Below are 55,062 nucleotides of genomic sequence, written 5' to 3'. Positions count from 1 at the left end.
CGACCTCCACGTCCCCCACGGCACGGTCTTCGCCCTCCTCGGCCCCAACGGCGCCGGGAAGACAACCACCGTCCGCATCCTCGCCACCCTCACCGCGCCCGACGCCGGCCACGCGCGCGTGGCCGGGCACGACGTCGTCACCGAACGCTCCCTGGTACGCCGCGCGATCAGCCTCACCGGACAGTTCGCCGCCGTCGACGAGACCCAGACCGGCGCCGAGAACCTGTGGACGGCGGCCCGCCTCTCCGGCCTGTCCCGTGCCGCGGCCACCCGCCGCACCGCCGAACTCCTCGAACGCTTCGGCCTCGCCGCGGCCGGCACCCGACTGACCAGGACCTACTCGGGCGGCATGCGCCGGCGCCTCGACCTCGCCGCCGGTCTCGTCCGCGACCCCGGCGCGACCCGGGTGATGTTCCTCGACGAGCCGACCACCGGCCTCGACCCGCGCAGCCGCCAGGAGCTCTGGCAGGTGGTCCGCGAACTGTCCGACGGCGGTACGACGGTCTTCCTGACCACCCAGTACCTGGAGGAGGCCGACCGCCTCGCCGACCGGATCGCCGTCCTCGGCAAGGGCCGCACCCTCGCCGAGGGCACCGCCGCCGAACTCAAGGCCCGCTACGCCGCCCACCGGCTCGACCTCGTCGCCGCCGACGACGAGAGCTGTCTGCGCCTCGCCGCCCGCGCGGACCGCACGGCGACCCACGAACCGGGAAGCCGCACGCTCGGTCTCCCCACCGACGGCAGCGCCGCCCACGTCCGCGCGCTCCTCGACGCCCTCGACCCCGAGCGCCGCGACATCACCCGCTTCGCCCTGCACACGGCCACGCTCGACGACGTCTTCCTGACCCTCACCGCCGACCACGACCCGACCGCCGAAGACACCGGCCCGACCACCACGAACGCCGACCCGACCGCCAAAGCCACAGACACCGACCCGACCACCACCGACACCGGCAAGGAGCCGAGCCATGTCTGACACCCTCGCCGCGCGAACCTCCGGCCCCGCCGGCCCCCTCACCACCGCCCGGCCCCTCACCGCCGCCGGCACCCTCGCCGGGCGCGGCATCCGGCTCAGCCGCCGCAACCTCGACGCGGTCATCACCTCGTTGATGATGCCGATCATGCTGATGCTGGTCTTCGTCTACTTCTTCGGCGGAGCCATCGACACCGGCACCCGGTACGTCACCTACGTCGTCCCCGGCGTGCTCGTCCTCTGCGCCGGGTTCGGCGCGGCGGGCACCGCCGTCTCCGTCAGCGAGGACATGCGGCGCGGGGTCGTCGACCGCTTCCGCACCCTCGACATCGGCGGGACGCCGTTCCTCGCCGGGCACGTGGCCGCCGCCGTCACCCGCAACGCGCTCTCGACCACCCTCGTCCTGGGAGTCGCCTTCCTCATCGGCTTCCGCCCGACCGCGACGGCGGGTGGCTGGCTCGCGGCGATCGGACTGCTCCTGGCCTACATCACCGCCGTGTCCTGGCTCTCGGCGGCCGTCGGGCTCGTCACCAGGACGGCGGAGGCGGCCGGAGCGGTCACCTTCTTCATGATGTTCCTGCCGTACCCGAGCAGCGCGTTCGTCCCCATCGACACCATGCCGAGCTGGCTGCACGGCTTCGCCGAGCACCAGCCGGTGACCCCGCTGATCGAGTCGATGCGCGGCCTGCTGCTCGACAAGGCCGTCGGTAACTCGCCCTGGATCGCCCTCGGTTGGTGCGCCGCCCTGCTGGCGGCCGCCGTCGCGGCCTCCGGTTTCCTCTTCCGCCTCCGCACCCGCTGACGGCCGGCATCCGGCAAGGCCTCAGAAGATGTCGGGCGAGAACGGCCGCAGCGGCGTACGGAACAGCAGGTCGGCGCGGGCCGCGGCACCCGCCGTCAGCTCCTCGACCCGGCCGAGCCGGCAGAGCCGTACCGCCGACTCGTCACCGAAGGCGAGCGTGCCCAGCTCGGCGATGTCGAAGGCGAGGTCGGCGGACGAGGTCGTGGGCGAGCAGGAGACGCCCTCGGGGGAGGCGTCGAGCCGGTGGCGCCCGCCGGCGAACCCGTCCCCGTCCCGCACATCGAGCACCAGGGTGTCCGCCACCGGGTACGTCCTGCCCTCCAGGACCCGGACGGCGTCCAGGACCCGCACCCACAACATGTCCGCGTACGTCAGCGTCCTGGCGGCGCGCGGGTCGGGCAGCAGCATCGGCAGCGGGTCGTCGGGCGCCCGGTAGCCGGAGCGGACGGTGCCGACCCAGTCGATGGAGCACAGGTAGTGCCACAGGGCACGCTCGGCGGCCGGGGTGGCGGCGATCAGGTCCCGTACGGTCGCGGTGTTCAGCGGCTGCTTGGCGTCGCCCCACTTGTCGTCGGCCGTGTAGGACACGTACCCCTCGACCTCGCCGGACTCCGCGCGGTACACCGCGTAGAACGGCTCCCGCCACGGATCGCTCTGCGCGCCGAGGCCCGTGCCGTACTCCCAGTCGCGGGTGGTGCGGTGGGTGACCCCGGCGCGGACTCGGGCGAGACGCCGGTGCACCTCGGGGCCGACCTTGCGTATCTCCCCGGCGTCGGTGAGGTCGATCCGGCCGCCGTCCTCCGGGCGGCCCGAGCGGCGCGGGTCGAGCCCGGCCCTGCGCACGTCCACGCTCCACTCGGTGGCCCAGCTCGCCGGTCCGAAGCCGAACCGTCCGTAGATCGGGTACTCGGCGGCGATCAGCGTCGCGATCGCGTCGCCCCGCTCCTTCGCGGCGGCCAGGTCGGCGGCCATCATCCGGCCGAGCAGCCCGCGCCTGCGGTGGGTCGGGGAGACGGTGACCTGGCTGATCGCGTCGGCGGTGAGACTGCCTCCGCCGACCGTGCTGACCTCCTGCCGGAACGACCGGAAGGTGGCGACGACCCGGTCCCGGTCGAAGGCGCCGAGCGTCCGCGCGAGGTCGGCGTTGGCCAGCCGGTCGGCGACCTCCTCGTCGGACACGACGGGCGGACGGAGGAACCCGGTGCGCAGGGCCCGCTGCCAGTCGGGGAACTCGGACTCCGTCACCGTGCGTACGTCGACACTCATCCCCCGACCCTACGCACGGCTCCGACGCCCCCGCACGCGAGTTTCCACCGGGCCTTCCGAGCCCGGGGCGGCAGGTCGTCGACCTGCGCTCTCCTCCTCCCGGGTCAGGCCAGCAGGTCGTCGACCTGGGCCTCGCCCTCCCGGTAGCGGCGGGCGATCTCCGCGCTGCAGTCGTCGGCGGTCCGCTGCAGATGCTGCCGGCGCCGGGAGATCTGCTGCTCGTACCCCGCGAGCCGCCCCATCGCCGTGTGCAGCTCGTCGTCCGTCCGCGCCGTCAGGTCCGACAGCTCGACCTCCGACAGCATCTCGGCCGCGAGCCGCCGGTACTCCTCGCTCCGCGGCGTCGACAGCGTCACGTGCCGGGCCGAACTGCGATGCCGTGAGGGTACGTCGGCGAGGATCTCGGAGAGCCGGTCGAGGACCGGTGTCTCCGGGTCGGTCCGCCGGGCCAGCTCGGCCCGCAGGATGTCGATCCGGCCCTGCAGCATCCGCCGGACGTAGCTCAGGTCGGCCTCGTCGCTCTGCGCGTCGCGGCGCAGCCCGCGCAGCTCCGGCAGCCGCAGCGCGCCGAGGTCCGGCTGCGTCCGATCGGGCAGGGCGTGCTCGGCGGACCGTTGTACGGGCGGGCGCGTGCCCGGGCCTCCGCCCGGTCCACCGCCCCTGGTTCCTGCGCGGATCAGCGGTACGGGGCCGGACGGCGTCGGCCCGGTGCCAGGTGCACTCATGAGAATCGTCCCCTCGACCGGTGCGGAGCCGCACCGCCTGACACGCATGGTGCCACTCCTGCACGCGCGCGTGCAGGCGCTCTGCACCCGTTCGGCCCCTCATCCTCCGGCCCACGGGTGGCTGGGTAGGTTGGGGCGCATGCGTGCAGTGGTGCAGAGGGTCGACGGCGCGAGCGTCGTCGTCGCAGGGGAGACCGTCGGTGAGATCAGCGGCGAGGGGCTGTGCGTCCTGGTGGGGGTGACCCATGACGACACCCCCGAGAAGGCGGCCCAATTGGCCAGAAAGCTCTGGTCCGTCCGGGTACTGAGAGACGAGAAGTCGTGCTCCGACGTGAACGCGCCGCTGCTCGTGATCTCTCAGTTCACGCTCTACGGGGACGCCCGCAAGGGCCGCCGCCCCACCTGGAACGCGGCCGCGCCGGGCCCGGTGGCGGAACCCCTCGTGGACGAGGTGGTCACCCAGCTCCGGCGACTGGGCGCCCATGTGGAGACGGGCCGGTTCGGCGCGTCCATGCGCGTGTCCCTCACGAACGACGGCCCGTTCACGGTGCTCGTGGAGGTCTGACCGGGACCGGGTCCGACCGGGGCCGGGTCCACACCCGGCCCCGCCCATGACGCCCTACAGCTCGGCCGTGACGCCCTACGGCTCGACGACGGTCTCCTGCGCGGCCGCCGTCGTCCCGACGATCAGCGGCGCGTCCACGGGCACGTTCCGCTTCACCAGGGCGAGGGCGATCGGCCCCAGCTCGTGGTGGCGGACGGAGGTCGTCACGAAGCCGAGCTGCCGGCCCTCCTCCCCGTCGGCCGCGAGCCGCACCGGGGTGCCGTGCCCGGGCAGCAGCACCTCGCTGCCGTCCAGGTGCAGGAAGACCAGGCGGCGCGGCGGCTTCCCCAGGTTCTGCACCCGGGCGACGGTCTCCTGACCCCGGTAGCAGCCCTTCTGGAGGTGGACGGCGCTGCCGATGAGACCGACCTCGTGCGGGATGGTCCGGTGGTCGGTCTCGCAGCCGAGCCGCGGCCGGTGCGCCTCGACGCGCAGCGCCTCGTACGCGAGCATCCCGGCGGCCGGCCCGTGGGAGGCGGCGAAGGACTCCAGGTCCGCGCGGGGCAGGAAAAGCTCGCGGCCGTGCGGGGTCTCCCGTACGACGACGCCCTCGGGCACCTCGGCGATGGAACCGGCCGGGAGGTGGACGACCGCGATCTCGTCCGTACGGTCGGCGACCTCCACCCGGTAGAAGAACTTCATCGACTCCAGGTACGCGAGGAGCTCCCCCCGCGTCCCCGGCTCGACGTGCGCCCACACCGTCTCGCCGTCGTCGACGAGGTACAGGGCGTGCTCGATGTGCCCGTTCGCGGAGAGGACGAGCGCCTCGGTGGCCCGGCCGGGCGGCAGGTCGGTCATGTGCTGGGTGAGGAGCAGGTGCAGCCAGCTCAGCCGGTCGTCACCGGTGACGGTGACGACACCGCGGTGGGAGAGGTCGACGAAACCGTGGCCGTCGGCGAGAGAGCGCTGCTCGCGGAACAGGTCGCCGTAGTGCGCGGCGACACCTTCGTCGCGGCCTTCGGCCGCGACGGCACCGGGCAGGGACAGCAGGGGGCTGGTCGTGGAAGGTCGCTGCATACGGCAAGCCTACGACTCGGCGTCGGCGGCCTTCCCGGCACCGTCCGCGGCGGCCTTCGCGGCGCAGTCGCCGCACCGCCCGAAGATCGCGAAGTGCTTCATGTCCGTGTCGAACCCGAAGGTCTCACGGAGCTTCCCGGTGAACTCGGCGGCCACCTCGACGTCCGCCTCGATCACGCCGGAGCAGTCCCGGCAGACCAGGTGCAGGTGGTGGTGCCGGTCGGCGAGGTGATACGTCGGAGCCCCGTGCCCCAGATGGGCGTGGCTCACGAGCCCGAGCTCCTCCAGGAGCTCCAGGGTCCGGTAGACGGTGGAGATGTTCACCCCCGACGCGGTCCTGCGGACCTCGACGAGGATGTCGTCGGGCGTCGCGTGTTCCAGCGCGTCGACGGCCTCCAGGACAAGCTGACGCTGCGGCGTCAGCCGATAGCCGCGCTGCCGCAGGTCGCTTTTCCAGTCGGTGCTCACCACGCCCTCCAGTGTAGGAGGGCGCGGCGCGCCGCCCCCAGATGTCTAGCGGAAGAAGGCGATGCCGTCGTCCGGCAGGTCGCCGAGGTTGCGGGCCATCTCCGCGACCTCTTCCGGCGTCACGACCTTCTTCAGGTGCGCCGACATGTACGGCCGCAGGGGGACCTCGGGGGTCGCCTTCTCGCCCACCCACATCAGGTCGCTCTTCACGTAGCCGTACAGGCGCTTGCCGCCGGAGTACGGGCCCGAGGCCGCGGTGCGGGCGACGGCGTCCGTCGCCAGGTCGATCTGCGGCTTCTGGTCGGCGAGCTCGCCGTACCAGATCTCGACGATGCCCTGGTCACGGACCATGACGACCTCGACCTTGCGGTTCTTGTCGATGCGCCAGTAGCCGCTCTCGCTCTCCAGCGGACGGAGCTTGTTGCCCTCGTTGTCCAGGACCCACGAGTGGGACGTGTACTGGAGGAAGTCCCGGCCGTCGTGGCTGAAGGTCACGGACTGGCCGAAGTTGCACTTCTCGGCGCCGGGGAAGTCGGAGACACCCGCGCCCTCCCACGTACCGAGCAGGAACGCGAGGGGGACGAGGTCCGGGTTGAGGTCGGACGGGATCTCGATCATGAGCAGCTCTGGCGTTCTCTAGAAGTGGTTAGCGCTGACCCTGGTACAGCTTCTTCACAGCGAGTCCGGTGAAGGCGAGCACGCCGACGGCGACCAGGACCAGCAGGATTTCGAAGAAAATGATCACAGGGTGCTCCTCGACGAGCGGTGAAGGCGGAACGGGCCGGACCCCAGCTTAGTGGGCGGGGGCCCGGCCCACTCGGTGAGGTGGGTCTCGCGCGGCAGGCCTAGGGGGTGTCTTGTCGATCAGGCCGGATCAGGGAGCGGCGTCTGGTGCCGTGCCTCGCAAGGCGGAGGAGGGAGGCAACGCGGAGCGTTGTCGACCGACGACAACGCGGCGAGGTGCGGTGCCAGGCGTCGCGAGCCCGGCCTGATCGGCAAGACACCCCCTAGCCGAGCAGCTGGTTCTGCAGGGTCACCGTCTGCTGGAACGGCACGGTGAGCACCTCGCCCTCGCGGACCTGGGTGATCAGCGCCAGCGTGTCTCCGGCCTGGACGTACGCCCATCGGGTCTGCTCGGGTCCGTACGGCTTCTTCTCCCGGTAGGCGTACAGGCTCGTGTCCGGCACGTCGACGTCGCCCGCGAAGTTCTCCATGACGACGCCCTCGACCCCGTCCGGCAGCGCCTTCGGGCCGTCCGCGGCGTCCGCCTGCAGCGCCATGTCCTTGTACGACTCGGCGTAGGCGACCGAGCTGAACCGGAGCAGATGGACGCTGGTACGGGTGCCGTCCGGCGTCGTCCAGGCCCGGGCCGCGATGTGCCGCAGGGTGGAGTCCGCCAGGCTCCGCTTCAGCTCGCCACGGGTCTCCTTGCCGTAGAGCGAGAGGTACGCGTCCGTGGACACGAACCCGCCCTTCAGCTTCGGGTCGGGCGTGGCGCCGACCGGCGCGGGCAGCAGCAGTTCGCGCACGTCGGCGTAGTGGATCTCGCCCTCGTTGCCCTCGGTGAAGGGGCGGGGACGGTCCGCCGGGAGCGCCGGGAGGCGGAGCACCGGGTACTCCCAGCGACCGTCGCTCTCGGTCGCGAGCCCCGGCACCTCGTTCCGGTCGAGCACGGTGATCCCCATGGCGGTGCCCGTGCCGACGCCGCCGCACACGACGACGGCGGCCGTCCATCGGGCGACGGCCCACAGGACACGGCGGTTCCGCCGGGGGGCGGCGGGTACGGGGGCCTCCGTGGCCTGCTCCGGGGTCGGAGCGGGCGCCACCACGTCGGCGGTCGTCTGGGTCAGCTGCTCGGTCATACGTACTCCCCCGGGGACTCGATGTGGCGGAGCTGCTTCTCCACCAGGTTCGCCACGGCCTTCTGGTCGAGGGGCCCGGCACCGAACGCCGTGACGGTGACCATGACCTCGCCGTCGTACGCCGAGCACATGAGAGACCGCAGTCGGGCCTCCCGCTCCTCCTCGTCGCCGCCCTTGGGCTCGGGAGCCAGGTAGCAGGCCGCGTTCTTGGCGTGGTCCTTGATCTTCGGCCCCTTGCGCAGCTCGAGAAGCTCGGAGAAGTCCTTCCGCATCTCGAAGAACTCGCGGACCCGCTTCTTGTCCTTCATGCGCAGGACGAGCACCTCCACCTGGAGGTCGTTCTCGACCGTGGCGTACGAGCGCATCGCCATGCCCTGGATGCCGAGCCCGTCGACCCGCTTCTCGTACTCCCGGCGCTTCTTGCCGTAGGTGCCCTTGCCGGCCTGCTTGAGGAGTGCCGCCGCCTGCCGGCCCGCCAGTTCGTCGTCGTTGCCGTATCCCTCGACGTCGGCGCCGAGCACATAGCCCTCAGGCACGGGCAGGAGCAGCCTGCTCAGCGGGGTGGACGCCCGCCCCCGGAGGATGCCGGCAGCCGGGTCTTCGGCGGTCTCGGTCACGGCCGGCTCCGCCCATGCCGTGGTGGGGGCGGTCCGATCGGCCCGGTCGACCGTGACGGCGGTGTACGCGACACCGCCGCCGACGGTCCCGAGCACGAGCACGGCGGTCAGGACGTTCTTCAGGAGCCGGCGCGTGCGGCCCTCGGACTTCTCGATCACAGGCGCCCCAGCTGCCGCTCGGCCAGAGAACGGATGTCGTTCTCGGCGATCTTGCTTGCGTCGGAGATGAAGATCTCGATCGCGATGTCTCCGTGCTGGACGTACGCACGGGCCTGGTAGAGGTCCAGGTATCCGGCCTCGCGCTCCACCGGGTAGAGGAAGTAGCGGCCGTCCTCGGAGCCCGGGACCAGCTCGCCCAGGGAGCCGGACCGTTCCTCGCCCATCGCGATGGACTGCTGGTCCCGTACGTGCTCCCAGGCGCCGATCCCGGCACCGGCCCGGTACTGGACGAGCCTGACCTGGACGTGCCGGTGTTCGCCCGTCCGCCATGACCGGCTCGCCACCCGCCGGATCCCTTGCTCAAGCTGGAATTCCAGCGCATGAGCCGGATAGTTGTAGTCGGACACGTACTCGGACAGTGACTCCCACCCGTCCTCACCGTCGGCCCGTGCCCCCGCGGGCTTCGGCAGCAGCAGCTTCCGCAGGTCGCCCTGTGCCTTCGCCTGAAGGTCCTCCGAGGCGGGCAGCGGATCCGGCTCCTGGCCCCTCGGGAGCGGCTTCGCCGGGTACGCCAGGCCGGGCTGGTTCAGCGGCGGGAGCGGCACCGGCTCCCGTTCCGCCTGGATCCCGTAGCCCACCGCCGTGCCGCCGACCAGGCCGAGGACGGCCGCGACGGCTATCAGGCCGACCGTGCGGAGGGGGCGGCGGCGCGGCCGGGTGACCGGCGGTGCGGTCGGCGGTGTGTCCGGAGACACATCCGGTGCCGCGTCCCGCGAGTCGACCGGAGGTGCTGCTTCCGAGCCGGCCGTCGGCCCCGGCGGCGGTGCCGTATCCGGATTTTGAATACTTTCTTCGATGCTCAAGAGTCCCCCCACGAGACCTGAAGCACGGATTCCGTTATCCGCGCACCCAGCTGACACGTGAGGTGCGCATGAGGTTGCAGCACCGCGCATTACAGTTCGGCATATGGCGAAGAAGCTCGTGATCAAGGTGACCGCAGGGGCCGACGCCCCCGAACGCTGCTCGCAGGCCTTCACGGTGGCCGCCGTCGCCGTCGCCAGCGGCGTCGAGGTCTCGCTCTGGCTGACCGGCGAGTCCTCGTGGTTCGCCCTCCCGGGCCGGGCCGCCGAGTTCGAACTCCCCCACGCGGCGCCGCTGCCGGACCTGATCGACTCGATCCTGGCCGCCGGACGGATCACGCTCTGCACCCAGTGCGCGGCGCGGCGGGAGATCACGGAGAAGGACGTCCTGGACGGCGTCCGCATCGCCGGCGCCCAGGTCTTCGTCCAGGAGGCGCTGGTCGACGGGACGCAGGCCCTCGTGTACTGACCGGGATCCGTCCCCTCAGCGCTCCCGGCGCTTCTTGCCGTCGAGTTCGTCCCACCACTCGTCCGACGTCGGGTCGCCCGACGGGTCGTCCCACCAGCGGTCCTCGGGGCCCCGGCGGTTCGCGACCATCGCGGCGACCGGGGGGATGAGCATGGCGACCACGCACATGCCGATCGCGACCGGCATGGAGAACAGCCGCACGACGGCCCAGGCGCCCACGAACAGGACCAGGCAGGCGCCCATCATCCAGAAGTAGACGCGGCGACGTCGTGCGTACACACCTTCAGCGTACGACCGGGCCTGGCCCCCGTCATCGGCCGTCCGCGAGAAGAAAAGGACCGAAGGGCCGTGCCTCTAGTCCTGGAAATGGCGTCCAACCCCCCAGGAGGCACGGCCCTTCGGCCGGTTCAGCGTTGCGGGATCACACCGCGATGGCGACCTCCGCGAGGCCACCCTTCTGCGCCACGACCTGGCGGTCGGCGGTGCCGCCGGGGACCAGGGCGCGGACGGTCCAGGTGCCCTCGGCCGCGTAGAAACGGAACTGGCCGGTGGCGGAGGTCGGGACCTCGGCCGTGAACTCGCCGGTCGAGTCCAGGAGGCGGACGTAACCGGTGACGGGCTCGCCGTCCTTGGTCACGAAGCCCTGGATGGTGGTCTCACCGGGCTTGATCGTCGAGGCGTCGGGGCCGCCGGGCTGCGCTCCACACATGTCGTTCTGTCCTTACGGTCGAGGGGTCCGGAGGAGGGGAGGGTCCGGGGAATTACTTGTTGGCGCCGAGCTCGATCGGCACGCCGACGAGGGAGCCGTACTCGGTCCACGAGCCGTCGTAGTTCTTGACGTTCGTGACCTCGAGCAGCTCGTGCAGGACGAACCAGGTCAGCGCGGAGCGCTCACCGATGCGGCAGTAGGCGATGGTGTCCTTCGCCAGGTCGACCTGCTCGGCCTCGTAGAGGGCCTTGAGCTCGTCGTCCGACTTGAACGTGCCGTCGTCGTTGGCGTTCTTCGACCACGGGATGTTGCGGGCGCTCGGCACGTGGCCGGGGCGCTGCGACTGCTCCTGCGGGAGGTGCGCCGGGGCGAGCAGCTTGCCGGAGAACTCGTCGGGCGAGCGGACGTCGACCAGGTTCTGCGCGCCGATCGCGGCCACGACGTCGTCGCGGAAGGCACGGATCGAGGAGTCCTGGGCCTTGGCCTTGTACTCGGTGGCCGGGCGGGCGGGCACCTCGGAGCCGTCGACCAGGTCGCGGGAGTCGAGCTCCCACTTCTTGCGGCCGCCGTCGAGGAGCTTCACGTCCTGGTGGCCGTAGAGCTTGAAGTACCAGTAGGCGTACGAGGCGAACCAGTTGTTGTTGCCGCCGTAGAGGACGACCGTGGTGTCGTTCGCGATGCCCTTCGCCGAGAGGAGCTTCTCGAAGCCCTCCTGGTCGATGAAGTCACGGCGGACCGGGTCCTGAAGATCCTGGGTCCAGTCGATCCGGATGGCGTTGCGGATGTGGTTCTTCTCGTAGGCCGAAGTGTCCTCGTCGACCTCGACGATGGCGACCTGCGGGTTGTCGAGGTTGGCCTCGACCCAGTCCGCGTCGACCAGGACGTCGCTGCGAGCCATGCTGTTCTCCTCCGGGGCAGTGTGCGGCGGTGTGGTGCGGGTGTGGTGCGGTACGCGTCATCGCGTGCGTACGGACAGCGGACGTGCGTACGGCTCTACACAGGGCGGCCCTGACCTCGGGGGGAGGGCCTGAGGAATACGGGAGTGGTGAGTCCCGCTCAGACGGAGCGACAGAGCATGGCGGCGACGCGGCACAGGTCTACTGCCCGCCGCTTCGTGAGATCCGCCTGTCGCTTCATGCCCTCGATCGTAGGGACGGACAGGCGGCCGTGTCACCGGTGTGTCGTATTTTGAGACGCGATCGTCCGAGATACGAGACGTGATCACCGTACGGAGGGGCTCCGGAGGCCCGCGCAGGCCTCCGGCCAGCGCCGTATCTGCGGTTCGGACAGCGACGTCTCAGCATGTGACCTACGAGTACGCGCGGGGGTTCCCGGAGCCTTCGGAGGCTCCCCGGACCCTGCCGTGCGGGTGCCGTCAGCCCGCGAGGACTATGTCCCTGCCGGACACCAGGACGGCCAGACCCTCCGGCCTCGGCTCGACCTTCTCCACCTTCATGCCGGCGATCGCGCCGATCGGGCGCTCGAAGTCGGTCCGCGCGCGGACCAGTTCCTCGATGCCCGGGATGCCCTCGCCCGGCACCTCGTCGGCGCGGACCCGGATGGTGTCGCCGTTCACGACGGTCACGGTCGAGAGGACCGTGCGGGTCAGGGTGCGACCCATGATCGTCACCCCGCCGGTCACCTTCACCTTGCCGTTCTCGCCGTAGGCCACGGTGGCCTCCCGGTCGGACGCGGCCGTGAGGTCCGCGTACGAGATGAGGGCGGTCCCGCTCGCGGAGCCCGCCTTCGCCCCCGCCCAGTCGCCGGTCACGGTGACGTCCCGCAGCGCCATGGTCAGCTCACCGACCCGGATGCGCCGGCTGCCCGCCGTCGCCGAGACACCGGTCGCCTTCACGTCGACCTCGTCGAACCGCTTGTCGGCGACCTGGGTGAGGAACGGGAAGCCCTTGATGTCGACCTCGATCGAGTCGCTGTCGACGGCCGAGAGCTTCACCCGGCTCGACGCCTCCGACTCGGCGTAGGCCAGGGCCAGCCGGTCGATCCCGACGAGGACCCCGCCCAGCACGACGGCCACGATCAACAGAATCCGCAGTGCTCGCATGGGCTGAGTGTCCCCCCGATGGAAATGAATATGTCCGGCCCCCCGACACCAAGATCGACGTGCCGGGGGGCCGGTTGGTTCCCGCGCGGCCCCGGACCAGGGTCCGGTCAGGGGCGGCATCGGGGCGGCGTCAGGGGCGCCTCGGGGTCAGGCCAGCGCCCTGCCGAGGAGGTACACGGCGGGCGCCGCGGCCGTCAGCGGCAGCGCGACCCCGGCCGTCATGTGGACGAAGCGGGACGGGTAGTCGTAGCTGGCCACCCGCAGGCCGACGAGCGCGCAGACCCCGGCCCCGAGGCCGAGCAGCGCTCCGGACGTGCCCAGGTCGGTGAGGCCGCCCGCCGCGATCCCCGCCCCCGCGGAGGCGAGCAGCGCGGCGACCAGGGAGACCGGGCCGGGCAGCGGAAGGGCCCGGGCCAGGACGGTGGCGGCGACGGCGACCCCGCCGACGACCACCGCGTCGGACGCGGCACCGAGGTGCCCGGTGGCGACGACGGTCAGGGCCGCCGAGACCACGGTGGCCATCAGGCCGTACATCCGCTCGTCGGGGTCGGCGTGGCTGCGCAGCTGGAGGACGAGACAGAGCAGCACCCAGGCGCCGAGCGTGCCGAGCATCGCGGCGGCCGCGTGCTCGCGGCCGGTGGCGAGCAGGGCGGCGTCGGCGGCGAGTCCGCCGGCGAAGGCGAGGGCGATGCCCTGCCGGGCGGGCCACATGCCGTTGAGCCGGAACCAGCCGGCGGCGGTGAGGCCCTGGAGCAGGACGAGCGGGACCAGCAGGCCGTACGTGCCGAGGGCGGCGCCGCCGGCGAGCAGCAGTCCGAGGACGGCGGTGAGCGCGGCGGGCTGCATCCCGGGCTCGATCACCGGCGAGCGGCCTTCGGCGCGGGCCCGCTGGGCGTCGGTGATCCGGGTGTTCCCCGAGGTGCTGGGCGAGGACCAGGCGGGGCCCGTCTCCCCCACGGCCGGACCGGCCACCGGAGCGGCCGCCGGGGCGGGAGCGGGGGCCGGGGCCTGCTGCGGCTCGGCGTCGTAGGACGCGACGGGCGTGCCGTACGACGGGTACGGCTCGTACGACTGCTGCGGCTGCCCCTGCTGGTACGGCTGCCCGTACGCCTCCGCCTCCCGCACCTCGTACGCCCCGGAGGCCTGGGCGGCCTGCGCGGCCTGGACCTGCTCGTACGAGACGGCCGGCTGGTACTGGGTGTCCCAGGTCTGGCCCTCCCACGTCTGGGTGACGTCGGGACTCTCCGCACCCTGGCCGCCCTGGCCCTGGTTCCCGTTCGCGTACGGGTCGTACTGCTGCCCGCCGTAGTACTGGTCGTTGCTCATTGCTCTGGGGTTCACCCTCCTGCGAACGGGGGGAGCACCTCGACCGTGCCGCCCTCGGCAAGCCGTACCGTCTCATGGCTCCGGGTCCCGACGGGGTCACCGTCGACCAGGAACGAGCACCGCCGGAGGACCTGGACGAGCTCGCCCGGGTGCTTCGCGCGGACGGCGTCGAGCGCCTCCGCGAGGTGCTCGGCGGTGTACGGCTCCTCAGCGACACCGGCCGCGGCCTTGGCCGCGGCCCAGTAGCGGATGGTTCCCGCTGCCATAGCGGCGCTCCCTTCGTTCGTGTGCGCGCCGTTCCCCATCATGGGCTATGCGCGCGTGAGCCAGCCCCCGAGACGGGTGAGCAGCTCCTCGTCGGCGGCGTTCTCGGCGTGACCCATGCCCGGCTCCAGCCACAGCTCCGCGTCACCGGCCGCGGCGAGCATCCGGGGGTGGTCGAGCGGGAAGTACGCGTCCCGGTCGCCGTGCACGATCAGGAGCGGCGTCGGCGCGATCAGCGGCACGGCCTCCACGGGCGAGAGGGGCACGGGGTCCCAGGCGCGCCGGTCGATCCGGGTGCGGAGCCCGTAACGGCCGACGAGGCGGCCCTCCGGCCGGGTGACCACCCAGTGGAGGCGGCGCATCGGGGCCGTACCCCGGTAGTACCAGCGGGCGGGCGCGGAGACGGCGGCCACCGCGTCGGCCCGTCCCTCCGTCCCCCGGTCGAGGGCCGCGTGGCGCAGGACCACGGACCCGCCCATGGAGAAGCCGACCGTCACCACGCGCGCGTGGCCGAGGCGGCGGGCCCAGCGGACGGCGGCGGACAGGTCGAGGACCTCCCGGTCGCCGACGGTGGACAGGCCGCCGGAGCGGCCGTGCCCGCGGAAGGAGAAGGTGACGACGGCCGCGCCGCGCTCCGCGAAGGCCCGGGCGGCGCGCCGGACGGCGGGCCGGTCGGCCGACCCGGTGAACCCGTGCGCCACGACGACGGCCGTATCGGTGACACTTGCGGTGGAGGGTTCGTAAACCGCCTCGATCCGGACACCGTCATCGGTACGCAACATGGCCCGTCGGGATCCGGAAGTGATCAGGGAGACATCCACCATGTGAAATCCGCCCTCTCCCTCTGAACTCATGTGGGCTATTCTGCTGGGCAGAGGATCCGGGCGACGCAGCCCCCGGGTCCTTTTGCGTTTTCCGACCGTTGTTACGGACGCATGAACAAAAGCTCTCAGGGCGCGAGAGCCCGCAGTGATCTGCGTGAAGCAGTGTTTGTACGAAGCAGTGCACGTCCTCGCAGGGACCGAGGAGGAACCGACGTTATGAGCGAGCGACCGAAGCACGACCGACCGACGCCAGTGACGGCAGGTGGGGCGCGATGAGCTCACTGCTGCTCCTCACCAACGCCCTCCAGCCGTCGACCGAGGTGCTTCCCGCACTCGGTCTGCTGCTGCACAACGTCCGGGTGGCTCCGGCCGAGGGCCCCGCCCTCGTGGACACCCCCGGCGCGGACGTCATCCTCGTCGACGGCCGACGGGACCTCCCGCAGGTCCGTTCGCTCTGCCAGCTGCTGCGGTCCACCGGGCCCGGCTGTCCCCTGATCCTCGTCGTCACCGAGGGCGGCCTCGCGGCCGTCACCGCCGACTGGGGCATCGACGACGTCCTCCTCGACACCGCGGGCCCGGCCGAGGTCGAGGCACGCCTCCGGCTCGCGATGGGCCGGCAGCAGATCGTCGCCGACGACTCCCCCATGGAGATCCGCAACGGCGACCTGTCGGTCGACGAGGCGACGTACAGCGCGAAGCTCAAGGGCCGGGTCCTGGACCTGACCTTCAAGGAGTTCGAGCTGCTCAAGTACCTGGCGCAGCATCCGGGCCGGGTCTTCACCCGCGCACAGCTCCTCCAGGAGGTGTGGGGGTACGACTACTTCGGCGGTACCCGGACGGTCGACGTCCATGTGCGGCGCCTCCGGGCCAAGCTGGGCCCCGAGCACGAGTCGCTCATCGGCACCGTCCGCAACGTCGGCTACCGCTTCGTCACCCCGGAGAAGGTCGAGCGGGCGGCGGAGGAGGCACGCGCCAAGGAGGAGGCCCGGACGAACGCCCGCGTCAAGGACGCCACGGGCGACGTCACCCCCTCGGAGGACAGGAACGTGGCGGACGCCACAGTGCGACCTGCCGGTAGGTAGGTCACCCCGCGTAGACTGCCGCGCGTGGCCAAGGTGACGCGGGATGACGTAGCTCGACTGGCAGGTACTTCTACCGCGGTCGTGAGCTACGTCATCAACAACGGACCCCGGCCGGTCGCCCCGGCCACGCGCGAGCGTGTCCTCGCCGCCATCAAGGAGCTGGGGTACCGCCCCGACCGGGTGGCCCAGGCGATGGCCTCGCGGCGCACCGATCTCATAGGCATGATCGTCCCCGACGCGCGGCAGCCGTTCTTCGCCGAGATGGCGCACGCGGTCGAGCAGGCCGCCGCCGAGCGCGGGAAGATGGTCCTCGTCGGCAACTCCGACTACCGCACCGAGCGCGAGGTCCACTACCTGCGCGCCTTCCTCGGGATGCGGGTCTCCGGACTGATCCTGGTCAGCCAGGGCATGAGCGAGCAGGCCGCGAGCGAGATCGAGGCCTGGGACGCGCGCGTGGTGCTGCTGCACGAGCGGCCCGAGGCGATCGACGACGTGGCCGTCGTCACCGACGACATCGGCGGCGCCCAGCTCATCACCCGGCACCTCCTGGAGCACGGCCACCCGTACGTGGCGTGCCTCGGCGGCGTCCCGAACACCCCCGCCGTCGGCGACCCGGTCGCCGACCACGTCGAGGGCTGGCGGCGCGCGATGCTGGAGGCCGGCCGCTCGATCGAGGGCCGGCTCTTCGAGGCCCCGTACAACCGCTACGACGCCTACCAGGTCGCCCTCAAGCTGCTCGCGGGCCCGGACAGGCCGCCGGCCATCTTCTGCTCCACCGACGACCAGGCCTTCGGTGTGCTCCGGGCGGCGCGCGAGCTGCGCATCGAGGTGCCCACGGAGCTCGCGGTCGCGGGCTTCGACGACGTGAAGGAGGCGGCGCTCACCGACCCGCCGCTGACCACGATCTCCTCGGACCGGCCGGCGATGGCGCGGGCGGCGGTGGACCTGGTCCTGGACGACGGTCTGCGCGTCGCGGGCTCGCGCCGCGAGCGGGTCAAGCTCTTCCCGTCGGCCCTGGTCGTCCGCCGCTCCTGCGGCTGCGACGGCTGAGACCCGAACCGCCCGGCGGCCTTCATATCGGGCATACGGGGTTCTGTCGGGCTTCTCAGCCGCTCCTCAGGCGCCTCTCATGTACGGCTCCGAGAGTCGTAGCCATGACGGACTTCCCGGAGCAGCAGCCCCAGCAGCCCTCGTACCCGCCGAGGCCGCCGTACGACCCGACGCGGTCGCACCCGTACGACCCGACGCAGCCGATCGTCACCGGACCGGGCACGACGGTCTGGCCGTCCGGCGGGCACGTGCCCCCGCCGACGGGCCCGCCGGCCCCGCCCGTCGCCTTCGCCGCCGCTCCCGCTCCCGGCGGAGCCCCCGGCTCCCGTCGCCGCGCCAAGCGCGGAGTCGGTCTCATGGCGGCCGTGGCCATCGCGGCCGCCGCGGTCGGCGGTGGCGCGGCGACGCTCGTCCAGCAGTTCGCCGCCGACGCCCCCGTCGCCGCCTCCTCGGTCGTGAGCGGCACCAACGTCTCCACGGGCGGCACGGGTACCGTCGCCGGTGTCGCCGAGGCCGTCTCCCCCTCCATCGTCGAGATCTCCGCGGCCTCGAACGCGGGCAGGTCGACCGGCTCGGGCGTGATCATCACCTCCGACGGTGAGATCGTCACCAACAACCACGTGATCTCCGGCGCCTCCGAGATCACCGTCCGGCTCAGCGACGGCAAGAGCCATCGGGCCGAGGTCGTCGGCACGGACCCCGACAAGGACCTGGCGCTCATCAAGCTGAAGGGCGCCTCCGGGCTCAAGACGGCCACCCTCGGCGACTCCTCGAAGGTGCGGGTCGGCGACCAGGTCGTGGCGATCGGCTCCCCCGAGGGCCTCACCGGGACCGTCACCAGCGGCATCGTCTCCGCGCTCGACCGGGACGTGACCGTCGCCAAGGACGACGAGGGTCAGCAGCAGCAGGAGCAGCGGTACGACCCCCGGCAGGGCTGGCCGTTCGAGTTCGGCGGGCAGCAGTTCAACGGCGACACCGGCTCGTCGAAGACCACGTACAAGGCCATCCAGACCGACGCCTCGCTCAATCCGGGGAATTCCGGCGGCGCGCTGATCAATATGAACGGCGAGATCATCGGCATCAATTCGGCCATGTATTCGCCCAGTTCTTCGAACGGCTCCACGGCGGGAAGCGTCGGCCTCGGATTCGCCATCCCGGTCGACACCCTGAAGGCCGACCTGGACAGCCTCCGCGCGGGCGGTGACACCTGACCGGCACAGGGGCGTCGTGCGACGCTGAGGCCATGACGGGACAGCGAAACGAAGCCGAACGCATCCTCATCGTCGACGACGAGCCCGCCGTCCGGGAGGCCCTGCGCCGCAGCCTCGCCTTCGAGGGGTACGGGACGCAGGACGCCGTCGACGGCCTCGACGCGCTCACCCGGATGGAGTCGTACGCCCCCGATCTCGTCGTCCTCGACGTCCAGATGCCCCGCATGGACGGGCTGACCGCGGCCCGCCGGATCCGGGCCTCCGGCTCCACCGTCCCGATCCTGATGCTCACCGCCCGGGACACCGTCGGCGACCGGGTCACCGGGCTCGACGCGGGCGCGGACGACTACCTGGTGAAGCCCTTCGAGCTGGACGAGCTGTTCGCCCGGATCAGGGCCCTGCTCCGGCGCAGCTCGTACGCCTCGGCCACGGCAGCCACCGCCGCCGACACCGACGTGCTGGCCTTCGAGGACCTGCGGATGGACCTGGCGACCCGGGAGGTGACCCGGGGCGGGCGGACCGTCGAGCTGACGCGGACCGAGTTCACGCTCCTGGAGATGTTCCTGGCGCACCCGCGGCAGGTGCTCACCCGGGAGCAGATCCTGAAGGCCGTGTGGGGCTTCGACTTCGAGCCGAGTTCGAACTCGCTCGACGTGTACGTGATGTATCTGCGGCGCAAGACGGAGGCGGGCGGCGAGCCGCGCCTCGTGCACACGGTGCGGGGCGTGGGGTACGCGCTCCGCGGAGGAGGCGGCGAGTGAGGAGTCCCCTGGCGTGGTTCCGCTCCCGGCCGCTCCGCTCCCGGCTCGCGCTGCTCACGGCGGTCGCCGTCGCGGTGGCCGTGGCCGCGGTGTCGCTCGCCTGCTGGTTCGTGACGCGGGCGCAGCTGGAGACCGAGATGGACTCCTCGCTGCGCAGCACACGGCTGGACGCGAACGGGGTGCAGAGCCTGCTCACGATGTGCCGGCAGGGCACCACGCCCCCGCCGGTGGCGGGCTCGTACACGGTCCAGGTGATCCTCGCCAACGGCAGCGTGTGCACCTCCGGGAAGGCCGCGATCCCGGCCGGCGAGGGTGATCTCGCGGTGGCCCGTGGGCAGCTGGAGTACGTCCTGCACACGGTGAAGGACGACACCGGGCGTGAGATGCGGGTCTTCACCTATCCGCAGGAGGGCCCGCTCGGCCCTGCCCTCGCCGTCTCGGTCGCCCGGCCGTTCACCGAGATCGACAACTCGATGTCGACGCTGCGCTGGGTGCTGCTCCTGGTCTCCGGGATCGGGGTCGTCGGCGCGGGCGCGGCCGGCCTGTGGGTGGCGCGGACCGGCCTCGAACCGGTGAACCGGCTGACCGGGGCGGTCGAGCACGTGGCCGCGACCGAGGACCTGACCGTGCGCATCCCGGTGGAGGGCGAGGACGAGATCGCCCGTCTGTCGCGCTCCTTCAACGCGATGACGGCGGCGCTCGCGACCTCCCGCGACCGGCAGGCACAGCTGATCGCGGACGCGGGCCACGAGCTCAGGACTCCCCTCACCTCGCTCCGTACGAACGTCGAACTGCTCGCGCGCAGCGAGGAGACGGGCCGGGCGATCCCGCCGGACGACCGGCGGGCCCTGATGGCCTCGGTGAAGGCGCAGATGACGGAGCTGGCGGCGCTGATCGGCGACCTCCAGGAGCTGGCCCGCCCGGACGCGGCGCAGCCCGGCCCCCTCGAAGTGGTCCCGCTCCACACGATCCTGCGGACGGCCCTGGACCGGGCCCGGCTGCGCGGCCCCGAGCTGGCGTTCGTCACGGACCTGGCGCCCTGGTACGTACGGGCGGAGCCGGCGGCGGTCGAGCGCGCCCTCGTCAACGTCCTGGACAACGCGGTGAAGTTCTCGCCGCCGCGCGGCACGGTCGAGGTGACCCTGATGCGGGGCGAGCTGACCGTCCGCGACCAGGGCCCGGGCATCGCCCCGGACGAGCTCCCGCACGTCTTCGACCGCTTCTGGCGCTCCCCGTCGGCCCGCAGCCTCCCGGGCTCCGGCCTGGGCCTTTCGATCGTGGCCCGTACGGTCCAGCAGGCCGGCGGCACGGTGTCCCTCGCCCCCGCCGAGGGCGGCGGCACGGTGGCGACGGTCCGGCTGCCGGGGGCGCCGACACCGCCGCCGACCGGCTCAGTTGTGCCGGAGCAGGGCTTCGACGAGGCCTGAGCGGGTGTTCGGGAAGTCCATGGGGACGATGCCGAGCCCGGTCTTCCCGGCCGCCCAGGATCCGTCGAGGAAGCCGTGGACGCGCGGGTTCAGGCGGTCGGAGTTCCAGCGGGGCGGCAGGTAGGCGGAGGTGCTGACGAAGTTGACGTGGAGCCGGCCGGGCTGGTCGGCGGCAGCGCGGAAGTGGGCTTCGATCTTGGGGTACTTGGCGTCGGGCAGCGCGTTCCAGTCGTCCTGGACGGAGAAGAACGAACCGTCGGCCCAGCGGAGGCCGGGCAGTCCGCCGTTGTCGGCGAGCAGCACGACCCGGCCGCGGGCCTCGCCGAGGAGCGGCACTCCGTCCCCGATGCGGAACAGGGAGCGCCAGCCGCGTCCGTCGAGGTAGTCGTCGAAGACCGCGCGGAAGGTGGCGTCGGACTCCTCGGAGTACTCCTGCCTGACCCGCATGAGGACGGTCTCGGAGGGGTGTGCGGCGAGGAAGTCGCGGCAGGCGACGAGGACGTCCCCGAACATCATGTTCTGGTAGGACGCGCCGTGGTGGATGGCGAAGGACCCGCCGGTCACCCGGCACCGGATGTCCAGGAAGCGGATGCCGCTGTCCAGCTGCTGGGCGATGGTGGTGTTCTGGCACTCGGCCCAGGGACCGCCGAACCGCGCTCCGGAGTCGTGCGTGCCGGGGATGGTGAGCTGCCGCAGGGCGGTCCCGTCGCCGTGCGCCGCCATCCAGGCCCGTACGTCCACGGCCGAGGCGGGCGCCGCCCCGAGCATCACTCCGGCCCCGGCGGCGAGGGCCCCCACGAGAAAGCGTCGTCGCTCCATGGGCAGGATGATGACAGGGTCACGACAAACACACCAGGGGTACGGGCGCGCCGGCACCGGCCACCGAACCGGCCGAGGGCCGGCTCCCGACGGGGAACCGGCCCTCTTGGCCGTTCAGACGCGATTCACGCGCGCGTGACGCGGGTCACCGAGTGACGGTGAACGCGCACCAGGGTGTCCACGCCGAGTCCTGGCCGCCGCCCTTCGCGCGCAGGCGGAACCGGTACTCACCCGGCTTCAGCTCGCCCGCGCCGAGCGCGAGGTTGAAGACCATGCCGTTCGGCCAGATCCGCTCGGTCCTGGTGATGAGCGCGGCCCCGCCCGGCTCGGCGACCTCGAAGGTCGCCCGCAGGGAGTGGTAACGCCTGTTCTTGCCCGCGTCCTTGCCGAACTCGGTCGCCGAGGCGGCGAGCGCGCCGCCGCTCGCGCCGGAGATCACCGGGGTCGGACCGCCCTCGCAGAACTGCGCCTGCTCGTACGGCCCGGCGAAGACCCGGAGAGTCCCCGGCACGCTGGGGTCGGCCTGCGATTCCTTCGCGTTCGCGCTGGCGACGACCGAGACGGAGACGAGCGCGGCGATCACACCGGCGGTCGCGCCGATGCGTCGGAGATGCTTCCTGATCACGGGAAGACCGTCCTTTCCGGTACTAGCGCGGGACGTAGTAGAGGTGCGTGCGGCCGTCGTAGCCGTTCACACAGCCGTAGGAGTTCCAGATCAGCTGGCCGTAGGTGTTCTCCGCCCCGTAGTCGTCACACCAGTACCAGGACGTGTGGGGGCCGTCGTACAGGTTGCCGACGGTCGTGGCACCCATGGGCTTGATCAGCCATCCCTTGCCCACGGTGGTGAGGCGGGGGCTGCTGTACACGGGCGTCTTGTCGTTGTAACTCGTCGGGCCGTACGAGTTGTTGATGATCTGACCGGCTGCCTTCCGGCCCGTCGCCACGCCGAGGTCGCCGTCCCACTGGTAGTGCACACCGAGGTAGACCCGGCTCCGGGCGTTCTCGGTGGCCGCCGCGCTGAAGGTGGGGAAGGTGCGGGAGACCCCGACCGCGTGCGGATCGTCGGTGGTGCCGGTGAAGGAGACGTTGTCCGTGCCGAAGAACTGCTTCATCGACTCGGCCCATGCTCCGGCGAAGGTGGCGTGCCCGGAGACGTAGGCGGGGAAGGGCGGGCTGAAGTGGTTCCCGGCCTCGTCGGCCGAGAGCGGCTGCCAGGAACTGTTCTGCGCGGTGTCCGGGTTGCCGTCCGAATCGGCAAGGCGGACGGCGCTCTCGGGCCGCCACAGATCGATGGGGGTCTGGTACTTCGCGTCCCAGGCCGAGATCCCCGCGTCCGCCATCGAGCCCGCGACCAGGGCGAAGAGCTGGACGTTGGCCAGCTGGTCGAGCCCGTGCTGCGCGGAGACGATCCGGGTGTGCTCGAAGAGCTGACCCGGCGGCTTGTAGGTGCCGTTCAGGTCGTTGGCCCAGAACCAGGCGATCTGGGTCTGGTCGGCGGTCCGCGTCGTGCTGTCGGCCGCACCGAGCTCCGCGACCTCCTTGAACTGGGCCGCGTAGGCGGGGCTCTTGAGCAGGTCGGTCATCGTCGCGAACCCGCCGGGCTGCTGCGGGCGCAGGTCGGCCGCCGTGGTCTTGAACTGGGTCCACGGGTAGTCGCCGTAGTCGACGAACTTCTTGACCTTGCCCCAGTTCGGATCCGCCGCGGCACCGGAGCCCGTCGGCCGCCACTGGCCGGGCGCGGTGCTCGGGGTGTACGTCGTGGTGTCCCCGGATCCGTCGCCGGTACGACGGGCGATCATCGCCGCGGCGGCCTTCTCGCCGACGCTCCTACCCTCCGCGGTGGTGGCGTCGACCGGCTCGCCCGCGCGGGCGGCCGTGAGGTAGGGGGTGAAGTCGAGAGCCGGGAAGGCGGACTTGAGGACGTTGTGGGCGGCGTGGTCCAACGCCGCCTCCACATCGGGAGCGACGCCGGCCTTCACGCTGATGCCGGAGGTGTGGAGCGCCCCGAGGCAGTTCTCCGGCTTGAAGGCGCCGGTGCTGTGGCAGCGGCTGGCGTTGGCGGCGTCGTACATGGCCAGGTGCATCATGGCGCCGGCCCGCGCCAGGGGCCCCGGTGAGCCGCCCGCGGTGACGTAGGCGTCGATCAGCGCTTGGTTCCAGTAGAGGACGCGGTCACCCGTGGTCGAACCGGCCTGCGCGGGCGCCGATAGGCCCGCGGATGCCAGGAGCAGCGCCAGGACGACGGTGACGGAGCGTCTGACAGGACGTTTCACAGCCTTGCCCCCCAGAGATCATGAAAGTTGATCGTGTTCCGACAAGATCCCGAGAAGCATACGATCCACGTCCCTCCGGCGGGCCGTTCCGGATGAAACGCCTGAACAACGGGACGTTGACGACGAGTTGACCTCCCTGGACGCACGGGACCCCGCCGGCCGTGACGGCCGACGGGGTCCCGGAGGTTCGGGGCCGCGCCCCGGAGCCTGGTTACGGCTTCGGGGGGTACACCACGGTGATGCGGTCCGTCGCCGGCACCGGCAGCGGAGACGCCGCCGAGGAGTGGGCTCCCAGGTAGGCGGTGAACACGTCCAGGTCGACCGCGCCGACCAGCTTGTTCTTGTGCTCCTTCAGGACGGTGAAGCCGTCGCCGCCACCGGACAGGAACTCGTTCATCGCGACCCGGTAGGTCTTCGCCGGGTCGATCGCCTCGCCGTTGAGCCGCACCGAGCCGACCACGATCCGGTCGGCGCCGGTCTTCGTCATGTCCAGGGTGTACGTGAAGCCCTTCGACACCTGGAGGATCTTCGGGGCCCCCAGGTTGGCGCCGCTGACCTGCTGCTGGAGCGTGGTGATCAGCTGGGCGCCGGTCAGGTCGACCGCCGTCATCATGTTGGCGAACGGCTGGACGTTGTACGCCTCCTCGTAGGTCACGACCCCCTCGCCCTCGGTGCCGGACGGCTTGTGGACCAGCGGCATGCGGACGCCGCCCGGGTTCATCAGGGCGAGCTGCGCGCCGCCCTTGTCGGCCGGGGCCATGCCCTCCAGCTGCGCGTCCGCGATGAGGTTGCCCAGCGGCTTCTCGTACACCTTGTCCGAGTTGTCGATGTCGGCGGAGATGTGGCCGACGGGGCGGCCGGCGATCGGCGCCGAGAGGGTCTTCCAGCGCTTGATCAGCTCGCTCATGTCGTCGGCCGGGTCCACGGTACGGGTGACGACGTGGTTCGCGGAGGCGACGGCGGTGCGGACGATGTCCTTCGTACGACGGTCATAGGTGAGCGTCGTGTCGGTGTAGAGCCTGCCGAAGGAGGCCGCGGAGGTGACCGTGCGCGGCTTGCCCGCCGGGTCCGCGATGGTGCACGCGTACGCCTGGTGGGTGTGGCCGGTGACCAGGGCGTCGACCTGCGGGCTGACGTTCTTGGCGATGTCGACGATCGGGCCGGAGATGCCGTCGCCGGGGCCCGGGCTGTCGCAGTCGTAGTTGTACGCGCCCGAGGCCGGCGCGCCGCCCTCGTGGAGCAGGGCGACGATCGACTTCACACCCTTGCGCTCAAGGACCTTGGTGTACTTGTTGATCGTCTCGACCTCGTCGCCGAACTTCAGGCCCTTGACGCCCTCGGCGGACACGATGTCCGCCGTGCCTTCGAGGGTGACGCCGATGAAGCCGATCTTGACGCCGTCCTTCTCCCAGACGAAGTACGGGTCGAGCAGCGGCTTGCCGCTCTTCTCGTCCGTCACGTTGGCCGCGAGGTAGGGGAAGTCCGCCCCCTCGAAGGTCCTGCCCTCCTCGAAGCAGCCCTCGACCGGGTGACAGCCGCCGTTCTGGATACGGGCCAGCTCGCGCGCGCCCTCGTCGAACTCGTGGTTGCCGACCGAGCTCACGTCGAGCTTCAGCTTGTTCAGCGCCTCGATGGTCGGCTCGTCGTGGAAGAGCCCGGAGACCAGCGGCGAGGCACCGATCATGTCGCCCGCGGCGGCGGTGACGGAGAACCGCTTGCCCTCGCGGGCCTGCCGCAGGTGCGTGGCGAGGTACTCGACGCCGCCGACGCCGTTGATGGTCTCGGTCGAGCCGTCCTCCTTGAGGTGGGTGAGCCGGCCCGCCGAGCCGGTCGGCGGCTCCAGGTTGCCGTGCAGGTCGTTGAACGACAGCAGCTGGACGTCGACCATCCGGCCCCATCCCTTGCCGTTCCCCTGCCCCGCGGCGAACTGGTCCCCGGCGGCACCGGCCGACGACGGTATCGCGGCGACGAGCGCCCCGACGGTCGCAAGCCCCGCCCCGGCGGCCAGAATTCGCCGCCCGGTCTTGTTCTTCCTCGGTGTCGCTGCCATCTCTCCCACTCGTCCCCTTGCCCCGATTCGCGGCCTTGATCTACTCCCCCGTTGCGCTGGCAGCCTAGAGTCAACGCGCGTAGCGCAACAGGGGGTGGTCGGTTACAAGACAGTTGCCTCTGGCTGACGAAGTGTCGCCGTAGGCTCGTGTCCATGACTTCCGACGCGGCACCGGCCCTCGAACCCGGACGGCAGATCCACACCTACGACGAGCTCACCCCCGAGCAGATCCAGGACGTACTGGACCTGCTCGAGGCCGCCGACCACGCGGACGGCCTGCACGCCGTCTCCGAGCAGGGACGGCTCTACCTGCGGCACGGCAGGCGCGAGGGCGTGCGCCACTTTCTCCTCACCGTCGGCCCGCACCTCTACGGATACGCCCAGCTGGAGGAGACCGACCCGATCGAGGCCCCGGCCGCCGAGCTGGTCGTCCACCCCGCCCACCGGGGCCGCGGCCACGGCCGGGCGCTCGGCACCGCCCTGCTCGCCGCCTCCGGCAAGCGGCTGCGGGTCTGGGCGCACGGCGGCAAGGCGGCGGCCCGGCACCTCGCGCAGGTCCTCGGCCTGACGCTCTTCCGCGAGCTGCGCCAGCTCCGGCGGTCCCTGGTGCCGCTGGACATCCCGGAGCCGGTCCTCCCCGAAGGCGTCACGGTCCGTACGTTCGCCCCGGGCCAGGACGACGCGGCCTGGCTCGCCGCCAACGCCGCCGCCTTCGCCCACCACCCGGAGCAGGGCTCGCTCACCCAGCGGGACCTGGACGACCGGATGGCCGAGCCCTGGTTCGACCCGAAGGGCTTCTTCCTCGCCGAGAAGGACGGCCGGCTGATCGGCTACCACTGGACGAAGACCCACGCGGAGGAGCAGCTCGGCGAGGTGTACGTCGTCGGCATCCTGCCCGACGCCCAGGGCGGCGGCCTCGGCAAGGCGCTCACGGCGATCGGCCTGCGGCACCTGGCGGCGCAGGGGCTGCCGACGGCGATGCTCTACGTGGACGCGGACAACACCGCGGCGGTGCGGGTCTACGAGGGCCTGGGCTTCACGACGCACGAGGTGGACCTGATGTACCGCACGGAGTCGTAAGTCTGTCTCCGTAGGGGGCGGTTGACACCGCCCCCTTCTTTGCACCACCCTTTCACTACTTGATTAGTGAAAGGGTGGTGAAAGGGATCGTGCTCGAATACCGCATCGACCGGCGCAGCGGCGTCGCCACCTACCTCCAGATCGTCCAGCAGACGAAACAGGCCCTCCGGATGGGCCTCCTGGAGCCCGGCGACCGGCTGCCCACCGCACGGGAGGTCGTCGAAGCGACGGCCATCAACCCCAACACGGTCCTCAAGGCCTACCGCGAGCTCGAACGCGAAGGCCTCGTCGAGGCCCGCCGCGGCCTCGGCACCTTCGTCCGCGCCACCCTCGGCACCGGCCCCGCCGACTCGCCGCTGCGCGGCGAACTCACCGACTGGGCCCGCCGGGCACGCGCCGCGGGCCTCGACCGCGAGGACGTGGCCGCCCTCTTCACATCCGTACTGAAGGAACACTTCGAGGGGGACGACGCATGACCAAGGACGGCATCGCGCTGGAGGCCGACCTGCTCGGCAAACGGTACGGCGGACGAAGAGGCCGCGGCTGGGCCCTCCGGGAGTGCGACCTCACCCTCCCCACCGGCCGGATCTGCGCCCTCGTCGGCCCCAACGGCGCCGGCAAGTCCACCCTCCTCGCCCTCGCCGCCGGGCTCCTGCGCCCCACCGAGGGCACCATCCAGGCACCCGCCCGCGAACACCTCGCGTACGTCGCCCAGGACAAGCCGCTCCACCCCCGGCTCAGCGTCGCCGACACCCTGCGCATGGGCCGCGAGCTCAACCCGGGACGCTGGAACGCGGCCGTCGCCGAGCGGGTCGTCGAGGGCGGAGGCTTCTCCTCCGACACCCTCGTGCACCACCTCTCCGGCGGTCAGCGCACCCGCGTCGCCCTCGCGCTCGCCCTCGGGAAGCGGCCCGAACTGCTGCTCCTCGACGAGCCGATGGCCGACCTCGACCCGCTCGCCCGGCACCAGCTGATGGGCCTGCTCATGGCCGACGCCGCCGAACACGGCACCACCGTCGTCATGTCCTCGCACATCCTCACCGAGCTGGAGGGCGCCTGCGACCACCTCCTGCTGCTCCACGGCGGCAAGGTCCGGCTCGCCGGCCCCGTCGACGAACTCCTCGCCGCCCACACCCTCCTCACCGGACCCGTGGCCGACCTCGCCCCGCACACGGTCGTCGAGTCACGGACGACGGGCCGCCAGCTCACGGCGCTGATACGCCACGAGGGACCGGTCGAAGGCCCGTGGCAGACGTCGGAACCCTCCCTGGAGGACCTCCTCCTCGCCCACCTCCGCACCACCGCCCCCGCCACCGAAGGAGCCCCGGCATGAGCACCCTCACCCTCGCCCTGAAGGGCCCCTACTGGGTGACGGTCCGCCAGTACCGCCGGACGCTGTGGCTGACGGGGGCGCTGGTGCTCGCGGCGCTCACGGTGATCGGGGGGCTGCGGATCTGGGACCTGCAGACACCGGACGTGTACGTGCAGGACGGGTACCGGGTCGTGTCCGACGCGAACCGCGCCCATGGCATGCTCCGCTTCGCGATCGAGGAACTCTCCCTCGGGATGGTCCTCCTGCCGCTCCTCGTCGGCGCCTTCGTCGCCGGCCCGCTGATCGCCCGCGAGTTCGAGTCGGGGACGTACAAGCTGTCCCTCACCCAGTCGGTGAGCCCGGCCGCCTGGCTCCGCGCCAAGCTCGTCACCGCGACCGCCACCGCCCTCGTGACCGCGCTCGCCCTCATGGCGGTCTTCCGGATCGGCTGGGGCCGGGTCGGAGGCAGCTGGTCACTGAACTGGTCCGAGCGGGGCCCGTACGAGGCGACCGGCATCGTCCTCTTCGCGTACCTCCTCGCCGCCGTCGCCGTCGGCGCCCTCCTCGGCCAGCTGATCCGCCGCACACTCGTCGCGATGTCGGCCACAGGCCTGGTCATGGGCGTGATCGTCCTCGTCCTGGGCGCGTACCGCTGGTCGATCCTCCCGGTGAAGACGGTCACCGCCAAGGCAGGGGGCACGCTCTGGGCCCCGGAGAGCGGCCTGATCATGGAATCGGGGATGATCACCTCCTCCGGCGCCCGCTTCGACGAGTACATCTGCTGGGAGGAGGCGGCGAACACCCCCGGCACGGACGTCACCGAAGGCCTGTGGGGCAAGGTGGAGGCAGCGTGCCAGGCCCGGCACGGCGTCACCACCCACTACCTCGACTACCACCCCCAGTCCCATTTCTGGCCCACCCAGCTCATCGAGACCGGCATCCTCCTCGCCCTCGCCGCCGTCGCGGCCTACGCCGCCTTCCGCGTGCTGCGCGCCCGTCACCCGTAGGACGCCCGGTACCCGGGGAAAGCCCGTCACCCGTAAGGGGGAATCAGGGGCGCCGCCCTGACCAAGGGCCCCGCCCCCGATTCCCCCACGACACGTCCCCGTTACCGGCCATTCAGACGCGCTTGCGACGCTCACGCAATGAAGCGCTCCGTGTCCGCTCTCCCCAAGGGGAGACTTCCCTCCCCCACGGCCCGCTCCGACGCGCCCGGACACCCCTTCGCGCGGAAGAATGGGGCCATGAGCCAGCAGCCCGCCGAGGTCCCCGTCCAGTCCTCCGCCACGCCGTCCGCGACGCCCGGCGCCCCGTCGTCCGCCCAGCCGTCCGTCGGCTCCATAGCCGCGCACCGCGCGCACGTGGTGAACGGCACCGTCGTGACCGAGCTCGACCCCGAGCTGGACACAGACCCCGACACGTACGAGGACGACGGCGCACTCGGCGACGAGCTGCCGCAGGGGCGTTTCCTCGACCGGGAGCGCAGCTGGCTCGCGTTCAACGAACGCGTCCTCGAACTCGCCGAGGACCCGTCGACCCCCCTCCTCGAACGAGCGAACTTCCTCGCGATCTTCGCCTCGAACCTCGACGAGTTCTTCATGGTCCGGGTCGCCGGCCTCAAGCGCCGCATCGCGACCGGCGTCGCCACCCGCTCCGCGTCCGGGCTCCAGCCCCGCGAGGTCCTCGAACTGATCTGGACGCGGTCGCGCGAGCTCATGGCCCGGCACGCCGCCTGCTTCCAGCAGGACGTGGCCCCCGCCCTGGCCGACGAGGGCATCCACCTCATCCGCTGGCCCGAGCTCACGGAGAAGGAGCAGGCGCGGCTCTTCACCCTGTTCCGGCAGCAGATCTTCCCGGTCCTCACCCCGCTGGCCGTGGACCCGGCGCACCCCTTCCCGTACATCTCCGGCCTGAGCCTCAACCTCGCCGTGGTCGTACGCAACCCGGTGAGCGGCCACCGCCACTTCGCGCGCGTGAAGGTGCCGCCGCTGCTCACCCGCTTCCTCGAGGCCTCCCCGCAGCGGTACGTCCCCCTGGAGGACGTGATCGCGGCACACCTGGAGGAGCTGTTCCCCGGCATGGAGGTGCTCGCGCACCACATGTTCCGGGTGACGAGGAACGAGGACCTGGAGGTCGAGGAGGACGACGCGGAGAACCTGCTCCAGGCCCTGGAGAAGGAGCTCATGCGGCGCCGCTTCGGACCGCCGGTGCGCCTGGAGGTCGAGGAGTCCATCGACCCGTACGTCCTCGACCTGCTCGTACGCGAGCTGAAGGTCTCCGACGCCGAGGTCTACCCGCTGCCGGGCCCCCTCGACCTGACCGGGCTCTTCGGGATCGCCGGGCAGGACCGGCCCGAGCTGAAGTTCCCCAAGTTCATCGCGGGCACCCACCGGGACCTCGCCGAGGTCGAGTCGGCGTCCGCGCCGGACGTCTTCGCGGCGCTGCGCGAGCGGGACGTCCTCCTCCACCACCCGTACGACAGCTTCTCGACGTCCGTACAGGCCTTCCTGGAACAGGCGGCCGCCGACCCGGACGTCCTCGCGATCAAGCAGACGCTGTACCGGACCTCGGGCGACTCCCCGATAGTGGACGCCCTCATCGACGCCGCCGAGTCCGGCAAGCAGGTCCTCGTCCTCGTCGAGATCAAGGCCCGCTTCGACGAGCAGGCCAACATCAAGTGGGCGCGGAAGCTGGAGGAGGCCGGCTGCCACGTCGTGTACGGCCTCGTCGGCCTGAAGACCCACTGCAAGCTGTCGCTGGTCGTACGGCAGGAGGGCGAGCTCCTCCGCCGGTACTCGCACGTCGGCACCGGCAACTACCACCCGAAGACGGCCCGCCTGTACGAGGACCTCGGCCTGCTCACCGCCGACCCGCAGGTCGGCGCCGACCTCTCCGACCTCTTCAACCGGCTCTCCGGCTACTCCCGCCGCGAGACCTACCGGCGGCTGCTCACCGCCCCGAAGTCGCTGCGGGACGGCCTGGTCTCCCGGATCACCAAGGAGATCGCCCACCACCGCGCCGGACGGCCCGCGTACGTACGGATCAAGGTCAACTCGCTGGTCGACGAGGCGATCATCGACGCCTGCTACCAGGCCTCACGGGCCGGCGTCCCCGTCGACATCTGGGTCCGCGGCATCTGCGCCGTACGCCCCGGGGTCACCGGCCTCTCGGAGAACATCCGGGTCCGCTCGATCCTCGGCCGCTTCCTGGAGCACTCCCGGGTCTTCGCCTTCGGCAACGGCGGCGAACCCGAGGTCTGGTTCGGCAGCGCCGACATGATGCACCGCAACCTGGACCGCCGGATCGAGGCCCTCGTACGGGTCTCCGACCCGGCCCACCGGGCGGCTCTCACCCGGCTCCTGGAGACCGGGATGTCCGACACCACCTCCTCCTGGCACCTCGGCCCCGACGGGAACTGGACGCGCCACGCGACCGACCCCGACGGACGGCCCCTTCGGCACGTCCAGGAGATGCTCATCGACGCGCGGAGGCGCCGGCGTGCACAACCCTGACCTTTCACAGGACGTCACCGCGGGCGAGGTCCTGGCCCCCTACCTGCACGCCCGGGCCGCGGACTTCCTCCGCGGCCTCCGGCTCCACGCCGAGAGCGGCTCGGACACGGCCGGATCGGAGGAGGCGGCCCGCACCCTGCGCGGCGCCGCCCGCCGGATCAGTGGCACCCTCCACACCTTCCGGCCGCTGCTCGACACGGCCTGGGCGGACCAGCTGCGCACGGAGCTCGCCTGGCTCTCCGGCACCCTGGCCCTCGAACACGCCTGCACCTCCCGGCTCGTCCGCCTGGTGGACGCACTGTCCCGCCTGTCAAGCGGTACGGGGCACGGCGGCGGGCCCGTACCCGCCGCCCGGGGCAGCGAGGCGGCCGGACTCGCCGTCGGAGCCGCCCGGGCCGGCGCCCTCCTCGAACGCCAGCTGACCCTGGCCCGTACGCGCGCCCACTCGGCGTCCCTCCAGGCGCTCGGCTCGTCCCGCTTCCACGCCGTCGCCGACGCCGTCGCCCTCCTCGCCTCCGAGGTGCCCCTCGGCCCCGTCGGCGCGGCCCCCGCCGTCGAGGTCCTCGACGGCCCCGCCGAGGTCGCCGAGCGGCGCCTCCTGGACGCGGTGGCCGCCCTGCCCCTGACGCGCGCGGCCCACCCCTACAACGCGGACGCCCTCGCGCTCGCCGCCGGAGAGGGCCAGGACGCGCCCTGGCACCAGACACGGCTCCTGCTGCGCCTGCACCGGTACGCCTGCGAGGCCCTGCACACCGGCGGCGAACCCGACTCCGTCCTCTACCAGGCCGCCCGCGCCCTCGACCGGCACCGCGACGCCGCCGAGGCCGCCACGGCCGCCGCCACCGCCGCCCGCACCCCACGCATCGCCCCGGCGACCGCGTACGCCCTGGGCGTCCTCCACGCCGACCAGCGCCACGAGGTCGAGGCGGCCCGCTTCGCCTTCCAGCGCGCCTGGCGCAGATCGACGGCCCCGGTCCCGTGAGCGACGACCGGGGCCCGATCCTCGCGGCGGGCTGCGTCCTGTGGCGCCCGGCGCTTTCCGGCCACGGCATCGAGATCGCCCTCGTCCACCGGCCGAAGTGGGACGACTGGTCGCACCCGAAGGGCAAGCGGAAGCGCGGCGAGACGGCGGAGGCCTGCGCGCGGCGGGAGGTCCGCGAGGAGACGGGCCGCCACTGCGAGCTCGGCCCCCGCCTGCCCACGGTCCGCTACACGGTGGACGGGCGCCCCAAGGAGGTCGCGTACTGGGCCGCGCGCGCCCTGGACGGCACCTTCACGCCGTCCAGAGAGGTCGACGCCCTGCTCTGGCTGCCGCCCACCGCGGCCAGAGCCCGCCTCACCCAGCCGAGGGACCGAGAGCTCCTGGACGCGGCGGTCGCGACCCGCCACTGAGCCACCTCCGTTCCCGGGTCACCGAGCCACCCACACCCGGGCTTACGGCACGGTTCACTTCCCGTTCACCCTCTTCGGTCGACCGCTTCACCTGTTCTGCCTAATTTCGGACGTACACGGTGCACAGAACACAGCGACGCACCGCCCACCGACACACGCCGCCGTAGAACGTTCAGGACACACGGTCCGCGACAAGGCGGCTTCTGGAAGGAACACCCGAAAGTGAAGCTTTCGCGCAAGAACGGGCTTCGCGCCTCCGCGATCGGTGCCCTCGTCGTCTCCGGTGCGCTCGTCCTCTCGGCGTGTGGCTCGGACAACAACACGGAGACGCCGGCCAAGCAGGACGGCACCAAGTCCTCCGCCGCCGCGTCGAACATCGACTGTGCCGGAGCCAAGGGCCAGCTCCTCGCCGCCGGCTCCAGCGCGCAGAAGAACGCGATGGACCTGTGGGTCAAGAACTTCCAGGCCGCCTGCGAGGGTGTCGAGATCAACTACCAGGGCATCGGCTCCGGCGGCGGCATCACCAAGTTCAACCAGGGCCAGGTCGCCTTCGCGGGCTCCGACTCCGCCCTGAAGGAGGAAGAGGTCGCCGAGTCGCAGAAGATCTGCAAGGGCGGCAAGGGCGTCAACCTCCCGATGGTCGGCGGCCCCATCGCCATCGGCTACAAGCTGGACGGCGTGGACAACCTGGTCCTGGACGCCTCCACCATCGCCAAGATCTTCGACAACAAGATCACCAAGTGGAACGACCCCGCGATCGCCAAGCTGAACCCGGGCGCCAAGCTCCCCGACAGCACGATCCAGGCCTTCCACCGCTCCGACGAGTCGGGCACCACCCAGAACCTCGGCAAGTACCTCTCCACCGCCGCCGCGGCAGACTGGAAGCACGACCCGAAGGCGAAGTCGTGGCCCGCCCAGGGCGGCCAGGCCGCGAACGGCTCCTCCGGCGTCGCCACCGCCGTCAAGGACGCCGAGGGCTCCATCGGCTACTTCGAGCTCTCGTACGCCACCTCCAACAAGATCTCCACCGTCAGCATCGCGACCGGCGCCTCCGCCCCGGTCGCCGCCACCTCGGAGAACGCCTCCAAGGCCATCGCCGCGGCCAAGGTCAAGGGCACCGGCAACGACGTCGCCCTCTCCCTCGACTACGCGACGAAGGCCGAGGGCGCCTACCCGATCGTCCTCGTCACCTACGAGATCGCCTGCGACAAGGGCAACAAGGCGGAGACCCTGCCGACCCTGAAGGCGTTCCTCAACTACACCGTGAGCGAGGAGGGCCAGAAGGTCCTCGCCGACGCCGGCTACGCCCCGCTCCCGGCCGAGATCGCCGCCAAGGTCCGCGCGATCGTCCCCACCCTGTCCTGACCCCCGGCCGGGCCCGGCCCTCCCCAGGGGGGCCGGCCCGGCATCCGGTGCACCGCCGCCAGGAGCCCGTACACCCGTAGGGGCCCCGCAGACCGGAGAAGCAGATGGCTACCACCACACCAGACATACAGAGGGACCGGCGCGCCAAGGGCGCCTCGCGCCCCGGGGACCGCATCTTCAGCGGCCTGTCCCGAGGCTCCGGCATCACCCTCCTCGTGATCATGGCCGCGATCGCCGGCTTCCTCGCCTACCGTGCGATCCTCGCGATCTCGAAGGACAGCACGAACTTCTTCACCACCTTCGAGTGGAACCCGGCGGGCAGCCCGCCGGTCTTCGGCATCGCCGTCCTCGCCTTCGGCACGGTCGTCTCGTCGATCATCGCGATGCTCATCGCCGTCCCCGTCGCCATCGGGATCGCGCTCTTCATCTCGCACTACGCCCCGCGCAAGCTGGCCAAGCCGCTCGCGTACGTCGTCGACCTGCTCGCCGCCGTGCCCAGCATCATCTACGGCCTCTGGGGCGCGATCTTCCTCGTCCCGTACCTGGACGGCCTGAACCAGTGGCTCGACCAGTACCTGGGCTGGACGTACGTCTTCGACAAGGCCAACGAGGGCCCCGCCCGCTCGCTCTTCACCGTCGGCATCCTGCTGGCGATCATGATCCTGCCGATCATCACCAACGTGACCCGTGAGGTCTTCCTCCAGGTCCCGAAGATGCACGAAGAGGCAGCCCTCGCCCTCGGCGCCACGCGCTGGGAGGTCATCCGCATGTCGGTGCTGCCCTTCGGCCGCTCCGGCATCATCTCCGCCTCCATGCTCGGCCTCGGCCGCGCACTCGGCGAGACCATGGCCGTCGCCGTGGTCCTCTCCCCCAGCTTCCTCATCTCGGGCCACCTGCTCGACCCGGGCGGCGGCACCTTCGCGCAGAACATCGCCGCCAAGTTCAACGAGGCCAACGAGTACGGCCGGGACGCGCTGATCGCCTCCGGTCTCGTCCTCTTCGCCATCACCCTGCTGGTCAACGGCGCCGCCCGCTGGATCATCGGCCGCCGCAAGGAGTACTCGGGGGCAGCGGCATGAGCCACGCCATTCAGGAACGTCCGGTCGCGGTCGCACCGCGCCGCGGATCCCTCTCCCACGCCCGCCTCCCGCGCTGGACGCCGGCCGCCGTCGCCGCCTTCTCCATCGCCGCGGGCATCGGCATCGGCCTCGCCGCCGGCTGGCACAGCAAGGTCCAGTGGGGCCTCATCGCCGCACTGCTCTTCGTCGTCACCACGTACGTCCTGACCACCAAGGTCGAGGGCAGCCGCCAGGCCAAGGACCGCGTCGCCACCAGCCTCGTCTGGGTCTGCTTCGTCCTCGCCGTCGTCCCGCTGCTCTCCCTCGCCTGGGTCACGATCAGCAAGGGCATGGGCGTCCTCGACGGCTACTTCCTGAGCCACTCGATGAACGGCGTCCTCGACGCCGAGGCCGGCGGCGGCGTCTACCACGCACTGCTCGGCACCATCGAACAGGTCGGCATCGCGACCCTGATCGCCGCGCCGATCGGCCTGCTCACCGCGGTCTACCTCGTCGAGTACGGCGGCGGGAAGCTCGCCCAGGCCGTCACCTTCTTCGTCGACGTCATGACGGGCATCCCGTCGATCGTCGCCGGCCTCTTCATCCTCGCCACTTGGAACCTGATGCTGGGCTTCGGGCCCTCCGGTTTCGCCGGCGCGATGGCCCTGTCCATCCTGATGATGCCGGTCGTGGTCCGCTCCACCGAGGAGATGCTCAAGCTCGTCCCCAACGAGCTCCGCGAGGCCTCCCTCGCCCTCGGCATCCCCAAGTGGCGCACCATCCTGAAGGTGGTCCTGCCCACCGCGATCGGCGGCATCACCACCGGCGTCATGCTGGCGGTCGCCCGCATCACCGGCGAGACGGCCCCGGTCCTGCTCCTCGTGTTCGGTACGAAGCTCATCAACCCGAACCCCTTCGAAGGCGCGCAGTCCTCCCTGCCGCTCTACGTGTACGAGCAGTTCGCGGTCGGCACCGACGCCGCGATGGCCCGTGCCTGGGGCGCGGCGCTCGTCCTGATCGCCTTCGTCATGATCCTCAACCTGGTGGCCCGCGGCATCGCCCGCTGGAAGGCCCCGAAGACCGCCCGCTGACCAGCGGCAATTGGAAGTGATTCACATGGCCAAGCGCATCGACGTCAGCGGCCTCTCCGCCTACTACGGCGCCCACAAGGCGATCGACGACATCTCCATGACCGTCGAGCCCCGCTCCGTGACGGCCTTCATCGGCCCGTCCGGCTGCGGCAAGTCCACCTTCCTGCGCACCCTGAACCGGATGCACGAGGTCACCCCCGGCGGCCGCGTCGAGGGCAAGGTGATGCTGGACGACGAGAACCTGTACGGCACGAACGTCGACCCGGTCGCCGTGCGCCGCACGGTCGGCATGGTCTTCCAGCGCCCCAACCCCTTCCCCACCATGTCGATCTTCGACAACGTGGCGGCGGGCCTGCGCCTCAACGGCAGCTACAAGAAGTCCCAGCTGGCCGACATCGTCGAGAAGTCCCTCAAGGGCGCCAACCTGTGGAACGAGGTCAAGGACCGCCTCAACAAGCCGGGCTCCGGCCTCTCCGGCGGCCAGCAGCAGCGCCTCTGCATCGCCCGCGCCATCGCCGTCGAACCGGACGTCCTCCTCATGGACGAGCCGTGCTCGGCCCTCGACCCGATCTCGACGCTCGCCATCGAGGACCTGATCGGCGAGCTGAAGGAGCGCTTCACGATCGTCATCGTGACGCACAACATGCAGCAGGCCGCCCGCGTCTCGGACCGCACCGCCTTCTTCAACCTGGCGGCCGTGGGCCAGCCCGGCAAGCTGATCGAGCTGGACGACACCGAGCGCATCTTCTCCAACCCGAGCGTCCAGGCGACCGAGGACTACATCTCGGGCCGCTTCGGATAGGAGCTCGTCTACGGTGCTGCATGGCGGTGCCACCGTACGACGAAGGGCCCGGCTCCCCTGAGGGGAGCCGGGCCCGACCATTTTGTTGGACCACGTTGTGGGCATACGTTCCGCAGGGGCGGAACGGGTGGGCACAACGCCACGAGGGCGGCGCCCCTTCAGTCCCGTCCACCCTGAGGGCCGGGCCTGAACAGGTCAGCCGAAGAACAGCTGCACCACGTAGAAGCTCGTGGCGGCGACCAGCGCCGCCGCTGGCATCGTGATGAACCAGCCCAGGATGATGTTCTTGGCGACACCCCAGCGCACCGCGTTGACCCGCTTCGTCGCCCCCACACCCATGATCGCGGAGGTGATGACATGGGTCGTCGAGATCGGCGCGTGGAACAGGAACGCCGAGCCGAACATGATCGACGCACCCGTGGTCTCCGCCGCGAAGCCCTGCGGCGGGTCCAGCTCGATGATCTTCCGGCCGAGCGTCCGCATGATGCGCCAGCCGCCCGCGTACGTACCGAGCGAGAGCATCACGGCGCACGCGATCTTCACCCAGACCGGGATGTCGTCGCCCGCCTGCTGCACATCGGCGATGACCAGGGCCATCACCACGATGCCCATGGTCTTCTGCGCGTCCTGCAGACCGTGACCGAGCGCCATGCCGGCCGCCGACACCGTCTGCGCGATGCGGAAGCCGCGCTTGGCCTTGTGCGGGTTGGCCTTGCGGAACATCCACATGATCGCGCACATCACCAGGTAACCGGCCAGCAGACCGACCACCGGGGAGATGAACATCGGGATGACGACCTTGTCGAGGACGCCGCCCCAGAGCACCTCGGTGCCACCGGCCAGCGCCGCACCCACCATGCCGCCGAACAGGGCGTGCGAGGAGGACGACGGCAGACCGAAGTACCAGGTGATCAGGTTCCAGATGATCGCGCCGACGAGCGCGGCGAAGAGGATGCCCATCCCCTTGTCGCCGACCGGCGTCTCGATCAGCCCCTCACTGACCGTCTTGGCGACCCCGCTGCCCATGAAGGCGCCGGCGAGGTTCATGACGGCCGCCATCGCCAGCGCCGCCCGGGGGGTCAGCGCCCGGGTCGACACCGAGGTGGCGATGGCGTTGGCGGAGTCGTGGAAGCCGTTCGTATACGTGAAGCCGAGCGCGACACCGATGGTCACGATCAGAGCGAAGGTGTCCACGAAGCTCAGGACTCCTTGACCGCGATGGTCTCCACCGTGTTGGCCACGTGCTCGAAGGCGTCGGCGGCCTCTTCGAGGACGTCGACGATCTGCTTGAGCTTGAGCACCTCGATGGCGTCGTACTTGCCGTTGAAGAGCTGGGCGAGCAGCTTGCGGTGGATCTGGTCGGCCTGGTTCTCGAGCCGGTTGACCTCGATCCAGTACTCGGTGAGGTTGGCCATCGTCCGCAGGTTCGGCATGGCCTCGGCGGTCAGCTCGGCCGCCCGGGCCAGGACCTCGATCTGCTGCTCGACACCCTTGGGGAGCTCTTCGACGTTGTAGAGGACGACCAGGTCGACGGCCTCCTCCATGAAGTCCATGATGTCGTCGAGGGAGGAGGCGAGGTTGTAGATGTCCTCGCGGTCGAACGGCGTGATGAAGGAGGAGTTCAGCTGGTGGAAGATCGCGTGGGTCGCGTCGTCGCCGGCGTGCTCCGCTGCCCGCATCCGCTCCGCGATCTCGGCCCGGGCGGAAGGCTCCGCTCCGAGCAGTTCCATCAGGAGCTTCGAGCCCGTGACGATGTTGTCCGCGGAAGCGGCGAACATGTCGTAGAAGCTCGTCTCCCTGGGGGTCAGACGAAATCGCACGTGGGGTCCTCGGGGTGCTGGGTTTCGGTCAGGCTGATGCTAGGCGCATCATCCGGCCACGGCTAACCGGCGTCCTCTCAGTGTCGCCCATCAGGCACAGTGAACCGCACGGACCCCCGCCCGGATCGGCGGGGATCGGTACCATATACCCACGAGGGGTATACCCCCCTTAATGGACAACGGGAGGACGCGATGACGACCACCGAGGCGGACCAGGTCACCCCCGAGGCCGTCGAGGCCGTCGGGCCGGCCGACCACGGGCACGGCGTGCACGGCTACCACAAGCAGAAGGACGAGCACCTCAAGCGGCTCCGCCGGATCGAGGGCCAGATCCGCGGACTGCAGCGGATGGTCGACGAGGACGTCTACTGCATCGACATACTCACTCAGGTCTCCGCCTCCACGAAGGCGCTCCAGTCCTTCGCGCTCCAGCTCCTCGAGGAGCACCTGCGGCACTGCGTCGCCGACGCCGCGGCGACCGGCGAGGGCATCGACGCCAAGGTCGAGGAGGCCACGAAGGCCATCGCCCGGATGCTCCGCACCTGAACGATGCCGAGGGGCGTCGCCGGACCGTACGAGGGGAGACGGACCGGCCCGCGCCCGTCAGCGCTCCTTCACGGCCCGCTCCGCCGCCACCCGCAGCACCTCGTCGATCCGGTCGGCGCTGAGCCGCTCCCCGTCCGCGGCCGACGCGGCGATGATCAGCTCTCCGCACAGTTCGATCTCGGCGAGGGCGACGCAGTCCGGGTCTGCGGGCACGGTTGCTGTACCGGGCGGGGCCACGCGCATCCACCTCTTCCTGCCGGCGTCGGTCTCCCAGCGGTCTCCCAGCGTAGGGACGGCGACACGCACCGCGCATGACACGTCCGGACCATTTGCCGATGGTCCACACCAGCACCGGGCCAGGTCAGGCCTTGATCTTCCCGGCGTAGATGTCCCGGCGGTCCGGCAGCGTCACCTCGACCCGCACACCGAAGCCGTAAAGGAGCGTCGTCGACGCGACCGCGACCGTACGGCCCTGGTTGCTGAAGCTGAACTGGTGGCGCACCTTCCGCAGCCGCCCCTCCCCGTCGAGGTAGGCGTCGAAGGGCACGGTGTCCGTGGCGAACCCTTTCGCCGCCGCGGCGAGCGGCCCGCGCAGCTGCGGCGAGGCGACCCTGGCCGCGTGGGCGATGTCGGCGATCCCCCGGTAGTGGCTGACTTTCACCCCTGCCAGCTCGACCTCGCCGAGGTACGTGACCTTCCGGGCGCCCCGGAGCAGCTCCGCCGCCGCGGCCGGGTCGGTGGCCCCGCCCGTGACGAGGTTCCCGTCGTCGAGGGCGGTGGTGTCGACCCGGACCCACTTGTCGGCGGGCACCCCGGCCCCCCGGTTCTTCATGTAGAGGGCGCCGGGAGTGAGGAGTTCGGTGATCGGGCGGTGCTCACCGGCCCCGGCCGGGTCCTTCGGCAGCACCACCTGGAGCCGCCCGGTGCGGCGCCGGAAGTCGTAGCCGCCCTCGCCCCGGATGGTGACCCGGGTCCCGCCCGTGGCCATCTCCATGGAGGTGCTCGCCTTGGAGGTGCCGGCCTTCGTCAGCGCGTCGGCCGCGCCCCGTACGGCGAGCACGGGATCGACCGTGGGCTTCGGGTCCTCGGGGGCGGCGCACCCGGTGACCGCCGCGGTCCCGACGAGCGAGCCGACCAGGACGGCGGTGACGGCGAACGCCCCGCTCGCGCGAGCGCCAGGACGCCCGTACCCCTGCACCACCATCGCCTGCCAACCCCCAACGCCTCACCGCTGTTCGCCCGGGAACCGCCCTTCCCCGGGCCCACGGGCCGGGGGAGACCCGATCCGCATAACGACGGTCGGGGCGTGCCGTCACGCGCAGTACGGTGGGGGTGTGCACGCGCAGTCCACTCATCACACCGCCACGACGACGGAGCGCGGCTCGTTCGCGCTGGCACGCTGCAGCTGCGGCTGGTCGGGCCCCGCACGACGGTCCAGGGACCGGGCCCGTACGGACGCGGCGGACCACGTCCGTACGGCGGGCGGCGGAGACTCCTGAGGGGTACGGCCCCGATCGGGCTTGCCCCGACCGGGCCGCGAGGTCCTTCCCTTGCGGATCAGGCCGCTAGGTCGTTCCGGTCCGTGCCGGGGGCCGGGCCGCCGACCCGTGGCTCGGGGATGCCGACCGCCTCCGGTCGCCGCCGCGCGTCGGCCAGGCGGGAGCGGACGAGCACGGCGCCGCGGCCCGAGCGGGCGACGGCGGAGACCACCGGGGTGAGCAGCGCGAGGGCGAGCGGGGCGAGGAGCAGCGCGACCGCCGTACCGAGGGCGAAGCCGCCGATCACGTCCGTCGGGTAGTGGACGCCCATGTAGACCCGCGCGAAGCCCTCGGTGAGGGCGAGACCGATGGCGGCAAGACCGAACCTGCGGTGGGCGACGAAGACGCCGACGCCGAGGGCCATCGCCAGGGTGGCGTGGTCGCTGACGAAGGAGAAGTCGGTCTTCCCGTCGATGAGGACCTCGAGCCCCTGGTGGTCCTTGAACGGCCTGGGACGCTCGACGAAGCCCCGGATGGGGATGTTCACCAGGAGGGCGACACCGGCGGCCAGCGGGGCCCACACGAGCCCGGCGACGGCCGAGACGGAGTCGGCGAGGGTGCCACGGCGGCGGACGCTCCACCAGCACCACAGGCAGACGAGGGCCATCGCGAGCATGATCCCGTACTCGCCGACGAACTCCATGACGCGGTCGAACCACGGAGGGGCGGCCTTGGCCAGCCCGTTGATGTCGTAGAGCAGGCTGACATCGGGGTTCGAACCGTCCGATGCGAGTCCAGCCATCTGCTGAGGCCCCTTGCTCTCGTGTCTGTGTTTTCCAACCCCCGTGGTCAGAGCGGTCGGATCAGGGAACGAACCGCGTGAGGCGCACGTTCCGCTCTCTCCGGTGGATCATGCTGACGTTATCGAAGAGTGACGGTTCACCGCAGCTCAGGGCCACCGCATGACGGAGAGTTCCGGCCATCTCCGGTACGACCGGACGGTCCGTCTCCTCCGGTCAGGCACCCGGCAGATGCGTCGGAAGCGCGGCCGCGCCCTCCGCCGTGACCCGGGTCGCGCCGAAGTAGTCCGGGGTGTCGATCCGGTCGAAGCGGATCACCGCCCCCGTGCGCGGAGCGTCGATCATGTAGCCGCCGCCCACGTAGATGCCGACGTGCCGGATGGCCCGGGAGTTGGTCAGGTCGTCGGAGAAGAAGACGAGGTCGCCCGGGAGCAGCTCGTCCCTGCTCGGATGCGGCCCCGCGTTGTACTGGTCGTTGGCGACGCGCGGCAGCTCGATCCCGACGGTCTCGTACGCGGCCTGGGTGAGCCCGGAGCAGTCGAACCGGCCGTTCTGCGCGGCCGTGCCCGTACCGCCCCAGAGATACGGCGTGCCGAGCTTCTGCTGGGCGTAATGGATCGCGCCCGCCGCCTGCCGGGAGGGCTCGACGCGGCCCACGGGCCGGGCGAAGCTCTTCTCCAGGGACCGGATGATGCGCACGTAGTTCCGGGTCTCGGTGAACGGCGGGACCCCGCCGTGCTTGATCACCCGGTACGCGCCCGCGTTGTACGCGGCCAGCATGTTGCTCGTCGGATCGCCGGGCACGTCCTTCACATAGCCGGCGAGCTCGCAGTCGTACGAGGCGGCCGACGGGATCGCGTCCTTGGGATCCCAGATGTCCCGGTCGCCGTCCCCGTCGCCGTCCACGCCGTGCCCTGCCCAGGTGCCGGGGATGAACTGGGCGATGCCCCGGGCGTCGGCGGGGGAGACGGCCCGCGGGTTCCAGCCGCTCTCCTGGTAGAGCTGGGCGGCGAGCAGGGCCGGGTTGATGGCGGGGCAGAGGTTCCCCCACCGCTGCACGAGCCCCTGATAGAGCGCCGGGACGGAGCCCTTGGCCAGGGCCACGGTGCCGTTCTTGCCACCGCCCGCGCCGCCGATGAGACCGGCCGCGGCGGAGTACGTACCGACGACGAGCAGTGCGACGAAGCCGAGACAGATCCCGAAGATCCCCCCGGACACCAGCCACGCCTTGCCAGCCCTACGCACCGTCAACCACCCCTCGGCCCATGGCAGTACGCCCCGGCGGTCAGTCTAGGCGGCGAGGCACCCCACGGGGACGGTGCGCGACGAACCGGTCACGCGCCGCGGGTCCCACGGGTCCGACGCGGCCCCAAGAGTGCAACAACGACAATCATTGCCCGGAGTCACCCTCCGTGATACACAGAGTGACCATACGCTTCTTCGCATGGAAACCGGCCACACCACCGCAGGTCAAGACGGTCAGACCGGTCAAGTGTGCGGGGATCGGGTAAAGAGAGCCGCCAAGCCGTCACACGCGGGCGGTTTCATCAGCGAAGATAGGGTGATGACCCATGCCGTCCGGCAGGGGCAACTAACTACCCAACAGGGGCGGTGAGTTACATGTACCTGGCGGCAGAGAAGGGCGACATCACCACCATCATCGGTGGAATCGCCCCGAACTGGGGCCCGTTCGGCAGCCTGGGCGCCGAGGCCAAGATCATGATCGAGGTCGTGATGGCGGTGGCCATCCTGCTCTGCCTCGGCATCGCCATCTGGGGAGCGGCGAAGCAGCGCATCGGCGCCACCGCCCTCCGCGACACGTTCAGCGCGGAGCAGGGCAAGGGCCTGATCGTGGCCGGCCTGACCGGCGTCTTCATCATCGGCTCCCTGGGGACGCTGTTCACGATCGTGTACGGGATGGCCGTCTGATACCCCGTCGGGCCCCATCCTCCTGAGATTGCGTTCCCTGATGTCCAGTCATGTTGCAGCCTGCCCGTACCGCGAACCAGTGAGGGGGCGTACCCGGCATGAGTCCCGGTGACGAGCACGACAGCTTCGGCGGCGTGGGCGGCTCGGGCCAGACCCGGACCCGCCTGCCCGAAGGCAACAGCGGCGACGTCTACGGCGGCGCCCGCCGCCCCGTCCGCAGCTCCCGCTCCCTCATCACGGTCGTGGGCGTGGTGGTCCTCCTCGTCGCGGCGATCGCCTTCGCCAACCGTGGCGGCGGCGACCCGGCGGACGCGGCGGGCCCCTCCACCGACACCCCCGGCAAGGCGGCCCCCACGGCAGCGACGGGCGTCCGCCCGGTCCAAGGCAAGACCGGCACCATCCCCACGGGCTACCCCCACGACGAACAGGGCGCCCAGAGCGCGGCGTCCAACTACGCGGTGGCACTGGGGTCGGACGGCATGTTCAACACCGCCGTACGCGGGGAGATCGTCACCACGGTCTACGCACCCGCCGTGGCCACCGAACGGCTGAGCGATCTCGACAAGGTGTACAGCGACAAGGGATTCCTGAGCCGAATCGGTCTCCAGGAGGACGGCACCCCTCCCCAGGGCCTGACCTTCATCTCCCGCATCATCCCCGTGGGTACGAAGGTCGAGAGCTACACGGACAACAAGGCCACCGTGTCGGTCTGGTACTCGTCCCTGTTCGGGATGGCCGGCGAAGGTTCGAAGAACCCCGTTTCCGAGGCCTGGTACACCAACTCGTACGAACTGCAGTGGGTCGACGGCGACTGGAAGGTCACCGACTTCAGCCAGAAGGACGGCCCTGTGCCCGTCGGCAGCGACCAGAGGGCCTCCACGGCGGAGGAGATGAGCGACGCGGTCGGTCAGTTCGGAGGCTTCACCTATGCCCGGTAAGCGCCTCCCTCGCGGCACCAGGGTCGCTGCGGCGCTCAGCGTGGCCCAGACGGCCGTTGTGTTCCTTGCCGGACACGCCTTCGCCGCGCCGACGCCCACCCCTGAACCGAGCACCAGCAACAACCCTTGCGATCTGATTCGCGGCCCCGCACGGGACTACTGCACCAACGAGCGCCCCGGCACCGGCGGTGGAGCCGACAGGTCCAACCTCACCGACCCCACCACCGCCCTCGACCCTCTCGCCTCCCTCGCCCGAGGCTGCGCCGACGCCGCCATCGCCACCATCGACTACCTCTCCAAAGCCGTCAAAGAGACCGCCGACGTCGACTTCACCAACCTGGAGTTCCTCGGCCGGTACGCGATCGTCTTCGCCGCCTCCACCTTCCTCACCCTCCTCCTCTGGCTCCTCGCCGTCGCCAAGCGCGCCATCCGGGGCGTCCCCCTCACCACCGCGCTCACCGAAGCCATCGGTTTCCTCTGGCTGACGGTCCTCGCCTCCGCCTTCACGCCGCTGATCCTCTACACCGTCGTCAACGCCACCGACGCCGTCACCGAGGTCATCGCCTCCGGCACCGGCCAGCAGACCGACGTCTTCTTCGGCAGCTTCAAGCAGGCCCTGCAGAAGGGCGACAGCATCGGCGGCGGCCCGATCATGCTGATCATCGTGTCCCTGGTGACGGTCGTCGCCGCGGGCGTGCTGTACCTGGAGCTGTTCCTCCGCGCCGTCATGCTGTACGTCGGCGCGCTCCTCGGCGTCGTCGTCTACTCCGGTCTCGTCGACAAGAACATGTGGGGCCACGTCCGCCGCTGGGCCGGCATCATGATCGCGATCATCCTGGTCAAACCGGTCATCGTGATCGTCCTCGGCCTGGCCGGCGCGCTCTCCTCCGGCACCGGCCCCGACTCGTTCTCCGCCGTCGTGTCCGGCCTCGCGATCATCCTGCTCGCGATCTTCGCCTCCGCGATGATCTACCGCTTCGTCCCCGGCTTCGGCGACGAGATCGCCGCCTCCCGCAACAACCGCCTCCACCGCGCCGGCGAGAACGCGGCCGCGGCCGTCATGACCTCCCCCGCCTCCCTCGTCTCCCAGGGCATCAAGACCCACAGCTCCCGCGGCGACGGCGGCCAGTCCTCCCCGGGCTCCGGCCCCCGCCCCGCCAACCCCATGTCCGGCGGCATGGCCGCCCACAGCAGCCGCGGCGGTGGCGGCGGCGCCGGCGGTGCGACTCCCCCGCCCGCGCCCCGTAGCAGCAGCCCCACCGCGGGCACCCCGCACAGCAACCGCAAGAACTCTGGAGGTGGAGGGCGTTGACGACCCAGTCCCAGCCGGTCGCGCCCCGCCGTACGTATCTCGTGGGCCGTGCCCGGCCGAACGCGATCGTCGGCAAGAACCGCGAGACCGGCGAGATCGCCCTGATCATCGTCGGCGCCTTCCTCGGCATGATGAGCGGACTCCTCGTCCCCCTCCTCCCCCTCCGGATCGCGCTCCTCGCCGGCCTGCCCATGCTCGCGATCGCCGCCGTGTACCTCCCGTACAAGCACCGCACCTTCTACAAGTGGTTCGAGATCAACCGCAGCTACAAGCGGATGCTCAAGCGCGGCACGGCCTACCGTTCCGTCGTCGCCGAGGCCGGCACCCGCCTGGACGGCCGCGAGGTCGAGGTCGGCCCGCCCCCGGGCATCGGCCGCGTCGGCTGGCTCGCCGCCCCCTTCGGCCCCGACGAGATCGCCGTCCTCCTGCACGCCGACCGCCGCACGGTCACCGCCGCCATCGAGATCGAGGGCCCCGGCGTCGGCCTCCGCGACAGCGAGGACCAGGAGGCCCTGGTCGACCGCTTCGGCACCCTCCTCAAGCACGTCGCCAACGGCGACGGCTTCGTGACCCGCCTCCAGATGCTGGCCCGCACCCTCCCCGCCGACCCGGACGCACACGCCAAGGACGTCGCCCAGCGCGGCGACCCGCACGCGCCCATGTGGCTCATGGAGTCGTACGAACAGCTCCAGTCGATGGTCTCCACCTCCAGCGAGCAGCACCGCGCCTACCTCGTCGCCTGCATGCACTACACGCGCGAACTCGCCGCCGAGGCCAACGCCATGGCCCGCGCCGCCAAGCACGCCTCCGGCGCCCGCCGTCTCGACCGCGACGCCGGCCTCGCCGTCGTCATGGCCCGCGAGCTCACCGACATCTGCGCCCGCCTCGCCGAGGCCGACATCCGGGTCCGCCAGCCCCTCGGCCAGTCCCGGCTCGCCTCCCTCGTGCACTCCATGTACGACCCGGACCACCCCATCGACCACATCCAGGCCATGACGAAACGAAACGCTTGGCCGGCCGAACTCGACGCGATGGAACCGACGTACCTCCAGGCGAAGACCCGCGAGTCCTCCACCCGCGCCCCCTGGTGCCACGCCACGGCCTGGGTCAAGGAGTGGCCGATGACCCCGGTCGGCGTCAACTTCCTCGCACCCCTCCTCGTCCACACCCCCGACGTCATCCGCACGGTCGCCGTCACCATGGACCTGGAACCCACCGAGGTCGCCATCGAGCGGATGCTCACCGAGAAGACCAACGACGAGGCCGACGCCAGCCGCGCCGCGAAGATGAACCGCACGGTCGACCCGCGCGACATCGCCGCCCACGGCCGGCTCGACCAGCGGGGTGAAGATCTCGCCAGCGGCGCCGCCGGAGTGAACCTCGTCGGGTACATCACGGTGTCGTCGCGTTCACCCGAGGCCCTGGCCCGGGACAAGCGCACGATCAGGGCCTCCGCCGGCAAGTCGTATCTGAAGCTGGAGTGGTGCGACCGCGAGCACCACCGGGCCTTTGTGAACACCTTGCCGTTCGCGACCGGCATCCGCCGCTAGGGCCGAAGGGGCACAGACCCATGCGAGACCCGCTGTCCGTCCTCACCGAAGCCTTCACCTCCTTCCTCTTCGGGAAGGTGGAGACGACCCGTCTGCCCGTCCGCACCTCCACCGGACAGGCCCAGGCCGTCTACCTGCCGACCGCCGCTCCGGGCCTCGGCGACTCCGGCGTCATCATCGGCCGCGAGGTCTACAGCGGCAAGGGGTACATCTACGACCCCTTCCAGCTGTACGGGCAGCAGCTCCCCGCCCCGCACTGGCTGGTCCTCGGCGAGTCCGGCAACGGCAAGTCGGCCCTGGAGAAGACGTACGTGCTCCGCCAGCTCCGCTTCCGCGACCGGCAGGTCGTCGTCCTCGACGCCCAGGGCGAGGACGGCGTCGGCGAATGGAACCTCATCGCCCAGGAGCTGGGGATAACCCCCATCCGCCTGGACCCGATGGTCGCCAACGACTCCGGGATCCGCCTCAACCCCCTCGACCCCTCGATCACGACCACGGGGCAGCTCGCCCTGCTCCGTACGATCATCGAGGTGGCGATGGGCCACGGCCTCGACGAGCGCTCCGGGTTCGCGCTCAAGGTCGCCCACGCGTACGTCACCGAGCACACCACCGACCGCCAGCCGATCCTCACCGACATCGTGGAACGCCTCCGCCACCCCGAGGCGGAATCGGCCGAGGCGATGAACGTCGACATAGACGATGTACGGGCCTGGGGCCTGGACGTCGCCCTCGTCCTCGACCGCCTGGTGGACGGCGACCTCCGCGGCATGTTCGACGGACCGACGACCGTCGGCATCGACCTCGACGCCCCCCTGATCGTCTTCGACCTCTCCCACATCGACCGCAACTCCATCGCCATGCCGATCCTCATGGCGATCGTCGGCGTCTGGCTGGAGCACACCTGGATCCGCCCCGACCGGAAGAAGCGCATCTTCCTCGTCGAGGAGGCCTGGCACATCATCAACAGCCCGTTCGTGGCCCAGCTGTTCCAGCGCCTGCTCAAGTTCGGCCGCCGCCTCGGCCTGTCCTTCGTCGCCGTCGTCCACCACCTCTCCGACGTCGTCGACGGAGCGGCGGCCAAGGAGGCGGCGGCGATCCTCAAGATGGCCTCCACCCGGACCATCTACGCCCAGAAGGCCGACGAGGCACGCAACACGGGCCGGGTCCTCGGCCTGCCCCGCTGGGCGGTCGAGATCATCCCGACCCTCACCCCCGGCATCGCCGTCTGGGACGTCAACGGCAACGTACAGGTGGTCAAACACCTCATCACCGAACGAGAACGCCCCCTCGTCTACACCGACCGCGCCATGACCGAGTCCTCGGTCACCGACCCGGAACTGGAGTGGGAGACGGAACAGCGGGCGATCCTCGTCGAGCAGCAGATGAACGGCACTTCGCAGTCGACGGTGGCATAGACGGATGGACACTCCACAGAAGGGAGGAGGAGTCTCCGACGGGCTGCTGCTCAGCCTGTTCGGCCTCCTCCTCTGCCTCACGGTCCTGGTGTGGACGGCGACGGGCCTGGCCGGGCTGCTCTCCCACGGCGCCTGGCCGGACGGCATCACCCTCACGGGCACGCCGTCCGCCCTCCGCTCCCTGGTCACCGACCCGACGAACCTCCCGGCGGCCTGGCCCGCCACACCACCGGGACAGCTCTCGGGGTACGGCCTCTTCTGGGGCCTGCTGATCGGCGAGGCGATGATCCTCCTCGTCCTCGCGGTCTTCGCCCTCGGCACGATCGCCCGCTGGCGAGCGGTACGGGCGAACAGGAAGGCGGGTGCGTACGGAACGCCCCGGGAGCCGGTACGGGACACCCGGGAGCCGGCGTACGAGGAGTCCGCGCGCGAGGAGCCCCCGTACGAGGAACCCCTACGGAAGGCCACTCCCCCGGCCCCCCGACGGCCCGCCACGGCGGAGACACCGGAGCCGGCCCCCACCCCCACCCCGACCCCGATCCCGACTCCGGCCACCACCCCGACACTCCCCGCCCCCACCCCCAGGGGAACCCCCCGCACCCTCTACGGCCCCCCGGAGACCCGCCGCCCCGCCGCCGTCCAGGCCATCCTGGACGCCGATGGCCCGGTCCTCGCCGTCACCTCCGACCCGGCCGTCTGGTCCGCCACCAAGGACGCCCGCGGCAAGCTCGGACCGGTCCTCGTCCACGACCCCGGCCACCTCTGCGACACCCCCGCCCGGCTCCACTGGTCACCGTCGGACGGCTGCGAGAACCCGGACACCGCGAAGGAACGGGCAGCGGCCCTGCTCGCCCCCGTACGCCCGCACTCCCGTCTCGACGCGGCCACCGCCGACACCGCGGAAACGCTCCTGCGCTGCTGGCTGCACGCCGCCGCCGTCGACGGTCGCCCCTTCCGCCAGGTCCACCGCTGGGCCCAGGGCACCGGCGCCCACGAGCCGGTACGGATCCTCCGCAGCCACCCCAAGGCCGCCTCCGGCCACGCCGGCCTCCTGGAATCGGCCCTGACGGCCCACCCCGAAAGCCGCCGCACGGCCCAGGAACTGACGGCCCGTGCCCTCGCCGCGCTCTCCTCGATCCACATCAGGGAGGCCTGCACCCCGAATCGAACGGATTCGCTGGCACTGGCATCTTTCCTCCCCGAAGGGGGCACCCTCTACGTGGTGGGGGAACCGATCGAGGATCCCCGCACCCACCCCGGCGCCATGCCGCTCCTGACGGCACTCGCCGCAAGCGTGGTCGAGCACGGCCGCCGCATGGCCGCACGGTCATCCGACGGTCGGCTCGACCCACCACTGACGCTCGTCCTCGACGACGTCGCCGCCGTGGCCCCGCTCCCCCAGCTCCCCGAGCTGCTCGCCACCGGCCACACCCAGGGCCTCCCGACGCTCGCCCTGATGCGCTCGGCCGAGCAGGCCAGATCCCGCTGGCCGGAGACCTCGCTCAGCCGCTGACCTCAACCGCTGGCCTCAGCCGATAAGCCCAGCCGCTGAACTCAGCCACCGACCGCACCCGCCCGATCAGGCCGGCCGCCGCAGCTCGTACTCCAGCTCGACCCCGTCCTCGCTGCCGGGCACCGCGACCCGTACACCGGTCGCCGTGTAGCCGAGCCGTCGGTACACCGCCTGCGCCCGCGTGTTCTCGGCGTGCACGTACAACCGTGCCCGCTCGATCCGCGGCTCCGCCAGCGACCAGGACCACTCCTCCGCCGCCTCGAACAGCGCGTCGATCACCCCCGAGCCGCGCGCCTCCTCCCGTACGAACACCCCGACGACATGGGTCTGTTCGACATCGGCGGCCGCCCCGAAGATCAGCTCGGCCCCGGCCCGCTCCACCAGCACCGACACCGTGCCCACCCAGCGCCCGTCCGGCTCCTCCGCGACGAACTGGCGCACCGCGCCGGGCCCGTCCTCCGACCCGCCTTCGGTCCGCTCCCGCCAGAAGGAGTCCGGCCGCTCCACGGCAGCCTCGTACGTGTCCAGGAAAGCGAGGTGCGCGACCGGGTCCCGCAGCGCCGCGAGCCTCAGCTCACGGGCCTTCTCCCACTCGTCGGCGCGGATGGTGCGTATCGAATAGTCCATGCCGCGATCCTGACCAGGACCCCCCACGCTGACAAGGCCTTTTCCCCGTCGTACCCCGGTACGACGCCCGCCGCCCACCTCCCGTCCCCGGTCGGACGTCCCCCCACCGCCCGCTCCCTACCGTCGAAGCATGATCCGAGCAGAGAACCTCACCAAGCGGTACGGGGACACCACCGTCGTCGAGGACCTCAGTTTCACCGTCCGCCCCGGCGCCGTCACCGGCTTCCTCGGCCCCAACGGAGCCGGAAAGTCCACGACCCTCCGCATGCTCCTCGGCCTCGACGCCCCGTCCCGCGGTCACGCCACCGTCGACGGCCGGCCGTACGCCCACCACAGCGCCCCGCTCACCCGCGTCGGCGCCCTCCTCGAAGCCCGCTCCGTGCACCCCGGCCGCTCCGCCCACCACCACCTCATGGCCCTCGCCCACACCCACGGCATCCCCCGCGCCCGCGTGGAGCGGGTCCTCGCCCTCACCGGCCTCACCCACGTCGCCCACAAGCGCGTGAAGGGCTTCTCCCTCGGCATGGGCCAGCGCCTCGGCATCGCCGCCGCCCTCCTCGGCGACCCGGCCACCGTCGTCCTCGACGAACCGGTCAACGGCCTCGACCCCGAGGGCGTGCTCTGGATCCGCACCCTCCTCACGTCCCTGGCGGCCGAGGGCAGGACCGTCCTCGTCTCCTCCCACCTCATGAGCGAGATGGCCCTCACCGCCGACCACCTCATCGTCATCGGCAAGGGCCGCCTCCTCGCCGACACCACGGTCGACGAGCTCGTCCGCACCTCGGGCGGCGTCTCCGTCAAGGTCGTCACCCCAGAGGCCGCCCGGCTGCGCACCCTGCTGCCGGGCGCCGGAATCACCGTCGAGGCCCCCGACACCCTCCTCGTCACCGGCCCGGACGCACCGGAGATCGGCCGCACCGCCGCAGCCCACGGTGTCCCCCTCCACGAACTCACCCCCCATGCCCCGTCCCTGGAGCAGGCGTTCATGGCCCTCACCCACGACTCCGTCGAATACCAGGGAGCCCCCGCGTGACCACCACCCCGACCCTCACCCACACGCGCGTACTCCGCTCGGAGTGGCACAAGCTGTGGACGGTCCGCTCCACCTGGATCACCGTCCTCACCGCCACCACGCTCCTCCTCGGCGTCGGCATCCTCATGAGCGCCACCTACACCTCCGACGGCGGCGACTCCGACGTCGACACCGTCGTCCTCACCCTCTACGGCTCCCAGCTCGGCGGCATCGCCCTCGCCGTCCTCGGCATCCTCGTCACGGCGGGCGAGTACGCGACGGGCATGATCCGCGCCACCCTCACCGCCGTCCCCCGCCGCCTCCCCGTCCTGGGCGCCAAGGCAGCGGTCTACACGGCCACCGTCTTCGCCCTCTCCTTCGTCACCGCCCTGCTGACGTTCCTCGCGGCCCAGATCTTCCTCTCCGACACCGACCAGGCCGCCTCCCTCACCGACGACGGCGTCCTCGCCGCCGTCGCGGGCAACGCCGCCGGCGTCACCCTCCTCGGCGTCATCGCCCTCGGTCTCGGCGCCACCCTCCGCTCGGTGCCCGGCGCGATCGGCGCGTTCGTCGGCGGGGTCCTCATCGTCCCCGAGATCCTCGGCATGCTGCCGTACGAGGCCATGGACACCGCCGTCCGGTACTTCCCCACCCAGGCGGCAGGCGTTCTCGGCTCCGCGACACCCCTGCCGGGCACGGTCTCCCCCGGCGCCGCCCTGCTCGCCCTGCTCCTCTGGGCGGCCGCGGCCCTCGCCGTCCCCGCCCTGTTGCTCAACCGCCGCGACGTATGAGGATGATGACCGGGTGATCACGGAGGAGCAGCCGCACACGACCGGGCCGACGGGACTCAGCAGGCACGTCCAGCGCCTGCTGACCCTGCTCCGGGCCTTCGACACCCGGCATCCCTGGCCCTGGGACGCCACCGTGACCTTCGCGTGGACGGTGGCGGCCCTCGTGGACGCGGCCGGCGGCTGGCGGAACACCGCCCCCGACCCGTCCCTGCCCACCTGGTTCGTGACCGTCCTCAGCCTGGGCTTCACCCTGCCGCTGTACTGGCGCCGCCGCCACCCCATGACGGCCCTCGCGGCGATGGCCTCCGCGGCCCTCGCGAGCGACGCCTCGGGCGCCTTCCTGCAGGCCTCGTACCTCCAGTTGCTCCCTGTCTTCCACCTCGCGCTGATCCGCCCGCCCCGCGCGCTCCTGTGGTCCCTGGCGCTCATCGCACCGCCCCTCGTGACGGGCGCGCTGCGCTTCTCCCGGGAGACCTGGGACCAGCGCGTCATCCCCGTCCTGTGGGCGTACGCGCTCGTCGCCCTCCTCGGCATCACGGTCCGCGCCCGCCGGGACCACACGGCGGGCCTCGTCGACCGGGCCCGCCGCCTGGAGATCGAACGCGACCAGGAGGTCCGGCTCGCCGCTGCGGCCGAACGCACCCGGATCGCCCGCGAGATGCACGACATCATCGGCCACAACCTCTCGGTCATCACCGGTCTGGCGGACGGCGGCCGGTACGCGGCGGCGAAGAACCCCGAGCGCGCGGCCCAGGCCCTCGACGCCATCGGTACGACGAGCCGCGAGGCCCTCGGGGAACTCCGCCGCCTCCTCGGCGTCCTCCGCGACGACGAGCAGGAGGCGGTACGGGACCCCCAGCCCACCCTGGCCGACCTGGACGCCCTGATCACCGGCGTACGAAAGGCTGGCCTGCCCGTACGCCTCGATGTCCGCGACGAACCGGCCGCCCAACCCCTCGCACCGGGCGCCCAGCTGACGGTCTACCGGGTGGTCCAGGAAGCCCTGACGAACACCCTGAAGCACGCGGGCCCCGGGGCGAGGGCGACCGTCCTCCTGACCTACACGCCCGCGGACGTACGGGCGGAGATCACCGACTCCGGAACGGCGAAAGCGCCCTCGTCCCCCGGCCAGGGACAGGGCCTGACGGGAATGCGCGAGCGCGCGGCCCTCTACGACGGCACACTCGACTGCGGCCCGCTGCCGACCGGCGGCTGGGTCGTCCGACTCCGACTCCCCCGGGAGGACTTCCCCTCGTGACGACCGTTCTCATCGTGGACGACCAGCCGATGCAGCGCTTCGGCTTCCGCATGCTCCTCGAGAGCCAGGACGACATGACCGTCGTCGGCGAGGCGTCGAACGGCGCCGAGGCGATCCGCCTGGTCGACCGCTTCCACCCCGACGTCGTCCTGATGGACATCCGGATGCCCGGCCTCGACGGCATCGAGGCCACCCGCCGCATCATCGCCACCGGGGACCGCACCCGGATCCTGATCGTCACCACCTTCGACCTGGACGAGTACGCGTACGACGGCCTCCGCGCCGGCGCGAGCGGCTTCCTGGTGAAGGACGCCCAGCCGGAGGAACTCCTGGCGGGCATCCGCGCGGTCGCGAGCGGGGACGCCGTCGTCGCCCCGAGCCTCACCCGCCGGCTCCTGGACGCCTACATCCACCACCTGCCGCCGGCCGCCACGACGGCCCCGCGCCCGGAGGACCCCCGACTGACGTCCCTGACGGACCGGGAGCGCGAGATCCTCACGGTCATCGGCCAGGGCTGGACGAACACCGAGATCGCGGAACGCCTCCACCTCGCCGAGTCCACGGTGAAGACCCACGTGGGCCGCGTCCTCGCCAAAACCGGCGCCCGGGACCGCGTCCAGGCGGTGATCCTGGCGTACGACACCCAGCTGGTCACCCCGACGTGACGGAAGCGGGGCCCGAAAGGGCCGTGAACGCAGAAAAGCCCCGCACCATAAGGTGCGGGGCTTTCCCACAATGATTGTTCGGCGGCGTCCTACTCTCCCACAGGGTCCCCCCTGCA

The 55,062-nt window shown here is 71.3% G+C and carries 58 protein-coding genes and 1 pseudogene (1 of these 59 only partly in view); 32 read left to right on the top strand and 27 right to left on the bottom strand.

Annotated features, from left to right (window positions below):
* Both ACZ4VK_RS35150 and ACZ4VK_RS35145 read left to right on the top strand, forming a co-directional pair.
* Positions 1 to 976 carry the 3' portion of an ATP-binding cassette domain-containing protein gene (locus ACZ4VK_RS35150; RefSeq protein ID WP_468361538.1) on the top strand. Its footprint begins 68 nt before the window's first position, so 976 of the gene's 1,044 nt are visible here — the last part of the coding sequence; its start codon lies off the left edge, out of view; the stop codon is at positions 974 to 976.
* Positions 969 to 1,775: an ABC transporter permease gene (locus tag ACZ4VK_RS35145; RefSeq protein WP_468361535.1), complete on the top strand. Its 807-nt coding sequence runs from the start codon at positions 969 to 971 to the stop codon at positions 1,773 to 1,775. Before ACZ4VK_RS35150 ends, ACZ4VK_RS35145 begins: the two co-directional genes overlap by 8 nt.
* 21 nt (positions 1,776 to 1,796) lie before the next feature.
* On the opposite strand, the gene ACZ4VK_RS35140 is transcribed toward ACZ4VK_RS35145, so the two are convergent.
* Both ACZ4VK_RS35140 and ACZ4VK_RS35135 read right to left on the bottom strand, forming a co-directional pair.
* Complete coding sequence (locus tag ACZ4VK_RS35140; protein ID WP_468361532.1) at positions 1,797 to 3,041, bottom strand: GNAT family N-acetyltransferase; 1,245 nt, start codon at positions 3,039 to 3,041, stop codon at positions 1,797 to 1,799.
* 104 nt (positions 3,042 to 3,145) lie between these two features.
* Positions 3,146 to 3,766, bottom strand: coding sequence for an RsiG family protein (locus ACZ4VK_RS35135; protein WP_468361528.1), 621 nt, complete (start codon positions 3,764 to 3,766; stop codon positions 3,146 to 3,148).
* 139 nt (positions 3,767 to 3,905) lie between these two features.
* Between ACZ4VK_RS35135 and dtd the strand changes: the two genes are divergently transcribed.
* Positions 3,906 to 4,331: a D-aminoacyl-tRNA deacylase gene (gene dtd / locus ACZ4VK_RS35130; protein WP_468361525.1), complete on the top strand. Its 426-nt coding sequence runs from the start codon at positions 3,906 to 3,908 to the stop codon at positions 4,329 to 4,331.
* Positions 4,332 to 4,406: 75 nt separating this feature from the next.
* Here the strand turns inward: dtd and ygfZ are convergent, their stop codons facing one another.
* The 6 genes from ygfZ to ACZ4VK_RS35100 all read right to left on the bottom strand — a co-directional run bounded on the left by ygfZ (position 4,407) and on the right by ACZ4VK_RS35100 (position 9,248).
* Positions 4,407 to 5,387, bottom strand: a complete 981-nt coding sequence (gene ygfZ / locus ACZ4VK_RS35125; protein WP_468361522.1) for a CAF17-like 4Fe-4S cluster assembly/insertion protein YgfZ — start codon at positions 5,385 to 5,387, stop codon at positions 4,407 to 4,409.
* A gap of 9 nt (positions 5,388 to 5,396) precedes the next feature.
* Positions 5,397 to 5,858: a Fur family transcriptional regulator gene (locus ACZ4VK_RS35120; RefSeq protein ID WP_468361519.1), complete on the bottom strand. Its 462-nt coding sequence runs from the start codon at positions 5,856 to 5,858 to the stop codon at positions 5,397 to 5,399.
* 42 nt (positions 5,859 to 5,900) lie between these two features.
* Complete coding sequence (locus tag ACZ4VK_RS35115) at positions 5,901 to 6,473, bottom strand: heme-binding beta-barrel domain-containing protein (RefSeq protein ID WP_468361516.1); 573 nt, start codon at positions 6,471 to 6,473, stop codon at positions 5,901 to 5,903.
* Between the two features lie 389 nt (positions 6,474 to 6,862).
* Entirely contained in the window at positions 6,863 to 7,717 is an 855-nt protein-coding gene (locus tag ACZ4VK_RS35110) for a hypothetical protein (protein WP_468361513.1), read from the bottom strand.
* On the bottom strand, positions 7,714 to 8,493 hold the full coding sequence (locus tag ACZ4VK_RS35105; RefSeq protein ID WP_468361510.1) for a hypothetical protein: 780 nt from the start codon (positions 8,491 to 8,493) through the stop codon (positions 7,714 to 7,716). Before ACZ4VK_RS35105 ends, ACZ4VK_RS35110 begins: the two co-directional genes overlap by 4 nt.
* Positions 8,490 to 9,248 carry a hypothetical protein gene (locus ACZ4VK_RS35100; RefSeq protein ID WP_468361507.1) on the bottom strand — a complete coding sequence of 253 codons (759 nt, stop codon included), beginning with the start codon at positions 9,246 to 9,248 and terminating at the stop codon, positions 8,490 to 8,492. The genes ACZ4VK_RS35105 and ACZ4VK_RS35100 overlap by 4 nt, the downstream gene beginning before the upstream one ends.
* Before the next feature lie 211 nt (positions 9,249 to 9,459).
* On the opposite strand from ACZ4VK_RS35100, the gene ACZ4VK_RS35095 reads away from it, so the two are divergent.
* The gene (locus ACZ4VK_RS35095) at positions 9,460 to 9,822 is read left to right on the top strand and encodes a DsrE family protein (protein WP_468361504.1); all 363 of its coding nucleotides are present in this window, start codon (positions 9,460 to 9,462) and stop codon (positions 9,820 to 9,822) included.
* Positions 9,823 to 9,837: 15 nt separating this feature from the next.
* Here the strand turns inward: ACZ4VK_RS35095 and ACZ4VK_RS35090 are convergent.
* The 8 genes and pseudogenes from ACZ4VK_RS35090 to ACZ4VK_RS35055 form a co-directional block, all read right to left on the bottom strand.
* Positions 9,838 to 10,113 (bottom strand): annotated as a pseudogene (locus ACZ4VK_RS35090) (DUF3099 domain-containing protein); the annotation flags it as partial.
* A 130-nt stretch (positions 10,114 to 10,243) separates the two neighbouring features.
* Positions 10,244 to 10,531 carry a DUF1416 domain-containing protein gene (locus tag ACZ4VK_RS35085; protein ID WP_017242395.1) on the bottom strand — a complete coding sequence of 96 codons (288 nt, stop codon included), beginning with the start codon at positions 10,529 to 10,531 and terminating at the stop codon, positions 10,244 to 10,246.
* Between the two features lie 52 nt (positions 10,532 to 10,583).
* Entirely contained in the window at positions 10,584 to 11,429 is an 846-nt protein-coding gene (locus ACZ4VK_RS35080) for a sulfurtransferase (RefSeq protein ID WP_384111491.1), read from the bottom strand.
* 158 nt (positions 11,430 to 11,587) lie between these two features.
* Positions 11,588 to 11,668 carry a putative leader peptide gene (locus tag ACZ4VK_RS35075; protein WP_350497993.1) on the bottom strand — a complete coding sequence of 27 codons (81 nt, stop codon included), beginning with the start codon at positions 11,666 to 11,668 and terminating at the stop codon, positions 11,588 to 11,590.
* A gap of 238 nt (positions 11,669 to 11,906) precedes the next feature.
* Entirely contained in the window at positions 11,907 to 12,593 is a 687-nt protein-coding gene (locus tag ACZ4VK_RS35070; RefSeq protein WP_468361500.1) for an LmeA family phospholipid-binding protein, read from the bottom strand.
* Positions 12,594 to 12,740: 147 nt separating this feature from the next.
* Positions 12,741 to 13,919: a hypothetical protein gene (locus ACZ4VK_RS35065; protein ID WP_468361497.1), complete on the bottom strand. Its 1,179-nt coding sequence runs from the start codon at positions 13,917 to 13,919 to the stop codon at positions 12,741 to 12,743.
* A gap of 11 nt (positions 13,920 to 13,930) precedes the next feature.
* On the bottom strand, positions 13,931 to 14,185 hold the full coding sequence (locus tag ACZ4VK_RS35060; protein WP_056553551.1) for a MoaD/ThiS family protein: 255 nt from the start codon (positions 14,183 to 14,185) through the stop codon (positions 13,931 to 13,933).
* A gap of 45 nt (positions 14,186 to 14,230) precedes the next feature.
* A complete protein-coding gene (locus tag ACZ4VK_RS35055; RefSeq protein ID WP_468361494.1) occupies positions 14,231 to 15,037 on the bottom strand; it encodes an alpha/beta hydrolase in 807 nt (268 codons plus the stop codon).
* 242 nt (positions 15,038 to 15,279) lie between these two features.
* Between ACZ4VK_RS35055 and ACZ4VK_RS35050 the strand changes: the two genes are divergently transcribed.
* From ACZ4VK_RS35050 to ACZ4VK_RS35030, 5 genes are all read left to right on the top strand, one after another.
* Entirely contained in the window at positions 15,280 to 16,089 is an 810-nt protein-coding gene (locus ACZ4VK_RS35050; RefSeq protein ID WP_468361491.1) for a response regulator transcription factor, read from the top strand.
* 24 nt (positions 16,090 to 16,113) lie between these two features.
* Positions 16,114 to 17,139, top strand: coding sequence for a LacI family DNA-binding transcriptional regulator (locus ACZ4VK_RS35045; RefSeq protein WP_468361488.1), 1,026 nt, complete (start codon positions 16,114 to 16,116; stop codon positions 17,137 to 17,139).
* Between the two features lie 104 nt (positions 17,140 to 17,243).
* Positions 17,244 to 18,350 (top strand): S1C family serine protease, encoded by a 1,107-nt coding sequence (locus ACZ4VK_RS35040; protein WP_468361485.1) that lies wholly within the window; start codon positions 17,244 to 17,246, stop codon positions 18,348 to 18,350.
* 32 nt (positions 18,351 to 18,382) lie between these two features.
* The gene (locus ACZ4VK_RS35035) at positions 18,383 to 19,111 is read left to right on the top strand and encodes a response regulator transcription factor (RefSeq protein WP_468361482.1); all 729 of its coding nucleotides are present in this window, start codon (positions 18,383 to 18,385) and stop codon (positions 19,109 to 19,111) included.
* Complete coding sequence (locus ACZ4VK_RS35030; protein WP_468361480.1) at positions 19,108 to 20,538, top strand: sensor histidine kinase; 1,431 nt, start codon at positions 19,108 to 19,110, stop codon at positions 20,536 to 20,538. Before ACZ4VK_RS35035 ends, ACZ4VK_RS35030 begins: the two co-directional genes overlap by 4 nt.
* On the opposite strand, the gene ACZ4VK_RS35025 is transcribed toward ACZ4VK_RS35030, so the two are convergent.
* The 4 genes from ACZ4VK_RS35025 to ACZ4VK_RS35010 form a co-directional block, all read right to left on the bottom strand.
* Positions 20,503 to 21,357 carry a phosphatidylinositol-specific phospholipase C gene (locus ACZ4VK_RS35025; RefSeq protein WP_468361477.1) on the bottom strand — a complete coding sequence of 285 codons (855 nt, stop codon included), beginning with the start codon at positions 21,355 to 21,357 and terminating at the stop codon, positions 20,503 to 20,505. The two genes, ACZ4VK_RS35030 and ACZ4VK_RS35025, sit on opposite strands and share 36 nt — an antisense overlap.
* 145 nt (positions 21,358 to 21,502) lie before the next feature.
* Positions 21,503 to 21,982 carry a hypothetical protein gene (locus ACZ4VK_RS35020; RefSeq protein WP_468361474.1) on the bottom strand — a complete coding sequence of 160 codons (480 nt, stop codon included), beginning with the start codon at positions 21,980 to 21,982 and terminating at the stop codon, positions 21,503 to 21,505.
* Positions 21,983 to 22,004: 22 nt separating this feature from the next.
* The gene (locus ACZ4VK_RS35015; protein ID WP_468361471.1) at positions 22,005 to 23,630 is read right to left on the bottom strand and encodes a vanadium-dependent haloperoxidase; all 1,626 of its coding nucleotides are present in this window, start codon (positions 23,628 to 23,630) and stop codon (positions 22,005 to 22,007) included.
* A 211-nt stretch (positions 23,631 to 23,841) separates the two neighbouring features.
* A complete protein-coding gene (locus tag ACZ4VK_RS35010) occupies positions 23,842 to 25,680 on the bottom strand; it encodes a bifunctional metallophosphatase/5'-nucleotidase (RefSeq protein ID WP_468361468.1) in 1,839 nt (612 codons plus the stop codon).
* A 153-nt stretch (positions 25,681 to 25,833) separates the two neighbouring features.
* On the opposite strand from ACZ4VK_RS35010, the gene mshD reads away from it, so the two are divergent.
* The 11 genes from mshD (at position 25,834) to pstB (ending at position 37,292) form a co-directional block, all read left to right on the top strand.
* The gene (gene mshD / locus ACZ4VK_RS35005; protein WP_468361465.1) at positions 25,834 to 26,760 is read left to right on the top strand and encodes a mycothiol synthase; all 927 of its coding nucleotides are present in this window, start codon (positions 25,834 to 25,836) and stop codon (positions 26,758 to 26,760) included.
* An 89-nt stretch (positions 26,761 to 26,849) separates the two neighbouring features.
* Positions 26,850 to 27,236 (top strand): GntR family transcriptional regulator, encoded by a 387-nt coding sequence (locus ACZ4VK_RS35000; protein ID WP_351218657.1) that lies wholly within the window; start codon positions 26,850 to 26,852, stop codon positions 27,234 to 27,236.
* The gene (locus ACZ4VK_RS34995) at positions 27,233 to 28,093 is read left to right on the top strand and encodes an ABC transporter ATP-binding protein (RefSeq protein ID WP_468361462.1); all 861 of its coding nucleotides are present in this window, start codon (positions 27,233 to 27,235) and stop codon (positions 28,091 to 28,093) included. Before ACZ4VK_RS35000 ends, ACZ4VK_RS34995 begins: the two co-directional genes overlap by 4 nt.
* On the top strand, positions 28,090 to 29,079 hold the full coding sequence (locus tag ACZ4VK_RS34990) for an ABC transporter permease (protein WP_468361459.1): 990 nt from the start codon (positions 28,090 to 28,092) through the stop codon (positions 29,077 to 29,079). Before ACZ4VK_RS34995 ends, ACZ4VK_RS34990 begins: the two co-directional genes overlap by 4 nt.
* 237 nt (positions 29,080 to 29,316) lie before the next feature.
* Positions 29,317 to 31,584, top strand: coding sequence for an RNA degradosome polyphosphate kinase (locus ACZ4VK_RS34985; RefSeq protein ID WP_468361456.1), 2,268 nt, complete (start codon positions 29,317 to 29,319; stop codon positions 31,582 to 31,584).
* Positions 31,571 to 32,566 (top strand): CHAD domain-containing protein, encoded by a 996-nt coding sequence (locus tag ACZ4VK_RS34980; RefSeq protein WP_468361453.1) that lies wholly within the window; start codon positions 31,571 to 31,573, stop codon positions 32,564 to 32,566. The genes ACZ4VK_RS34985 and ACZ4VK_RS34980 overlap by 14 nt, the downstream gene beginning before the upstream one ends.
* Positions 32,563 to 32,976, top strand: a complete 414-nt coding sequence (locus ACZ4VK_RS34975; protein ID WP_468361450.1) for an NUDIX hydrolase — start codon at positions 32,563 to 32,565, stop codon at positions 32,974 to 32,976. Before ACZ4VK_RS34980 ends, ACZ4VK_RS34975 begins: the two co-directional genes overlap by 4 nt.
* 222 nt (positions 32,977 to 33,198) lie before the next feature.
* Complete coding sequence (gene pstS, locus ACZ4VK_RS34970; protein WP_468361447.1) at positions 33,199 to 34,341, top strand: phosphate ABC transporter substrate-binding protein PstS; 1,143 nt, start codon at positions 33,199 to 33,201, stop codon at positions 34,339 to 34,341.
* A gap of 104 nt (positions 34,342 to 34,445) precedes the next feature.
* A complete protein-coding gene (pstC, locus tag ACZ4VK_RS34965) occupies positions 34,446 to 35,420 on the top strand; it encodes a phosphate ABC transporter permease subunit PstC (RefSeq protein ID WP_468361444.1) in 975 nt (324 codons plus the stop codon).
* Positions 35,417 to 36,490, top strand: a complete 1,074-nt coding sequence (pstA, locus tag ACZ4VK_RS34960; protein WP_468361441.1) for a phosphate ABC transporter permease PstA — start codon at positions 35,417 to 35,419, stop codon at positions 36,488 to 36,490. The genes pstC and pstA overlap by 4 nt, the downstream gene beginning before the upstream one ends.
* A 25-nt stretch (positions 36,491 to 36,515) precedes the next feature.
* Positions 36,516 to 37,292, top strand: coding sequence for a phosphate ABC transporter ATP-binding protein PstB (pstB, locus tag ACZ4VK_RS34955; protein ID WP_389684591.1), 777 nt, complete (start codon positions 36,516 to 36,518; stop codon positions 37,290 to 37,292).
* Positions 37,293 to 37,487: 195 nt separating this feature from the next.
* Here pstB and ACZ4VK_RS34950 read toward each other — a convergent pair whose 3' ends face one another.
* Positions 37,488 to 38,486, bottom strand: a complete 999-nt coding sequence (locus ACZ4VK_RS34950) for an inorganic phosphate transporter (protein WP_468361438.1) — start codon at positions 38,484 to 38,486, stop codon at positions 37,488 to 37,490.
* Between the two features lie 5 nt (positions 38,487 to 38,491).
* On the bottom strand, positions 38,492 to 39,112 hold the full coding sequence (locus ACZ4VK_RS34945; RefSeq protein WP_327163361.1) for a DUF47 domain-containing protein: 621 nt from the start codon (positions 39,110 to 39,112) through the stop codon (positions 38,492 to 38,494).
* A gap of 192 nt (positions 39,113 to 39,304) precedes the next feature.
* Here ACZ4VK_RS34945 and ACZ4VK_RS34940 point away from each other — a divergent pair, with 192 nt between their 5' ends.
* Positions 39,305 to 39,658: a metal-sensitive transcriptional regulator gene (locus tag ACZ4VK_RS34940; RefSeq protein WP_389684593.1), complete on the top strand. Its 354-nt coding sequence runs from the start codon at positions 39,305 to 39,307 to the stop codon at positions 39,656 to 39,658.
* Positions 39,659 to 39,715: 57 nt separating this feature from the next.
* Here ACZ4VK_RS34940 and ACZ4VK_RS34935 read toward each other — a convergent pair whose 3' ends face one another.
* Entirely contained in the window at positions 39,716 to 39,901 is a 186-nt protein-coding gene (locus ACZ4VK_RS34935; protein ID WP_468361434.1) for a hypothetical protein, read from the bottom strand.
* Between the two features lie 118 nt (positions 39,902 to 40,019).
* Entirely contained in the window at positions 40,020 to 40,862 is an 843-nt protein-coding gene (locus ACZ4VK_RS34930) for an SCO4651 family lipoprotein (protein ID WP_468361431.1), read from the bottom strand.
* 130 nt (positions 40,863 to 40,992) lie between these two features.
* Between ACZ4VK_RS34930 and ACZ4VK_RS34925 the strand changes: the two genes are divergently transcribed.
* The gene (locus ACZ4VK_RS34925) at positions 40,993 to 41,157 is read left to right on the top strand and encodes a hypothetical protein (RefSeq protein WP_468361428.1); all 165 of its coding nucleotides are present in this window, start codon (positions 40,993 to 40,995) and stop codon (positions 41,155 to 41,157) included.
* Between the two features lie 58 nt (positions 41,158 to 41,215).
* Here ACZ4VK_RS34925 and ACZ4VK_RS34920 read toward each other — a convergent pair whose 3' ends face one another.
* A complete protein-coding gene (locus tag ACZ4VK_RS34920) occupies positions 41,216 to 41,938 on the bottom strand; it encodes a phosphatase PAP2 family protein (RefSeq protein ID WP_468361425.1) in 723 nt (240 codons plus the stop codon).
* A gap of 214 nt (positions 41,939 to 42,152) precedes the next feature.
* On the bottom strand, positions 42,153 to 43,154 hold the full coding sequence (locus ACZ4VK_RS34915; protein ID WP_468361422.1) for a C40 family peptidase: 1,002 nt from the start codon (positions 43,152 to 43,154) through the stop codon (positions 42,153 to 42,155).
* 402 nt (positions 43,155 to 43,556) lie between these two features.
* On the opposite strand from ACZ4VK_RS34915, the gene ACZ4VK_RS34910 reads away from it, so the two are divergent.
* From ACZ4VK_RS34910 to ACZ4VK_RS34885, 6 genes are all read left to right on the top strand, one after another.
* A complete protein-coding gene (locus ACZ4VK_RS34910) occupies positions 43,557 to 43,865 on the top strand; it encodes a hypothetical protein (RefSeq protein ID WP_017242359.1) in 309 nt (102 codons plus the stop codon).
* Positions 43,866 to 43,963: 98 nt separating this feature from the next.
* Positions 43,964 to 44,803: a DUF8175 domain-containg protein gene (locus ACZ4VK_RS34905; RefSeq protein ID WP_468361419.1), complete on the top strand. Its 840-nt coding sequence runs from the start codon at positions 43,964 to 43,966 to the stop codon at positions 44,801 to 44,803.
* A complete protein-coding gene (locus tag ACZ4VK_RS34900; RefSeq protein WP_468361416.1) occupies positions 44,793 to 46,115 on the top strand; it encodes a hypothetical protein in 1,323 nt (440 codons plus the stop codon). Before ACZ4VK_RS34905 ends, ACZ4VK_RS34900 begins: the two co-directional genes overlap by 11 nt.
* Positions 46,112 to 47,665: an SCO6880 family protein gene (locus ACZ4VK_RS34895; RefSeq protein WP_468361413.1), complete on the top strand. Its 1,554-nt coding sequence runs from the start codon at positions 46,112 to 46,114 to the stop codon at positions 47,663 to 47,665. The genes ACZ4VK_RS34900 and ACZ4VK_RS34895 overlap by 4 nt, the downstream gene beginning before the upstream one ends.
* A 20-nt stretch (positions 47,666 to 47,685) precedes the next feature.
* Complete coding sequence (locus ACZ4VK_RS34890; protein WP_468361411.1) at positions 47,686 to 49,080, top strand: ATP-binding protein; 1,395 nt, start codon at positions 47,686 to 47,688, stop codon at positions 49,078 to 49,080.
* A 4-nt stretch (positions 49,081 to 49,084) separates the two neighbouring features.
* Positions 49,085 to 50,593, top strand: a complete 1,509-nt coding sequence (locus ACZ4VK_RS34885; protein ID WP_468361408.1) for a type IV secretory system conjugative DNA transfer family protein — start codon at positions 49,085 to 49,087, stop codon at positions 50,591 to 50,593.
* A 66-nt stretch (positions 50,594 to 50,659) separates the two neighbouring features.
* Here ACZ4VK_RS34885 and ACZ4VK_RS34880 read toward each other — a convergent pair whose 3' ends face one another.
* Positions 50,660 to 51,220 carry a GNAT family N-acetyltransferase gene (locus ACZ4VK_RS34880; protein ID WP_468361405.1) on the bottom strand — a complete coding sequence of 187 codons (561 nt, stop codon included), beginning with the start codon at positions 51,218 to 51,220 and terminating at the stop codon, positions 50,660 to 50,662.
* A gap of 130 nt (positions 51,221 to 51,350) precedes the next feature.
* Here ACZ4VK_RS34880 and ACZ4VK_RS34875 point away from each other — a divergent pair, with 130 nt between their 5' ends.
* From ACZ4VK_RS34875 to ACZ4VK_RS34860, 4 genes are read left to right on the top strand one after another with little or no spacing between them, the layout of a single operon-like run.
* On the top strand, positions 51,351 to 52,253 hold the full coding sequence (locus ACZ4VK_RS34875; protein WP_468361402.1) for an ABC transporter ATP-binding protein: 903 nt from the start codon (positions 51,351 to 51,353) through the stop codon (positions 52,251 to 52,253).
* The gene (locus ACZ4VK_RS34870) at positions 52,250 to 53,023 is read left to right on the top strand and encodes an ABC transporter permease (protein WP_468361399.1); all 774 of its coding nucleotides are present in this window, start codon (positions 52,250 to 52,252) and stop codon (positions 53,021 to 53,023) included. The genes ACZ4VK_RS34875 and ACZ4VK_RS34870 overlap by 4 nt, the downstream gene beginning before the upstream one ends.
* Positions 53,024 to 53,036: 13 nt before the next feature.
* Complete coding sequence (locus ACZ4VK_RS34865; RefSeq protein ID WP_468361396.1) at positions 53,037 to 54,281, top strand: sensor histidine kinase; 1,245 nt, start codon at positions 53,037 to 53,039, stop codon at positions 54,279 to 54,281.
* Positions 54,278 to 54,946, top strand: a complete 669-nt coding sequence (locus tag ACZ4VK_RS34860; protein WP_468361393.1) for a response regulator — start codon at positions 54,278 to 54,280, stop codon at positions 54,944 to 54,946. The genes ACZ4VK_RS34865 and ACZ4VK_RS34860 overlap by 4 nt, the downstream gene beginning before the upstream one ends.
* Positions 54,947 to 55,062: the final 116 nt, after the last annotated feature.

The organism is Streptomyces sp. NPDC028711, from assembly GCF_055565415.1.
This window is presented reverse-complemented; position numbering and strand designations above follow the sequence as displayed.

What these genes read in the sequence shown, in the direction of transcription:
- ACZ4VK_RS35145 (WP_468361535.1), top strand. Translation starts at nt 969, where the DNA reads ATGTCTGACACCCTCGCCGCGCGAACCTCCGGCCCCGCCGGCCCCCTC.
- ACZ4VK_RS35140 (WP_468361532.1), bottom strand. Translation starts at nt 3,041, where the DNA reads ATGAGTGTCGACGTACGCACGGTGACGGAGTCCGAGTTCCCCGACTGG.
- ACZ4VK_RS35135 (WP_468361528.1), bottom strand. Translation starts at nt 3,766, where the DNA reads ATGAGTGCACCTGGCACCGGGCCGACGCCGTCCGGCCCCGTACCGCTG.
- dtd (WP_468361525.1), top strand. Translation starts at nt 3,906, where the DNA reads ATGCGTGCAGTGGTGCAGAGGGTCGACGGCGCGAGCGTCGTCGTCGCA.
- ygfZ (WP_468361522.1), bottom strand. Translation starts at nt 5,387, where the DNA reads ATGCAGCGACCTTCCACGACCAGCCCCCTGCTGTCCCTGCCCGGTGCC.
- ACZ4VK_RS35115 (WP_468361516.1), bottom strand. Translation starts at nt 6,473, where the DNA reads ATGATCGAGATCCCGTCCGACCTCAACCCGGACCTCGTCCCCCTCGCG.
- ACZ4VK_RS35110 (WP_468361513.1), bottom strand. Translation starts at nt 7,717, where the DNA reads ATGACCGAGCAGCTGACCCAGACGACCGCCGACGTGGTGGCGCCCGCT.
- ACZ4VK_RS35095 (WP_468361504.1), top strand. Translation starts at nt 9,460, where the DNA reads ATGGCGAAGAAGCTCGTGATCAAGGTGACCGCAGGGGCCGACGCCCCC.
- ACZ4VK_RS35085 (WP_017242395.1), bottom strand. Translation starts at nt 10,531, where the DNA reads ATGTGTGGAGCGCAGCCCGGCGGCCCCGACGCCTCGACGATCAAGCCC.
- ACZ4VK_RS35080 (WP_384111491.1), bottom strand. Translation starts at nt 11,429, where the DNA reads ATGGCTCGCAGCGACGTCCTGGTCGACGCGGACTGGGTCGAGGCCAAC.
- ACZ4VK_RS35075 (WP_350497993.1), bottom strand. Translation starts at nt 11,668, where the DNA reads ATGAAGCGACAGGCGGATCTCACGAAGCGGCGGGCAGTAGACCTGTGC.
- ACZ4VK_RS35070 (WP_468361500.1), bottom strand. Translation starts at nt 12,593, where the DNA reads ATGCGAGCACTGCGGATTCTGTTGATCGTGGCCGTCGTGCTGGGCGGG.
- ACZ4VK_RS35065 (WP_468361497.1), bottom strand. Translation starts at nt 13,919, where the DNA reads ATGAGCAACGACCAGTACTACGGCGGGCAGCAGTACGACCCGTACGCG.
- ACZ4VK_RS35060 (WP_056553551.1), bottom strand. Translation starts at nt 14,185, where the DNA reads ATGGCAGCGGGAACCATCCGCTACTGGGCCGCGGCCAAGGCCGCGGCC.
- ACZ4VK_RS35055 (WP_468361494.1), bottom strand. Translation starts at nt 15,037, where the DNA reads ATGAGTTCAGAGGGAGAGGGCGGATTTCACATGGTGGATGTCTCCCTG.
- ACZ4VK_RS35050 (WP_468361491.1), top strand. Translation starts at nt 15,280, where the DNA reads ATGAGCTCACTGCTGCTCCTCACCAACGCCCTCCAGCCGTCGACCGAG.
- ACZ4VK_RS35040 (WP_468361485.1), top strand. Translation starts at nt 17,244, where the DNA reads ATGACGGACTTCCCGGAGCAGCAGCCCCAGCAGCCCTCGTACCCGCCG.
- ACZ4VK_RS35035 (WP_468361482.1), top strand. Translation starts at nt 18,383, where the DNA reads ATGACGGGACAGCGAAACGAAGCCGAACGCATCCTCATCGTCGACGAC.
- ACZ4VK_RS35025 (WP_468361477.1), bottom strand. Translation starts at nt 21,357, where the DNA reads ATGGAGCGACGACGCTTTCTCGTGGGGGCCCTCGCCGCCGGGGCCGGA.
- ACZ4VK_RS35010 (WP_468361468.1), bottom strand. Translation starts at nt 25,680, where the DNA reads ATGGCAGCGACACCGAGGAAGAACAAGACCGGGCGGCGAATTCTGGCC.
- mshD (WP_468361465.1), top strand. Translation starts at nt 25,834, where the DNA reads ATGACTTCCGACGCGGCACCGGCCCTCGAACCCGGACGGCAGATCCAC.
- ACZ4VK_RS34995 (WP_468361462.1), top strand. Translation starts at nt 27,233, where the DNA reads ATGACCAAGGACGGCATCGCGCTGGAGGCCGACCTGCTCGGCAAACGG.
- ACZ4VK_RS34990 (WP_468361459.1), top strand. Translation starts at nt 28,090, where the DNA reads ATGAGCACCCTCACCCTCGCCCTGAAGGGCCCCTACTGGGTGACGGTC.
- ACZ4VK_RS34985 (WP_468361456.1), top strand. Translation starts at nt 29,317, where the DNA reads ATGAGCCAGCAGCCCGCCGAGGTCCCCGTCCAGTCCTCCGCCACGCCG.
- pstC (WP_468361444.1), top strand. Translation starts at nt 34,446, where the DNA reads ATGGCTACCACCACACCAGACATACAGAGGGACCGGCGCGCCAAGGGC.
- pstA (WP_468361441.1), top strand. Translation starts at nt 35,417, where the DNA reads ATGAGCCACGCCATTCAGGAACGTCCGGTCGCGGTCGCACCGCGCCGC.
- pstB (WP_389684591.1), top strand. Translation starts at nt 36,516, where the DNA reads ATGGCCAAGCGCATCGACGTCAGCGGCCTCTCCGCCTACTACGGCGCC.
- ACZ4VK_RS34940 (WP_389684593.1), top strand. Translation starts at nt 39,305, where the DNA reads ATGACGACCACCGAGGCGGACCAGGTCACCCCCGAGGCCGTCGAGGCC.
- ACZ4VK_RS34935 (WP_468361434.1), bottom strand. Translation starts at nt 39,901, where the DNA reads ATGCGCGTGGCCCCGCCCGGTACAGCAACCGTGCCCGCAGACCCGGAC.
- ACZ4VK_RS34930 (WP_468361431.1), bottom strand. Translation starts at nt 40,862, where the DNA reads ATGGTGGTGCAGGGGTACGGGCGTCCTGGCGCTCGCGCGAGCGGGGCG.
- ACZ4VK_RS34920 (WP_468361425.1), bottom strand. Translation starts at nt 41,938, where the DNA reads ATGGCTGGACTCGCATCGGACGGTTCGAACCCCGATGTCAGCCTGCTC.
- ACZ4VK_RS34910 (WP_017242359.1), top strand. Translation starts at nt 43,557, where the DNA reads ATGTACCTGGCGGCAGAGAAGGGCGACATCACCACCATCATCGGTGGA.
- ACZ4VK_RS34905 (WP_468361419.1), top strand. Translation starts at nt 43,964, where the DNA reads ATGAGTCCCGGTGACGAGCACGACAGCTTCGGCGGCGTGGGCGGCTCG.
- ACZ4VK_RS34900 (WP_468361416.1), top strand. Translation starts at nt 44,793, where the DNA reads ATGCCCGGTAAGCGCCTCCCTCGCGGCACCAGGGTCGCTGCGGCGCTC.
- ACZ4VK_RS34890 (WP_468361411.1), top strand. Translation starts at nt 47,686, where the DNA reads ATGCGAGACCCGCTGTCCGTCCTCACCGAAGCCTTCACCTCCTTCCTC.
- ACZ4VK_RS34885 (WP_468361408.1), top strand. Translation starts at nt 49,085, where the DNA reads ATGGACACTCCACAGAAGGGAGGAGGAGTCTCCGACGGGCTGCTGCTC.
- ACZ4VK_RS34880 (WP_468361405.1), bottom strand. Translation starts at nt 51,220, where the DNA reads ATGGACTATTCGATACGCACCATCCGCGCCGACGAGTGGGAGAAGGCC.
- ACZ4VK_RS34875 (WP_468361402.1), top strand. Translation starts at nt 51,351, where the DNA reads ATGATCCGAGCAGAGAACCTCACCAAGCGGTACGGGGACACCACCGTC.